This window comes from Nocardia vinacea NBRC 16497, assembly GCF_000308835.1.
GTDB lineage: Bacteria > Actinomycetota > Actinomycetes > Mycobacteriales > Mycobacteriaceae > Nocardia > Nocardia vinacea.
Genome location: NZ_BAGN01000405.1, coordinates 1 through 46,822, shown reverse-complemented (window position 1 = coordinate 46,822; position 46,822 = coordinate 1). Strand labels below are relative to the sequence as shown.

Sequence of the window (46,822 nt, the reverse complement as noted above, 5' to 3'; positions counted from 1 at the left end):
GATCTCGAGTTCGACGACATCGCCCGGCCGCAGCTTCTTGTCGATTTCGAGGCCGGAGCCATTGGGCAGCGTCCCCGAGCCGATGAGATCGCCCGGCTGCAGGTTGTCGCCGATAGAGACATAGGCCAGCATTTCGGCGGGGGTGTAGATCATGCCTTCGGCCTTGGTGCTGGTCCACTCCTCGCCATTGACGCGGACGGATCCGGTGATGGCGTCGAAGTCCTGGATCTCATCGATCGTCGTGATCCACGGGCCGATGCCGTAGGCGAAGTCCTTGCACTTCTGCGGCCCCATACCCATACCCATTTCGGAACCCTGCACATCGCGTGCGCTGAAGTCGTTGAAGATGGTGAGACCGAACAGCTTTGCCTGCGCCTCGTCGGGCGTGAGGTTGCTGCCGTAGCCCCCGACGATCAACCCGATTTCGAGTTCGTAATCGACGAATTCGGAGTAGCTCGGATACGGCACCTCCTGGTCGTGCCCGTAGACCACGCCGGTGGACCCCTTGAAGTAGCCGGGGGTCTCGAACAGCTGCGGGTTCGGCAGACCACCGCCGACCTTCTCGTGGAACTGCTTCATATGCAGCGGGAAGGTCAGACCGTCGCGGATCACCGGCGGATCGACAGCGGGCTGCCAGTCGACCTCACCGATGGGCAGCGACGCGTCGTCACCCGCCTGATCCACTGCCCAATGCGCGGCCTCGAGGAATACCGGACCGGCCGCGATCGCGGCGGCCATGCTCGACGGAAAGTACGCGGCCGCGAGCCGCTGTGCGGCCGCGCTGGACGCCGACCCGCGCTGACGGCCGATGCGGTACGCGCTGGCCAGATCCACCACTCGATCCCGGTCGGGTTCGACCGCTACGAGCCTGGTTTGGTCACCGTCCGGCGTCGAACGGGAGATTCGGCTGAGCTTCATTGCTGACCACCCTTTATATCATCCGAAACGTTTCGTATCGTATAAGGAACATAGAACCATGCCAATGCCATGTTTGACAACGGATTCGAGATAACATCCTCTTGTGGCTGTACGAAGCGAATCGAGTCGACAGGCGATCCTGGACGCAACGATGGACCTACTGGTCCGGGATCGGAGACGGGCGACCACCGTCCAGAAACTGACCATCGAGATGATCGCCAAGCGGGCGAAGGTCAGTAAGGCGACCATCTACCGGTGGTGGCCCAACAAGGCCGCCGTGGTCATAGACGCCTTCATGGAGGGTCATCTGCCACAGGTCCGCATCCCGGAGGATCTTCCGGTCCGCGAGGCCCTCGAAACACATGTGAAGTCACTGATCGCGCGGTACGCCGGACCGCAGGGGCGGCTGATCGCCCAGATCATCGCCGAGGGGCAGTACGACCCGGCTACCCTCACCGATTTCAAGACACGGTTCTGGAACGACCGATACGCCGCAGTGGACAAGCTGATTCGCCGAGGGGTCGACGAGGGCGTGTTCCGTTCCGACATCGAACCGGGCGATGCTGCCGAGATGATCTACGCGCCGATCTACTTCCACTTGCTCTTCGGTACCGGCCCGCTAGACGATTCGCTTGCGGCGCGGCTCGTCGACCAGGCTATCCGCGGACTCGCAGCACCGGCGGCGGGTACTCCGGACTGACTCGCGGTACCCGCCACCGCACAGCACAATGCGTCAGGAACCCGCCGCTTCCGGCGGTTGAATGCGGGCGGTGACCTCACCGAGGCTGATCAGCGCACCGGAAGGACCCGGGGCGGATCCCCTCAGCGTCACGATATCGCCGTCTTCCAGGAAGGTACGCGTGCCGCCGTCGGGCAGGCGCACCGGCTCGGTTCCGTTCCAGGTGAGTTCGATCAGCGAACCGCGCTGATCCACAGCTGGTCCGGACACCGTGCCCGAAGCGAACAGATCACCCGTACGCAGGCTCGCACCGTTGACCGTCATGTGCGCGAGCATCTGCGCCGGGGACCAATACATCTGCGCGTACGGCGGCCGAGACACGGTGTGCCCGTTCAGCGCGAATTCCAGCCGCAGATCCAGTCCCCACGGCTCGGGCTCCTCCAAATACGGCAACGGTTTCGGATCCTGCGGCGGCGTCGGTACCCGCGCGGCGGCCAGTGCTTCCAACGGAACGATCCACGGCGAGATCGAGGTGGCGAACGACTTGCCGAGGAACGGCCCGAGCGGCACGTATTCCCAGGCTTGGATATCGCGGGCCGACCAGTCGTTGACCAGGCACACACCGAAAACATGGTCGGCGAAATCCTTGGTGGACACCGGCCTTCCCAGTTCGCTCGGTACTCCGACCACATAGCCGACCTCGACTTCGATATCGAGGCGAGCCGACGGCCCGAACACCGGCGCCGGATCCGACGGAGCCATGCGCTGCCCCCGGGGACGAATCACCGAAGCGCCGGAGGCGACGACCGTGCCCGCGCGACCGTGGTAGCCGACCGGTAGATTCTTCCAATTCGGCAGCAGCGCAGCCGAATCCGGGCGAAACATGGTGCCCAGGTTGGTGGCATGGTGCTCGCTGGCATAGAAGTCGACGTAATCGGCTACCTCGATCGGTAGGTGCAGTGTGACCTGGTCCACCGGATGCAGTATGTCGGCCGCGCGGGCTCGTTGCATCGGGTCGGTGAGCAAGTCGGTGATCCGACGGCGGGTCGCTGTCCAGAATTCCCGCCCACAAGCCATGAAGTCGTTCAGCGAAGCCCTTTCGAACACTTGGTCGCCCAGAGCCGCCCGCAGATCGAGCACATGATCGCCGATCCGAACTCCGACGCGGGCAACTCCGCCCGATGGCGAGAAGACTCCGTAGGGCAGATTGTCGATTCCGAAACCGGAGCCCTCGGGTACCGGCGCCCAGGTGGTGGTCATTGTGAAACCCTTTCCGTGTCAATAAGTCCGAAGGCCTGGGCCTCGGCCACCGGGATGGTCGTGCTGCACGATCCGTAGCTGGTGAGCAGGCCGCGTGTGGCCGTGATGGCCGCGGCATCCAGGGTGGTGGCCGCCCGCACCAACCGCAGGGAGTCCTCGGTCAGCAAGGTGGCCTCGATCGCCCCAGCGTCCGCACCCCCGGCGGCGGCCGCGGCCGCGAGTACCAGATTCAGGAATCCGTGGTGGGCGAACCCGGTCCGCTCATCGATGTAGCGCACCGCGTGATGCAGACCGGCGGTGGCTTTCACGGGAACGCCCGCTCCGGCAGCGGCGACCAGTGCGTCCGCCAGTGCGGGCGCCGATGGGAACAATTCCGGCCGAATGCCGCCGCAACGGAGCTTCAGGCCGACGCCGAGCCGTGCCAGTTCGGGGGTGAGGCCCGCGATATCGGAGTAGGCCGCGGGTTCGACGAAAACCGGTACGCAGTGCGGCAGCTGGGCGACCGCCTCCGCCACCGGTACGTTCACCGCGGCGAGTGGGAACTCGATCAGGGCCAAGTCGAGAACTGAGTCGGCTGCTATGTCCGACAGCACAGTGGCCAGTCCGGACATGCCTTTGTCCGCGATGAGGCCGACGCGAATACGGTCGTCGATTTCGAGTTGGGCGCGCAGTTCGCCGATACGGCTCGCCGGGCACAGGAATCGGTGCGTCAGCACCGGACTGGCCGCGAGACTGTCGGCCCTGTGCCGCGCGACAGCATCGGGCATGCTCAATACGGTCGGCGGGAACAGTCCAGCATCGTCGACCAGGCCGTCCAGCAGTCCGGTCATGAGTTCGCCCGCGACCAGCTGCCGACGTAGACGCCGTCATCGGAGGCCACTCCGCCCTCGCCGAGCTGCAGCGGCCGGAAGGTGTCGACCATGACGGCGAGCTCGTCGAAGAATTCCTTACCCAGGCTGCGCTCGACCGCACCGGGCTGTGGGCCGTGCGCGTGCCCGCCCGGGTGCAGCGATATTGATCCCTGCCCGATTCCGGTGCCCTTGCGCGCCTCGTAGTCGCCGCCGCAATAGAACATCACTTCGTCGGAGTCGACATTGGAGTGGTAATACGGCACCGGGACCGACAGTGGGTGGTAATCCACCTTGCGCGGCACGAAGTTGCAGATGACGAAGTTGTTCCCCTCGAATACCTGATGCACCGGCGGGGGCTGGTGCACCCGGCCGGTGATCGGCTCGAAGTCGGAGATATTGAAGGTGTACGGGTAGAGGCAGCCGTCCCAGCCGACGACATCGAACGGGTGGTGCGGCACCAGATACCGAGTGCCCGTGACCCCGTTGGGTCCTCGGTGTTTGACGAGGACTTCGACGTCTGTCTCCTCCGACAGCAACGGCTCGGCGGGACCGTGCAGATCTCGTTCGCAGTACGGGGCGTGTTCGAGCAGCTGGCCGAAGCGCGACAGGTACCGCTTGGGCGGCGCGATATGGCTGTTCGCCTCGATCACATAGGCGCGCAGCGGTTTTCCAGTTTCCGGCAGCCATCGGTGGGTGGTCGCCCGGGGCAGGACGACATAGTCGCCTTCCCGCACCGGCAGCACTCCGAACACCGTCTCCACGAGGCCCGCGCCTGACTCGACGTACACACACTCGTCGCCGATGGCGTTGCGGTACAACGGTGATTCCTTACCGGCGACGACGTAGGAGATGCGGACGTCGTCGTTGCCGAGCACCAGCCGCCGGCCAGTCACCACGTCGATCGACTTCCACCCCTCACCCGGAAACAACGCGGGCAACCGCAGATGTCGGGGAATGAGCGGGTGGTTGGGGGTCAGCGAGAGGTCGCCGGGCTCCCACGCCGCCGCTTCCCGGATCGCCGAGGGGATGTGCCGGTGGTACAGCAGCGACGAGTCGCTGGAGAAGCCCTCCTCCCCCATCAGCTCCTCGTAGTGAAGCGCACCGCCGCCGGTGCGGAACTGTGTGTGTCGTTTGGGCGGGATCTGCCCCACCTGGCGGTAGTACGCCATGTCGAAAGCTCCTCATTTTAGTCAATTCATTGACTATTTTGCGCGCGCAGTGCTGTCAGGCCACCACGGTGATCTCGGCTGTCGCACCGCGCGCCCGCCGGATCGCACGGGCCAATTCTTCGACGCTCGGTTCGACCAGTGCCGCGGCAAGGTAGGCGTCGGGCCGGACCAGCCAGACTTCTCCAGGTTCGGCGCGCAGTGCGGCGGCGAGTGTCCCGTCACCGTCGATGGCCGCGATCTCGAGAACCCGGATCGGCGCGGGCGTGGCGGCGGTCGCGCACCGCGCGAGGGTCTCCACATCGACGCCCGGTCCGGCCAGCAGGAGCAACCCGTCGCGAGCGAACTCCCGCAGCCGGCCGTGCCCGCCATTGGGCAGGGTGACCGGCGCGTCGGGCACGATGATGCCGGGGGCAATTGGCGGCACCGTGCCACGGGGCGGCCGACCATGGAAGGGGCGGCCGGGATCCGGAGTCGTCAGCGGCGAGTCGACATACCAGAACGGCTCGGACAGCCGACCCGAGTCGACCGCCGCGCTGGTAGCAGGATCCACCGCTGCGCGTTCGAGGGTGTCGCGGCGCACCCGACGCTGCTGGTCATCGCGCGGCACCAGGAAGTTCATGGTGTCGGTGGTGACCTCGATATTCTCCAGTGCGGCCGCGTACCGCTCGATGTGGTAGCTCTCCAGCAGTTCCGCCGGTGCCCAGCCATTGAGCACGAAAGCCAGTTTCCACGCGGCGTTCTCGGCGTCGGCGACGCCGGAGTTCAGCCCGCGCGCGCCGAACGGCGATACCAGGTGGGCACAGTCGCCGGCCAGCAGTACCCGGCCCACGCGCATGCGATCGACGACGCGAGAGTGGAAGCGGTACACCGAGTTCCACACGATCTCGTAGTCCGCATCACCGATGATCCTGCGAATCCGCGCGTCCAGCGCGCCGCTGGCCCGCTCCGCGTCGAGGTCGTAGTCGCCGGGCACCTGCCAGTCGATGCGGAACGTCGAGTCCGGGCAGGGATGAATGAGCACCTGCCGCTCGGGATTCCACTCCGGGTCGAAGTAGAAGCGGCGTTCGGTAGCCCAGTCCGGCAGATCTACCCGGATATCGCAGATCAGGAACCGGTCCTCGAAGGATTCACCGCCGAAGTCGACGCCGAGCCCGGCGCGCAGGTCGTCGCTGCGCGGGCCGCCGCAAGCGACGGCGTACGCCGCCGTGATGGCCACCTCCCCCGCCGGAGTGGCGCAGCGCAGGCGGACGCCGGTGTCATCCTGTGCGATTCCGGTGACGGTATGACCCCACCGCACGTCGATCAGGTCGGACGCCGCGATGGCCTCGTCGAGGATCTGTTCGGTACGGGTTTGCGAGATGTTGACGAATGCCGGGAACGCCGACTTGCCGGAATCCGGTAAGTCATAGGAGAACAGTTCGCGATCACGGTAGAAGGTACGCGCCGTGGTCCAGGTGACGCCCTCGTTCGCGATCCGCCGTCCGGCACCGACGGATTCCCATACATCGAGCACGTCACGCTGCTGGCAGATGGCCTTGGAGCCGATCTCGTCGCGCTGCGGCCGGGCGTCCAGCACGATCACCGGGATACCCCAGCGGGCCAGCAGCAATGCGGTCGTCTGCCCCACCGGCCCGTTGCCGACGACGGCGACCGTCTTATCGGTTGTCATGTCGAATTCCTCAGTCCTGCAGCTGATTCCAGACTTCATGGTCGCGCTCGGCGGTCCAGATGACGGGCCGTTCGATACCGGACAACTCGTCCCACACACGGGAGACGTCGAACGGCAGGCAGTGTTCGAAAATCGGCCAGCGCCCGTAGCGGTCGAACAGTGCCGCGTGCGTGGCCTCGAACGCCTCCTTCAGGGTTCCGCCACGCTGATGCACCACGCCCACCTCGGTCAGCATCACCTGCAGGAAGTGCCGGGTCTGCTCGGTCGCGGCGTCGCACGCATCGCGCCCACGGGCCACCCCACCGCGGCCACCGATGAGCTGCTCGGCGCCCAGTGCTTTGACGGCGTCGAGCGTGCTGGTTGCCCATTCGCGATGGAAGGCGTCGCCGGTGTACAGGGCGGCTTCGGCCTCGACCAGGTCACCGGCGAACAGGATCTTGTGCTGGGGCAGCCAGGCCACGATGTCGCCCTCGGTGTGCCCGCGGCCCAGGAACTTCAACTGCAGGTCGCCGCGGTCGCCGCCGAGGTCGATGGTGACCGAGTCGGAGAAGGTCTGAGTGGGCCAGGCCAGTCCGGGAATGGTGTCGGGCTCCTTGAAAAGTCGCGGCATGCGCCCGTATTCTGAATCCCAATCCTGTTGTCCGCGTTCGGCAATCAGCTTGCGCGTGTTGTCGTGCGCGATGACCACTTCCGCGTCGTATGCGCTGGCACCAAGCGTGCGCACCGCATGGTAGTGCGACAGGATCAGGTACTTGACCGGCTTGTCGGTGTGCTCGCGCAGCTTCGCCAGCCACTGCCGCGCCGCGACCGGCGTGGCCAGCGCCTCGAAGCAGACGACGAAATCCTCGCCCTCGATCGCGCCGATATTCGGATCACCCTCGGCGGTCAACGCGTACACACCGTCGGCGAGCACCTCGAGCGTCTGCACTTTCTCGCCGAGATCCGCCGACGAGGCGAAAGCCTTCGTGGTCATCAGCCCTCCATTAGTCAATGGTTTGATTAATTTCAGACGAGTGTAGCCCGAACCACACCAATGGCAAGACCCACTCGCCGTCACTCCCGCCGACCGGACGGACGTCATTACCCTGTGCTCATGACCACGGCTCCGGAGTCCCCCCGCAACCTCGACTACCTGACCTTCGTCGACTACGCGGTGGACAAGGCCAATCGCGAACTACCCCAGGTCGATCCGACAGCCATGCGCATGGTGCTGACACTGCACCGGGTCACCAGCGCCCTCGTCTATGACCTCGAGGCCTCGGTACACCGGCCACGCGGCTGGAGCTGGCCCGGCTTCCGCATCCTGTTCGTGCTGTGGCTGGCCGGCCCTATGGAAGGCAAGCGCATCGCCGAGCTCTCCGGCAACAGCCGCGCGGCGGTGTCAGCGCTCGTCAACACCCTGGAACGCGACGGCTTGGTCACCCGCGAGAAGGCCGAGCACGACCGCCGCGCAGTACAAATCACCCTGACCGATCGCGGCCACCACGCCATCACCGATGCATTCCGTGAGCACAACCAACGCGAACGCGCCTGGGCCAACGCCCTGACCAGACCAGAGCAGACAATCTTCATCGGCCTGCTGGAAAAGCTGATGCACGGCATGACCGAAGTGGCCGAGAAGCGGCGCAGCTGAGTTCAGCTCCCGTCACCCAATCCGCAGACGCCCGCGTGCGGATTCCGCTGCGCGCGAGAGTCGCAAAACGACGCAAGCCTAATCGCCGAACCGGTCGATCCGGAGAACTGGCGGCGATATCTTGCCGTGCAGCTCAACGGCTTCCGCACCGACGCCGCACCAGCGTTGCCGCTGCGACCGGCTGCATTGTCATCGGATCAGCTGAACCGTGCCCGCGCCGCGGGCACCGGACGCCGGAAGCAGCCGTGAGCGATCATGTAGCGAACGCATTGTCCTTCACAATTGCTTCCTTTCTACTCGTCACCGACCGGCTCTCGCATTGATGGCGCGAGGACCCCAGCCGACTCACGCGACGGCAACGGTGTGCCGAAACGTTGCAGGTAGCGTTCGACGAACGCGCGCAATTCGTCATGACCCTGCTCGACCCCCACCGCACTTTCGCTACCGAGAATGCGCGCTGCCCCGGTGAGCAGCATCGACATCACCACCGGCGGAAACTCATCCAGATCCATGCCGTACGCCCGCAGAACCAGCGTGACGGCAGCGGTCTCGATGTCGCGCACCCGCTCCGCATACGCCTTGAGTTCGGTGCCGATCACCTTGCGATGGTTGGCCAATGCCATGAATTCGGTATTCAGCTGGACGAATCGGGAGTCGGCGTTGATCGACCACAATGCCCGCAACGGATCCTCGTCGGTAAGCACTCGACGCACCCGAGCCAGCTCGCGCTCGGCGCCGGTCCGCAGCACGTCGACGAACAGATCGTCCATCGTGGGGAAGTAGTAGTACACCAACGCGGGCTTTACCCCGGCCTTGGCCGCCACCCGCCGCGACGTCGCCGCGGCGTACCCCTCTTCACGCATGATTTGAGCGGTCGCCTCCATCAGCCGGTCGCGTGTTCCGACATCCTTGCCGTTCGCTGCACGCTTATTGGGCATTAGTGAAACCTCTCGAGAACAACGCCAAGGCAACATCTTTCAAGGACGCTTATGTCCCTTGACCGCTCGCTTCGAACCATGGTAAGCATGCGTCATCCTAACAGTTTGATCGATCGATCAGTCTCCTGCCGACTGATCGAGCGCTCCACCCGCCACGAAAGGCCGGCGAGAAAATGACCGATCTGGCCACAGTCGACTACTTCTCCGACCCAGCCGTCACCCAGAACCCCTACCCCTACCTGGAATACCTGCGCAGCCAGAATCCGGTATTCCGCGAACCCCACTACGGCGTCATCGCCGTCACCGGATACCAGGAAGTCATCGAGGTCTTCCGCGACCCCGACACCTACTCCGCCGCTGTTTCCATCGGCGGCCCCTTCCCGCCCCTGCCCTTCGAACCCGAAGGCGACGACATCAGTACCCAAATCGAAGAACACCGCCACCAGTTCCCGATCAACGAGTTCATGGTGACGATGGATCCGCCGGACCACACTCGCACCCGGGCGCTGCTGAGCCGGCTGATCACCCCCAAACGGCTGAAAGAGAACGAGGACTATATGTGGCAGCTGGTGGATCGCCAGTTCGACGAGTTCCTCGCCAACGGGCGGTGCGAATTCCTGGCCGAATACGCCAGACCCTTTGCCACCCTTGTCATCGCCGACCTGCTCGGTGTCCCCGATAACGACCGCGACGAATTCCGCGCCACGCTGGCCGGGCACAAAACTCCCGGAAGCCGAGTGGGTGCGCTCGACGGCGAACCGGTGGGCACCAACCCCCTGCAGTGGCTGGACGACCGATTCAGCGCCTACATCACCGACCGGCAACGCACTCCGCGCGGCGACATCCTCAGCGTGCTGGCATCCACCACCTACCCCGACGGGACGAACCCCTCGATCATCGAGCTCGTCCGCCCCGCCACGTTCCTATTCGCTGCCGGGCAGGAAACCGTCACCAAACTGCTCAGCTCCGCCGTGCGCGTGCTGGGCGAACGCCCCGACCTGCAACAGCGGGTTCGTGCCGATCGCAGCCTGATCGGTGGCTTCATCGAGGAATCGCTACGCCTGGAAAGCCCCACGAAAGTCGACTTCCGGCTCGTCAAGAAGACCACCACACTCGGCGGAGTCGACCTTCCCGCCGGAACCGTGGTGATGCTGTGCCTCGGCGCCGCCAACCGTGACCCCCGCAAATTCGAGGATCCGGATCAATTCCACATCGACCGCCGCAACGCCCGCGAACACATCGCCTTCGGCCGCGGCATCCACACCTGCGCCGGCGCACCACTGGCCCGAGTCGAAGGCCAAGTCACCCTCAACCGCCTCCTCGACCGCGCGCACGACATCACCATCGATGACACCGCACACGGCCCCACCGGCGACCGCACCTACAAATACGAACCCACCTTCCTGCTGCGCGGACTTCGCGACCTGCATATCACCTTCACACCCAGCGCGTAGCGAAGGCTTCCGAAGGAGTCACCGTGGTCAAACGCTCGAGATTCGCCGAGTACAAGGACCGGTACGCCAACTACCGCTTCGAGCTGAGCGATGACGGCGTACTACTCATGCAGTGCCACACCAACAGTGGTCCGTTGGTGTGGGACTGGCGGGCACACGACGACATGGCCGATGCCTTCGCCGACGTGGCCGGTGACCGGGAGATCAAGGTGCTCATCCACACCGGCACCGGCGCGAACTACAACGCCGACTGGGGCGTGCTCCCCGACGGCACCTCGCCCGCGGAGCCGGTCTACCAGGCGATGCCGGGCCGTGAGGGGGTCCGGCAATTGGACGAAAAAGCTTGGTACGGTAGCAATCTGGTGTTCAACGTGCTCGAGGTGGACGTGCCGATGATCAGCGCGGTGAACGGGCCGTGCAATATCCACTCCGAGGTACCGCTGCTCGGCGATATCGTGCTGGCGTCGGAAGACGCTTGGTTCCAGGATGCCCCGCACTTTCCGCGCGGCATGGTACCGGGCGACGGCCAGCATGTGATCTGGAACTTCCTGGTCGGGCACAACCGGGGCCGATACTTCCTGCTGACCGGCAAGAAGCTGACGGCGCGGGAGGCCATGGAGTGGGGCGCGGTCGCAGAGGTACATCCGAACGACAAGCTCCTCGACCGTGCCTGGGAGCTGGCACACGAACTGGCCAAGCGGCCACCGCTGACCCTGCGATACACCCGCCGCCTGTTCACCCATCAGCTCAAGCAAGTGTTCCTGGCTCAGATGAACCAGGGCACCGCGATGGAAACCTACGCCCAGCGCGAATTCTTCCCATTCGGCGGTGGCATGGAACCACTCGACCGCGCCTGGGATGACAAACCCTGGACCCGCCGCCAGTAGGCGGCTTGGGCACCACTCACCAACACCGCGACAACCGCGCAGGGTCGAGGTGCCCAGACCGGGCGGCGCATGAATCCGAGGTCGGACCTCGGTTACGCGCCAATGCCCGAATGCGCTGCCACAGTACTGCTTTCGGAACAGTCGTGACGTGCGGGCGCCTGCATGTACTGATCGAGCCGTCCTGGCCTGCTGCGGAGACCCTGCACGTCCTTCGCCGAGTCTCGCTCGACACTGTCGCTATCCGCGTCGCTGCTGCGACGGCTGCAGTAGAGGCAGGGCACCGAAGGTGTACTGCTGCCAGAGCCGACGGGAGGCCTCCTCCGGATACGGGGCAATGGTCGGCTTCGCATCGAGGAGCTGAACCAGCCGTCGGCCCGGCTCGTAGGCGGGCCAGCCCGGATCGCCCGTGGCGGCGAAGCGACCCCAGGCGGCGCGCATCCGGGACGACAGCTCCAGTGCCTCGGCTGGAGGCTCGGAACCCAGCAGCAGTGGCCCGAGATGCGTTTCGTACGTACCGAACAGCAGTGTTTCATCCAGTGCGTGACAGGCGCCGAAAACCCCGCCATTGTTCGGCGCCGCCCAGGTGAGTTCGTACATGTGAACGCGTCCGCCGACCCCGGCGTGGGCATCCGCGAGATGTAGTGCGGGCATGCGGTATTGGTTGTCGGACTGCACCAGTTCGCACAGCTGCGCCGCGGTGGCGTCCGGGAATGCCGCACGATAGGCCCGTTCGCTGCCGGGCCCCGGGCCGTAGAGCTGCAGGTCGAATTCGGCGCGCTCGTCATCGATCGCGTGTAGTTCGCCGGTCAGCACCAGAAAGAGCTGGCATTCGTGCCGGTTGTGCCCGATGATGAGCTCGATGTCCCGACTGGCACCGGATGCGACTGCCTGCCACGGCGTCGTCGGAAGGACGTCACCGTCCACTACAGGAGCGAAGGGCGCGAGCAGATACGCGGCCGAGCCCCAGGTTTCGGCGTACTTACGCATCTCGGCGCCCACTGCCGCACCGGCATCCGGCAGTCGCCGCGGGTCGACCCCGGCCAGGTCCACCGCCGTCGGTCGGCAACCCGCGGCTTTCGCGATGACCTCGGCGATGTCGGCGGCCAATTCGTCGGAGAAATACTTGCCGGGCATGCTCTGCATGACGGCCCGCTGGAAAAGCCCTGCGGCACTGGGCATCGCCAGCAACGCCGCCACCGATCCGGCCCCGGCTGACTCACCGCATACGGTGACCCGATCGGCGTCGCCACCGAAGGCGGCGATGTTCTCCTGCACCCACCACAGAGCGGCGACCTGGTCGAGCAGGCCACGATTCGCCGGGGTTCCGGATATCCGAGCGAACCCCTCCACACCGACCCGGTAGTTGAACGTCACGACGACGACGTCTCCCTCGTGGGCGATCCGATATGCGTCGTAACCGGGACTGCCGGAAAAGCCGAGTTTGTAAGCCCCGCCGTAGATCCACACGATAACCGGCCGACGTTCAGCCGAATCCGGTTGCGGTGTCCAAATATTCACCGTCAGCCAGTCGTCGCCCTCGGGAATCTCCGACATACCTGTCAGCCCGGCGATTCCTGCTTCCTGCGGTGGCGGCGGACCGAACTCGAATGCGTCGCGGACATCCGGCCAGGGGGTCGGCGGCCGCGGCGGTGCGAACCGTGCATCGCCTACTGGCGGCCGCGCGAACGGAATCCCACGGAAGACGGCTACACCGTGCTCGATTCGGCCTCGTACCGCGCCACCACTGGTTCGGACAACAGGTTCGGCCGGCTCGTGGAGCGACCCCTCGGACATAGTCGACCTCGCATTCGGTCGGCACCGTGCGACCGGCGCGCGGAATCGGAATCGCCCCGCGCCCAACCGCACGGAGCGAGCAGAGAAGAAGTGCGGCGCCCGGGTGGACGCCGCATTCTCGGCGATCAGACCTCGAACCCGCCGGTGGCCGGCTTGTCGAATTGGCGCATGGCCACGATGGCGAGCACCAGCGCCACCGCGGCTGCGATGGCGAACATGTAGAAGGCGTCGACGTAGGCCGCCTCGCTCGGCAACTGCGCCATCGGCCCGGTGTCGAGCTTGCGGGCTTCGACGTGCCCCGGCGCGTTGATATGCAGGACGAGCGGATGTGCCGAGAAGATCGCCGCCGTGGCTGCGGCGGCCGCGGCGGTACCGAAACTGTTGAACGCCCCGTACATTCCGGCGCTGACACCCTGCTGTTCCTGCGGCACCGATTCCACCACCATGTTCGGCAGCGTGCCCAGGAAGGCGCCCGCGCCGATACCGGCGATCATCGCAATCAGGGCCAGCTGCAACGGACTCTCGTGATAGAGCGCGAACAGCACCGACGAGAGGATGAACATGACCGGCGAGATGATGTAGGGCCGCCGTAGCCCGAAGCGGGTGGACAACCAGCCGCACAGCGGTGACACGATCACGTACACCACCGTCATCGCCAGCAGTGCCCGCACCGTGAACTGCAGCAGTGTCAGATTGAGCCCCGGCAGCTCTCCCTCGACCGAGAAGTACTGCATCACCATCGACGGCGAGATGTTCATCTGCGTCTGCTGCGACGCCTGCGCCGCCGCCTGCTGGGCCGCACCCTCGACGACCTGCCGCTTGATCGCCTCACCAGCGGCGCCGCCGGGAGTTTCGGCCAGGTAGCTCATCAGATAGCCGAGGCCCTGCATGATGCCCACCGATAGGAATGCCGCCGCCATGATGGTGACGAATCGCGGCGTGCGCAGCAGTTTCGGGTCCATGATCGGTTCGGGCGTGACCAGTTCCCAGCCGTAGAAGACAACCAGCAGGACAACGCCACCGATCAGCCAGGCCAGCGCCGAGAGGTTGCCCCATCCCCAGACGACTCCTTCGCTGAGGTAGATCAGCACACCGCCGATTCCCGCGCCTAGCAGGACCGCGCCCACCCAGTCGATGCGGCTTTTCACCCGCAGTTTCGTCTCGGGCACGATGATCGCGAGCGGGATGATCGTCACCACGGTCCAGCCGACACAGAACCAGAACAGCGACCGCCAGCTGAAGTGATCGGTCAACAGCCCACCGGCGACCGGACCGAGCACGGCGCCGACCCCGGTACCGCCACCAGCCAGTGCGATGGCCATATTGATGTGCCGCCGCGGCATCAGATCGCGAATCAAGCCGTAGGAGACGAATATCGCCGGGAAAGCTACCGCCTGCAAACCGCGGCCAAGCAACATCAGTGGCCACGATGACGTGACCGCGACCAAGACACTTCCGATCAGAGACGTTCCCAGGCAGGCCAGGATGATCTTCTTCTTGCCGAGGCGATCGGACAGCTTGCCGGCCACCGGGACCAACACACCGCCCACGATCGCATACAGAGTCGACATCCAGGTCAGCTGGCCCGCGCTTTGGTGTGGGAAGTCCGCACCGATGTAGCGCGTGGCCATCGAGACGAATGTGAAGTAGTACGTGCCGACCTCGGTGGCCAAGACGATCGCCAGAATTATCAGGACCACCCGCACTCGCGAGGCGCCTTCGAGTCGTCCGGTGTCGACCTCGTCAGGACGAGCGACATCCACAGACGGTGTTGCCATGGGCTTGCTTTCTCCCTTCGTCCGCACCCAGCGCGGACTGCTGTGCTCCCCCACGTTGTTACGGATCATCATTATCCGAAAATGAGAATCGCATTTACGCGGAATGTACACATCACATATGTCGATGCGGGTTCGGCATCCAACTCAGCCCACGCCAGGGCATGTAGGGCGACTGGACAAACTTGGCGAACGCCTGGGGTCTACATTGGTCCGGTTGTCGGCAAGTCACATCCCACCAGCTCTATCCCACTATTGACTAGACATGCCAACCAGTGCTATCCATTGCCGAACCCAGATTTTGGGCAGTCGTCTAGCATGCGTGCTGGGCGGACCTTGACTTCTCTTCGGAGACAGAACCAGAGGGCTCGCCGAATTGTCATGGACATCAAGCAGTTGACCGCCTTCGTGACAGTCGCCGAGCTGGGCAGTGTGACCAGGGCGGCCGACTCGTTGCATCTCACCCAGTCCTCGGTCACCCGGCAGATCCAGGCGCTGGAGCAGGAACTCGGCGTCACTTTGTTCGAGCGAACCCGTAACGGCATGACACTGACCATCGCGGGGCGGGTGATGGCCGAGCGCAGCCGATCCGCCCTGCTCGAGCTCGGCCGGGCACGGGCGGAGATAACGCCGATGCCGACCGCCACCGACACGGTCACCGTGGGACTGCTGGAGAGCATCGCCGAGGCGATCGGCCTACCACTGGCGACGACCGTTCGCCACGAATACCCCGGGCTGGACCTGTGTTTGGTCGTCAGCGATTCCGGTCGCTTACAGCGCCGGATGGACGAGGGCGAGCTGGACGTCTCCCTCACCGCGGAGAGCCCGGGCATCACGGCGCTGTCGCCGACACCGTTGGCGACCGAGCAGTTGTGGGCGATCGCTCCGGCGAATGCGCTATTGCGTGCCGATGTGCCGGTTGCGCTGCGCGACGTCGCCGAACATCCGATGGTGCTGCCACCCCTCGGCAGCGCGTTGCGAGATTTGCTCGACAGCCTGGACGCGCGTTTCCGGGCTGTGGTCACCACCGCGTCGCTGCGGATACAGAAGCAGTTGGTTGTCGGGGGCCGGGGATGGGCAGTCCTACCACCGGTTGCTTTCGCGGAAGAGCTTGCGGCGCACTCGATCAGCGCTGCGCCACTGCAAGGTCCGCAACTGCAGCGCCGGATCGTACTGGCTGTCGGCCGAACCGCTCGTTCCGCCACGGCGGCGGAGAATGTGGCCCGGCTACTTGCGCGGCTGGTGCGCTCCGAGATCCGCGACGGCCGCTGGCCGTCGGCCCGACTGATCGGCTATCGCGGGGACGACAGCCGCCTCTGCCGTTGACTGTGCCGGCATGCGCCGTAATCGACTGTCGCCGACCTCGGCCCAACTATCGCGGAGACCGAAAATCGTTGCCTGGCAACCTCATTCGTTATTACGGGATGGTGTGACCAGCATTGATCAGGGTACGGCGGTTGGTGGCGAGGAGCTCGAACGGATCGGCATCGGTGATGTCGATCTCGGTGATGTGCCAGCAGCCATCGGGGGCCGAACCTACGGCGGCGAGCACGTCGACGACACCGGCTCCGATCTGGACCTGAGGCTTCGGCTGCATCGGGTCGTCCAGCCCACCTGGGCCGTCCTTCAGGTGCAGCGCTACCACCCGCGCACCGAGCCGCGCCAGAATCTCGACCGGATCCTGCCCAGCTGACACCGCCCAATAGACGTCGAACTCGGCAACGACGATCGGGTCGAGCAATTCCCACAGCACGTCGAAACCGAGGTCGCCGCCGCCCAATTCGGCCCATTCGAAATGATGGTTGTGATAGCCGAGCCGGATACCGTGATCAGCGAGCTGATGCGCGACCTCGTTCATGCGCCCTGCGAAGCTCTCGAGCTTCTCCCGGTTCCCGAACACCTCACCGTCGAACCCTTCGACGAGAAGCGGAATCGCCACGATGACGGTGTCCGTTTCCAGGATGCGGCACACCTCGGCGACGGCATCCTGACTGCCCGCGGGAATGGCTGCGTGCACACTGCTCACGGCGAGCCCGGCAGCGTCCAGGTCCGCCCGCAAGCCGCGGGCATTGGCGAGCAGCTGCTTTGTCGGCGTATTCCAGAAGCCGAGCGCAAATGGCTCGACATACCGGTAACCGATCTGCGCCAGCCGGGCGAGGGTTCCGGGACGATCAGCCGCCAGCGCATCGCGAACGCTGTAGAGCTGCACACTGAGCATGCCGGACATGGCGGTACTCCTTACTTATCGTGGGGCCGCCGCACCGACCGCGGATACAGCAGAGCCGCACTGAAAATGGTCTATCGCTTCGACAGGCGCGACTTCGTTTCGGATCTCGGCCGATCAGGCCAGCGATGCCGTAATGGTGGGAAGGTCGACTGTGGTGCGGATGCCGGGCGGGGCTGCGCAGACGAACGGAATCGCGTTGACCGGCCGGTTGGCGGTATAGGCCGGTGAGATCTCGTTCATCTGTGTCAGCGGGAACGGGAAGCGCATTTCGATGTCCAACGGCGCGTCGCCGTCGACCCGCACACGCCACCCGGTAGGGCGAAGATCCCAGGCGGCGTCGATGTCGGTGGTGCAGTACCAGTTGGCGCGAAACCGCAGCAGCGCGGTCCCTTTGTGCTGCCCCGAGATCGTGATTCGCTGCGCGGCAACCGTTCCCGCCTCCAGCGTGCCCGCAACGATCTCCGTCCGGCGGCGGGCGAGGGCGACCTCGGCGGTGGCGTCGACGGTATCCAGCGGCAGGCCGATGGCGTCGGCGACCAGCTGCAGCGACGGGCCGAATGCGTGCCGCAGATTATCCGCCCGCCGGGTATCGAACTGCGCGGGCGGCAGGCCGAACCCCATGATCTCGAACGGGATCGCCGGTGAATCCCGTTGCGACATATCGGCGTATTCCTCGATCGTGAGGTTACGCAGCTCGCGCTGAATCGAAGACAGCACCAGCGGAACCGCCTCGGTGATGAAGCCGGGACTGCTTCCGGTGCTGTGTATCGAAGTGTTCCCGGCCTGGCAGGCGGACTCGACCCGCGCGCGGACGGCCGGATCCATGCTTGCCGGACGGTGGAATTCGCCGCAGGTGGTGACGATATTGGCCCCCGATTCCAGCAACCGGCACACGGTATCGATATCACAGCGCAGCGGCATGTAGAGCACACAATCGGCGCCGAGGGCGAGGATCTGATCGAGACTGCCGGTAGCGGTTACCCCGGTAGCTCCCAGCCCGCACAGCTCCCCCGCGTCGCGCCCGACTTTGTCAGCCGAGTGGGCGTAGACGCCGGCCAAGGCTAGGTTCGGGTGCTCGATCACCGCACGCAAGGCTCGGGCTCCGACATCGCCGGTCGCCCATTGGACCACCCGATAGGAAGAAGTAGCGGGCGAGTCGATGACAGTGTGGGACAACGGAACCGATTTCATGCCTGCCTCGTTCGGTCGGTCTTCCTCGACGAGCTGGGGCGGTGGAGCCGGTTGGTTCCGCATGAAGCAGAGCGGTTCGCGCACTCCGGCATCGCCTTCGAGAATGACGATTTCATATTTCGGTAACAGTATTACCACCGGTGAGCCTCCCGGCGGACGGATTTCCGCGTCGCCGAGGCTCGACGGCGCCAGCTCCGGTCACAGGCCGCAGCGCTACCGGCCCTCGCGCCCAGCCTCGTACCCCGAGGTCAGCCAGTACACCGTGCGGTCGACGGCGGGCACTATCGCGGATACGTCGATCTCGCCGCACGCGAAGCGCCCCAGCAGGCCGTAGACCAGACTCGACAAGATCGTCTCGAGATCTCGCACGAAATCGGCGTCGACCTCGGCCAACACCGCCATGGCGGCGGGAACGACAGCGTCGAACCCGCGCCGGATCAGCTTCTCGCCACCTGGTGTGGAGCGGGCCCGGAAATAGGCGGCAAGCAGGGCAGGGTGGCCTTCCCACGGCTCGAAGATGCTTCGTAACACCCGCATCAGACCGACGTAGAGAGTCTCGTCGGCACCGGAGACCTGCGCATCCAGACCGGCGTACCGGTTCTCCTCCATCCACAAGTCCAGCGCCGCCAGGATCAGGTCATCCCGGGTGCCATACAGCTTGTAGATCTTGGTCAGCGACACCCGGGCACGGCGTGCGACCTCGCGCAACAGCAATGCGTCGTAGCCATCGGTCTCGAGCAATTCCACGACCGCCCGCCGGATCCCGTCGCTCGCCTGCCCCGGCACCTCTCCCGACTCCACACCTTCCCGCGCGATCAAATTCGATTCCTTCCCGCACACCAGATAGCGTGCTACTCTCCCATAGTGGTAATGGTATTACCACAGATCAACGCATACTTTTGCGTTTCATGATAACCGTGTTCTCGCCCGACTCGGCCGGGGCGGCACGGATCTGCTCGGCATCGAAGTGAGGATCAAATGGGTTCGTTAGACGGCAAAGTCGCCTTCATCACCGGTGTAGCGCGCGGACAGGGCCGAAGTCACGCTGTGCGATTGGCTACTGAAGGTGCCGACATCATCGGCGTGGACATCTGTGCCGACATCCCCTCCAACCCCTACCCGCTGGCGACGCGCGAGGAGCTCGACGAGACCGTCGCACTGGTCGAGGCCAAGGGCCGCCGGATGCTCGGCTCGGTCGCCGACGTACGTGACTTCCATCAGATTCGCTCCGCCTTGGACTCCGGTGTCGCCGAATTGGGCCGCCTCGATATCGTCTGCGCCAACGCCGGGATCGCCCCGACGTCGTTCGACGAAGTTCCGATCGAGACCGAACTCGACATGTGGAACGCCGTGATCGGTGTCAATCTCTCGGGTGTCTTCCATGTGACCCGCGCCGCGATCCCCCACCTGATCGCCGGTCAGCGTGGGGGCGTCATCACCTTGACCAGTTCCACCGCCGGTCTGGTCGGCCTCGGCGGCATGGAGGGTGGCGGCCTCGGCTACGCGGCCGCGAAGTCCGGACTCGTCGGCATCATGCGGGTGCTGGCGAATGTTCTTGCACCGCACAGCATTCGGGTCAACACCGTGCACCCAACCGCGGTGAACACCATGATGGCCATCAATCCGGCGATGATGGAGTGGGTGCAAAACCACCCCGAATCCGGGGGGCCGCACCTGATGAACCCCATGCCGGTCGCGATGCTCGAACCGGAGGACATCAGCGCGGCAATCGCCTTCTTGGCCTCCGACGAGGCCAAGTACATCACCGGCGTGGCGCTGCCCGTCGACGCCGGCTTCTGCAACAAGCTGTGAGCAGGGCAGCGATGACCGAAAACACGCAACCCACCGGACGCGTAGCCGGCAAGCGGGTGCTGATCACCGGCGCGGCCCGCGGCATGGGCCGCAGCCATGCGGTCCGGCTGGCCGAAGAGGGCGCTGACCTGATCCTGATAGATGTCTGCGGACCGCTGCCGGAGATCGAGTACCCACTCTCCGCACCGCAGGATCTGGCGGAGACGGCTCGTCTGGTCGACAAGCACAACCGCCGCGCAATCACCAAGACCGTTGACATCCGGGATGCTGCGGCACTGACGGCGGCCGTCGCGGACGGCGTGGCGCAGCTGGGCGGGCTCGACGCCGTCGTAGCCAACGCCGGTGTACTGACCGCGGGCACCTGGGACACGACGACACCCGAACAATGGCGGACCGTAGTCGATGTCAACCTCATCGGCACGTGGAATACCTGCGCCGCAGCGCTCCCGCATCTCGTCGAGCGCGGCGGCAGCATCGTCAACATCAGCTCGGCGGCTGCTCTCAAGGGCACGCCGCTGCACATCCCCTACACCGCCTCGAAGCTCGGCGTCGTCGGGATGAGCAAGGCACTCGCCAATGAGCTTGCGGCACAGAATGTTCGCGTCAACACCGTGCATCCGACCGGAGTCGCGACCGGAATGACTCCGGAGTCACTGTTCAAGCTGCTCACCGAAACGCGGCCAGATCTGGCTCCACTGTTCGGCAACGCACTCCCCGTCCCGATGGTAGAGGCCCTCGACATCAGCAATGCCGTGCTGTACCTGGTCTCCGACGAGGCCCGCTACGTCACCGGCATGGAGTTCAAAGTCGACGCAGGCGTCACCCTCAAGTAGCACTCCGCTCCAGCCAGCGAGGCCGATCCTCGCAGCGACCGGAGCGCCGATACAGAAGGCACACAACTCATGACAACAGACACGGTGCCCAGCGCCGACCTGGCACGCTCGGAACGCGGCAAGCGCGAGTTCGCCGGGGTGATGACGTTCCCGGCCCCGGACGATTCGAGCCCGGCCATCGCAAATGGCCTGGTCGACTTCGTGTTCGCCGAGATCTGGACCCGTCCCGGCCTGACTCGGCGGGAGCGGCGATTCATCACGCTGTCCTGCGTCGCCGACGCCGACGCCGAGCAGCCGATCGTCGACCACGTCTACGCGGCACTGAACAGCGGGGACATCACCATCACCGAAATACGCGAGGCAGTCCTGCATTTCGCGGTCTACGCCGGCTGGCCCAAGGCCTCCCGGTTCAACATGATCGTCGACCAGCAATGGGAACGCATCAATCGTGAACGCGGGCAGGAGGTTCCGCCGCAGGAGCCGCTGCTGCCGCTGGTCACTCCCAGCGATCCGCAGGCGCGGCTGGCCCGCGGCGAACAGTCCTTCATGGACGTCAACTGCCTGCCCTACTTCCCCGACCGCAACAACCCGTACCAGGGCGCGGGAATTCTCAACTTCGTCTTCGGCGAGATGTGGCTGCGGCCGGGGCTGGGGATGAAGGAGCGGCGCCTGATCACTGTCGCTTGTGTGGCATTCCAGGACGCGCCGTACCCGATCATGTCGCACGTCTATGCCGCGCTGAAGAGCAAGGATCTGTCCTTCGCTGAAATGGATGAATTCGCACTGCATTTCGCCGCCTATTCCGGTTGGCCGAAGGCATCCCACCTCAACCAGGTGATCGCCGAGCAGAAGCCGCGGGTGCTGGAGGAATGGCGCGCCGAAGACGGAAAGACACCGTAGGAGCACTGATGTCTACGACAACGGAAACTTTGCAACCGCCCGAACATCCATTGCAGGGTGGGTTGTTCATCGGTGGCGACCGGCTCGAACGGACCTCCGGAGGCAGCCAGGAGCATATCTACCCCGCCACCGGCCGACCCAACGCGACGGTTCATCTGGCAGGCCCCGCGGAGATGGACCAGGCGGTCGGCTCCGGGTGGGAGGCGCACCGGGAATGGATGTCGTTGACCGCCGACCGCCGCCGAGATCTGCTCATCGATCTGGCGGACGCGGTCGGGCAGAGCATGGCCGACTTCTCGCGGCTCAACGTGCAGGACTATGCGGTACCGGTGTCGCTAGCCGTCAATACCGTTCTGCTCGAGCGTTTCCTGCGCCACTTCGCCGGATACGTCGACAAGCCGCACGGCCTCAGCACGCCGGTGGCCGCCTCCCTCGACCTCAACCTGATCGAACGCGAACCCTACGGTGTGGTCGGTGTAATCGCGCCGTGGAACGGCTCCATGGTCGTGGCCGCATCGTGTGTCGCGCCGGCGCTGGCCGCGGGCAATGCCGTCGTGCTGAAGCCGTCGGTGCTGGCGCCCTTCGCCGCACTGCGGTTCGGCGAGCTGTGTGCGGAGGTGGGGCTGCCGGCCGGGCTGGTCAACGTGGTGCCTGCGCGGGCCGAGGGCGGCGACGCCCTCGTGCGACATCCCGGCATACGCAAGGTCCATTTCACCGGTGGCGGCGACACTGCTCGCAAAATCCTGGCGAGTGCGGCGGTCAACCTGACGCCGGTGGTGGCCGAACTGGGCGGCAAATCGGCCAACCTTGTCTTCGAGGATGCGAACCTGGATGCGGCGGCGCAGCTGGCGGCGTACCAGGGGCCGATTGTGCAGTCGGGGCAGAGCTGCGCCTGCGCGAGCCGCGTCCTCGTGCACGAGTCCGTCTACGATGCATTCCTGGAGAAGTTCGTGGCAGTAGTCGAGGCCGCGAAGATCGGCGATCCATTCGATCCGACCGTCACGTTCGGGCCTGTGATCAGCGCGGGGGACACCGAGCGGATCCTCGGCGTGATCGACCAGGCGGTTACCGACAAATCCGGAGAGCTGATCACCGGCGGCAAACGAATCGGCGGCGATCTGGCCGAGGGCTACTACATCCAGCCCACGGTGTTCGGCAACGTCGACAACTCCTCGGCGCTGGCGCAGATCGAGACCTTCGGCCCGGTCGTATCGGTGATCAAGTTCGCCGACGAGGCGGAGGCGATCCGGATCGCCAACGATTCGCCGTACGGGTTGAACGCCTTCATTCAGACCACCAACCTCACCCGGGCCCACCGGGTTGCAAGGCGGTTGGAGGCAGGTTCGGTCTGGATCAACCAGATCAGCGACATCTCGCCACAGGGACCTTACGGCGGCTACAAGCAGAGCGGCTATGGCCGCACCGGCGGCCTCGATGGCCTGTACGAATTCCTCCAGGTGAAAAACATCCGGATCGGGATGAACTGAGACATCGACCACGACATCAGCGGAATACCGACGACGCGGGTCCGGTGACCGAACGGTTCACTGGACCCGCGCGACGCTCGTCCGGATACCCCGGCAGTCGAGCCGATCCAGACGTTTGACAAACACCTCGCTGCGAGTACGTTCGTATCCGAACCATCTAGTTCGTTGTGTTCCGGTTCAAGGCTGATCGCAGAACGGTTCATAACACCCGAACGCTTCCACCGAGCATGCGTCGCTGGCGGACACCACTGCCGAGCAAGGAGTCGACATGACTGAACAAACCGTTCTGATCACCGGTTCTACCGATGGTCTCGGGCGGCATCTGGCCGCACGTTTGGGGCGGTCCGGAGCGCGGATCCTCGTGCACGGTCGCGACAAGGAGCGGGCGGAGCAGGTACGCGAGGAGATCCTGGCGGGCGGCGGCCGGGAACCGGAGGTCCTGCTTGCGGATCTGGCCTCGCTACGAGAAGTGGACCAGTTGGCCGAGCAGGTTCGGCGGCGGACCGACCGCCTCGACGTGCTGATCAACAACGCCGGCCTAGGATTCGGCGCACCGGGTGCACCGCGACAGGTCAGCGCCGATGGCGTCGAATTGCGTTTCGCGGTCAATTACCTGGCGGTGTATCGCCTCACTCGGCAACTGCAGCCGTTGCTCATCGACTCGGCGCCGTCGCGAGTGGTCAATGTCGCCTCGATCGGGCAGCAGGCACTCGACCTCGACGACCTCAATTTCGAACGCGACTACGACGGGATTGCGGCCTATCGGCGTGCCAAGCTCGCCGAAATCATGTTCACCTTCGATTTGGCCGAGGAACTGCGCTCATCCGGCGTTTCGGTCACGGCCGTGCATCCGGCCACTTACATGGACACGTCGATGGTGGCCGAGTTCGGCGGATCACCGCTGAGCACCGTCGAAGAGGGCGGCGATGCAGTGTTGCACCTGGTCGACAACGATGTTCCCACTGGCACGTACTTCAACGGCAAAGTCGAATCCCGTGCCGACGACCAAGCCTACGATCCGGCGGTCCGTGCAGCGCTGCGCCAGCGGTCGGACGAGCTGATCGCTGCGGCCGCCGGTTAGCCCCTTCGCGCGTCACTTCACCTGCAGGCGTCCGACGCCGATGTGCAACGATGGCGCGATCATCGATCCGGCAGCAGCACATCGGCGAGCTCGGTCAGCAGTTCCTTCGCCCGGCGAGCCGCGCCCGGGTCGCCCAGTGCGGCCACCAAGGCATCGTCGATGCGCGGGGCGGTTCGTCGTGCGATGGCCTTGAACAGGACATCGGTTGGATAGACAAGGGTGCGCCGCCGGTCGGCCGGGTCGATGTCGGTGGCCAGCAGCGCATCGTCGACCAGCCGCGCGACACAGTCGGAGACATGGCCCTGGGAGAATCCGATCCGTTCGGTGATCTCGCCGACCGAACTGCCCGGATTGTCGATCACATCGACCAGCACGGCAATCTCCCCCTCCGGGGGAAGTTCGTCAGCGGATTCGAGACCGGCCTGGCGCGCGAGCTCGATCAGATATCTACCCAGCCGGTGCAGCCGTCTCCCGTCCATGGGAGCAGCATACGGCACCAGATATCCATTGGTACCGATACATTATCGGATATACATCGGTGCCGATACTATTTCGAAATCGCATCCACACCTCGGATGTTCGACTATGGTGCCCCGATAACTGCGTTACCAGGTAGGTAACAAGCATTACCGTAGGTAGGTGCTATATGGGCTATGTGACTCACGTTCGTCGCCCCCGCCCGATCCGACAATGGTGGCGCACCACTGCCGTCGTGCTGTCGGTGGTGATGGCAAGTCTGTTCGGGCAACCGGCGTGGGCGGAACCAGCGGCCGCAAGCGTGGTGACCGTGGATCCATCCGATCAGCTACACATCAAGGCCGACGTCAGGGAGTTACCGGTGCCCCCGACGGCACCGTCCACCGACGCGGGCTCGTGCACGGAGGCGGTCAATCCACACAACACCGGCTGCGTCAGCCCCGCCTGGGGCGCGCTGGGCGCGGTGGGTACGTACTATCCGTCGAGTGATTACGCGCTGGTGGGCGCGGTCCTCGCCGGCGCACCGGCATCGGGACCGGCCAGCAGTTTCAACGGCCCGCAGATGCTGCTGGTGCACACCGACGGCAAGACGTTCCCCAACGGCGACGGCTGGAAGTGCCTGACCTGCGGTGTGTCCTACCCGGCGAGTTGGAGCGACAACAACAACTTCACGTATGCGATCAACAGTTTTCATGACGGTAAGCGGGCCCTGGCAGGCTCGGCCATCATCGACTGCGGCCCGTACGAGTTCTCCGACGACGAATGCACACCGGCGCAACTGCATGCCTATCCGCTGTACTGGGACGATGGCACCGGTAAACCCGGCACGCTGCGGGAACCCCGCCTGAATCCGGACGACAAGCACATCGGATTCAGCTATATACCACCGTCGAAGGAAGTACTCGCGGAGTATGCATTCGCGGGCACACTGAGATTCGATCAGGCGAACGGCCGCTACGACATCGACGACGTGCGGACCATGTACAACCCGGATCCCAAGTTCCAGCCGTACATGGTCGACGGCAACCAGCTGAAGTTCAACCCCGCCGGGATGATCGGCGAGTTCCGCGGCTGGACCGCCGACGGCACATCCGCCCTCGGCATCGAGAGCTACGAGTCCGGCAGCATCGACCTGTGGGCGACCGACAACGCCACCGGAAAGTCGAGGCCACTCACCCGGCACGCGATGTACACCGACCCGAACGCCGGCTCGCCCGACGGCAGGTACCTCCTGTCCGAGCAGGTGATCGGTTCCGGCCGACTGGACTTCATCTCCGGTCTGCGAGGTATTCCGCCGCTCACCGACCAGTTGCCGACCACCGGACACATCTCCGGCATTCGCAACAACGGGCAGCGCCGGTTCTTCCTGCCATATCTGGTCGACGCCGACACCGGACGCAGTATGCACATCGACACCCCTGCCGAACCGAACTGGAACGCCGCCGCTGACCCCGCCTGGCTGGCCGACAGCACCGCGGCGGTATGGGCGGAGAACCTGGTGACAGCACCGGCCTGTGGTGGCAGCAACCCGCTGCCCTGCCCGACATCCAACGAGCCGGGCGGGCGCCACAGCCGGGTGATGATCGCCCGTTTCGATGGGCTCCGCCCGACCCCACCGCCCTCCGTGGCGTCGGCACCGGATGTGGTGTGGGGGTTGCCGTACCACCCCGGCGACACGCTACCCGCATTCCCGCACCTGCCCGGCGGGACCTACACGCTCGATGGCGAGAAGGGCGGCCAGGCGAAGGTGGTGATCACCGAGGACTCGTCGAAGGCACTGATCTCGAAGATCGACGTCACCTACACCGATTTCCACAACGACCCCGACGCCACGATCAACGGCACCGAGAGCGTGGAACGCGGGACCGACGCCCAGATCTCCGCGATCACCTGGCACGAGAATCTGACGGTGTCCGGCAAACATCAGGGAACCAAGGTCACCAGTGAGCCCGGCGGATTCACCCTGTCACCGGCAGTGCTGGAAAACAACTTCCAAGCAACGGGCACCATGACAACCACTATCGATGGGGCGACCTGCACTCAGCCGGCCAACGGGGCATAGCCGAAGCCCGAACGAATCTCCGGCGACGGACATATCAATATCGGGCGAATTACAGCCGACGGTTGCGATTCGCAATCGTCAAATTAGTTGTGCCCTTCGAAAAGTATCACGCAGCGCGCAGTTGTGAAACTCCGCCGATAAAAGCTTCAGTGAGTCCCTTGTCACAGTCGGCAAACCTACTTACGGTGTATCTGTAGCGATCGAACGTAGATCCCGAGCACGCCCTTTCGGTAGCTGTCCGATAAATCCGAACGGATGGCGACACATTTCGAATGCCTGACGAATTCAGCATTTGCCGCGCTGTCGACCGAATACATGTAATCGGACATCGCGCTCCCCCGATCGGCTACGGAGCGATGTCGCTTCCGAAGACCGTCGATGAAACGGTGCGGGACGACGCCGCTCCTGAATCGGCACGGCACCAGGGCCGTGACGATCACCGCTTTGCTCGACGAGATGGAAACACCGATGGCTGCTCGACCCGTTGATCTCACTTCCCACAAAGCCAGGCGAGTGCACCCGCTCGCCCGCGCGGCAGCAGAGGCCCGCAACCATCGTCAGCGATATCAGCTGGTGGTGGTCGCGCCAGGAATTGCCGAAGTCGTCCGATATGCCGGCGGCTGGCTCTTCGATCGAGTAATGGCTGGATGGGATGTCACCGCGATGATCGCGGATCACACGGACACCCGGCCGCTCGACATTCTCGGTGTGCAGGTCGTCGGCCTCGACGAGGCATTGGGGTCGAGGGTGCGAAGCCCACTGCCGCAGACCATTGCCATCGATGCCGAGCTATATGCCGCGGATGCCCGAGTCCGCGACGGGATGCTCGACGTCTTCGACCATATGCTGATCGATGAAGTGACCCTCTGGGGTGATGGGTGTCCCAGCGAGATCGACCGTCGGGTCGCCCCCGTCCAGCACCGGCTCAGCATGGCCGCGCGGGCGTTCAAGCTACGCGCCCTCTCGGCCGTCTCCGCCACCGTGGATACGGCCGAGCCGACCGAGCAATTTCGCAGCTGTGCCCTCAATCCCGGAGGCGATGGTTTCGGCGATCTCGTTCCGGCCGCACGGTAGCCGGACTGCCGGAACCAGCCCCGGTGCCGAGGAGGACGTACCGCACACTGATGAATCCGATATCTCTCAGCGGAGCTTGTCCATCAGAGCAAGCGTGGTCTCGGCCGTTGTGAGTACCACGCCCTTCGGTGCTTCGGCGCGCACAGCGAGATCGGTCACCAATCCGACGTCCTTGCGCAGCAGTTCGGCGGCATAGATTGCCAGCTGCTGAAGGCTTCCGCCCAGCGGCGCGATCGTGCCCAGCGCAACGCTGTTTCCGCTGCCATGGGCGATGACCTCACCGAGCCGCGTGGGGTCGACACCGAGTCCGCGTCCGAGGTCGAACGTCGTGGCGGCGGTGGCGAGGTTCGCCGTGAAGAGCAGATTGTTGAGCAGCTTGGCGACCTGTCCAGCGCCCAGGTCACCAAGATGGACGACATGCCCAGCGTAGGTGTCGAACACCGGTCGGCAACGCTCGACCACCTCGGTCTCACCGCCGGCCATCACCAGCAATCTGCGCTCGGCGGCGGCCTGCCCGCCCCGCTCACGGGCGCATCAACCACCGAAATACCCTGGGCAGCGGCTTTTTCGCCAACTCACGGCAGGTGTCGGGATGTACGGTGCTATGTATCGCGAGTACGCCGCCACTCGCCAACCCGGCCAGTACCCCCGCGACACCGTCGGCGACCTCGACCACATCAGCGTCGCCGACCACACATACGCACACCAGATCGCTGGCCGCGGCGAGTGCGGCGGGAGACTCCGCCACCGTCGCGCCGGTGTCCGCGAATGCCGCCAGCGTCTCTGGTCTGCGCGCCCACAGCGTGGTCCGGTAGCCTGCCTCGATGATGCGGCGCGCCATGGGACCGCCCTGGCTGCCGAGTCCGATAAAACCTATGCGCATGGTCAGTCCCTTCAGGTGAATTCGAGATACTCGCGATGCGCCGTGCGGTCGCGGATTACTTCAGCAGCATGCCAGCGTCGACCGGCAGGGCCACACCGGTGATGAACCTGGCCTCGTCGGAGACCAGGAACAGTGCCGCGTTGGCGATGTCTTCGGCGTCGACCCAAGGGGTCGGCAGCACGTGCATGGTCTGCGATGCCGGAGCGAAGTCCTCCTTGGTCGGATTCTCCAGGTCGGGCCGGAACATCCGGAAGGTCTCGTCGTTGAGCAGCAGCGGTGTGCCGACCTGGGTCGGGCAGATCGCATTGACGCGAATACTCTTGTCGCCCAACTCTATTGCCAGCGTTCGCATCACGCCGATGACACCATGTTTGGCGGCGATGTAGTGCCCGATGTTCGGGTGCGCGCGCAGACCACCGCTGGAGCTGGTGATCACGATGGAACCGCCGCGACCACCCGCGACGAGATGCGGGATGCCTGCCTTTGCGGTGAGCCAGACCCCGGTCAGGTTGACGTCGATCATGTCGCGCCAGACCTTCTCGTCCATCCGATCGAGCCGCTTGCCCTCGCTGCCCAGGCCGGCGTTCGCAACCACGATGTCGAGCCGTCCGAACTGCGCGACGCCCTCGTCGACGACCGCTTTCATCGCGTCGTAGTCGCGCACGTCCACCTCGGCGGCGAGGATACGTCGGCCGAGCGCCTTCACCTGGTCGACAGTCTCGGCCAGGTCCGCCGGCGTCGACATCGGAATCTTGACGCCATCGAGCTGCTTACAGACGTCCACGCAGATGATGTCGGCGCCCTCCTGGGCGAGGCGCACCGCGTGGGCACGACCCTGCCCGCGGGCGGCACCGGTGATGAAGGCGACCTTGCCCTCAACTCTTCCAGCCATCTGTCTCACCTTTCATGTTGGCGTCGCCGCAGCAACAGCACAATGCTCAGCGCCAGCAGCAGTGCTGCCGCCGGCGGACCGAAACGCTTCAGGCGGCCCATGCCGGCCGCTTCGAGCAGGTCGATGGGTTCGGCCACTACGCGCGGTGCGGCGGCCGAAGCCATCACCCCGGGGTCGACCGCATTGCCGTCGTCCTCCGAATCTGATTTCAGTGCAACGACTTCCGCCGAAGCCGAGCCTTTGGCGGCGGTGATCTCCTGTGCGAGGTTCGCGGCGAACTGGCCGATGAGCGTGCCGGCCACCTCGGCCAGGGTGCCGCGACCGAACTGCGCGGGTTTGCCGGTGATAGCCAGGTCGGTCTCTACGACAACGTCGGTAGCACCATCGGATTCCACCAGTCGACAGGTGATGACAGCCTGTGCGGTGCCGTTGCCACGAACTTCTCGCCCCCCGCCCTCGAGTACGGCGACCTTGGTTGCCTCGTCGGTCGATCGGAACTTGATGACGCCGGTGTAGGTCAGACCGACGGGGCCGAGTTTGACTTTGATCTTGCCGGTGTAGCCGTCGTCGTCCTTACCCATGAGCATGGCCCCGGGCACACAGGGCGCGATCCGCTCGATGTCGAGCAGCACATTCCACGCGTCCGACACCGGGACGGGGATGCTGAAGGTGTTCTCGAGCTTCATGCGGGGTCCTTCACAATGCCGCTCTTTTCCGCCGCCGCTCGGACGGCCTTGATGATTCCCTGGTATCCCGTGCAGCGGCACAGGTTTCCGGATATGGCTGCGCGAATCTCCTCGTCCGTAGGGTGCGGGTTATCGCGCAGGAATGCGGTGGCGGTGACGACGAAACCCGGTGTGCAGAAACCACATTGCAGGCCGTGGTGCTCCCGCATCGCGGCTTGCACGGGCGACAGGCCCCCGTCGGCCGCGGCCATCCCCTCCACGGTCGTGACCTCGGCGCCGTCGGCCTGTACAGCGAAAACCAGGCAGGCCCGCACCGCGTCCCCATCCAGCAGTACGGTGCAGGCCCCGCAAACTCCGTGCTCGCAGCCGAGGTGGGTACCGGTCAGCCCGCAGTCGATCCGCAGAAAATCGGCGAGGGTACGCCGGGGCGGCACGACCTTGCGTCGCGTAATCCCGTTGACCCGCATGTGAATCTCGACGTCAGTCATCGCTCGCCTCCTCGACCGCACGCCGCCACGCGCGCGCCACCATGGCCGCACCGACGCGGCGGCGATAATCGGCCGATCCATGCAGATCGGATGGCACCGAGCCCAGCCCCGACACTGCGGTACGGCCTATGTCCCCGGGTGCCACCTCGCTTGCGGCCCGCCCGATCAGCTCGACTTCGGCAGCACCCGCTCGTACCGCCGTCGGTCCGAGTCCGAACAATCCGATGGCGCACCGGTCGATGCGCGAATCCGCATCCAGGCGCACCGCAACCGTGGCGCCCGCGATAGCGAAATCGCCACTGCGACGGGCGAATTCCTCGATCGCGAAACCGCACCGCCCCTGCCGTACCGGAAACACGATGCCGGTCAGCAGTTCGTCTTCGGCGAGCTCGGTGCTCCACATCCCGGTGAAGAACTCGGCTACGGCGATCGTCCGCCGTCCGCGCGGTGACAGCGCTTCGAGCTCCGCATCGAGTGTCAGCGCCACCGCCGGATATTCGGCGGCCGCATCGGCATGGGCGATCGATCCACCGATGGTGCCACGGTTGCGGATCTGGAAATGGCCGATCAGCGGGGTAGCGCGCGACAACAGCGGGACGGATCCACGGACTTCCGGGGACTTGCCGACCGCGGAATGCGTTGTCCCGGCACCGATCCACACCGAATCATCGCGACTGTCGATGCCACGCAATTCCTCCAGGCGGCGCAAGTCGACGAGGTGGTCGAAGACCGCCAGGCGCAGGATGAGCATCGGCATCAGGCTCTGCCCACCGGCGATCGCCTTGGCTCCATCGCCGAGTTCGGCCAAGAGTTCGACCGCCTCCTGCGCAGTGGCCGGGGCGTGGTACACGAATGCTGCCGGCTTCACGCCGTCACCGCCGGGGCATCGGCCGCGTCGATCAGCGCGAGGATCGCAGCGGGAGTCAGCGGCAGCCGGGAGATTTCCACGCCGAACGGGGCCAGCGCATCGGCGACCGCGTTGACCACGGCCGGAGAAGAGCCGATCGCGCCGCCCTCCCCGACCCCCTTGTAGCCACCGGGCCCGGGTCCCGGTGTTTCGATGTGACCGAGCTCGATGACGGGCACCTCCGTGGCCGTCGGAATCAAGTAATCCATGAACGTGGTCGCGACCGGATTTCCACTCTCGTCGTAGGCGAGATTCTCGTAGAGCGCGCCACCGATGCCCTGCACCGTGCCGCCGTAGATCTGTCCCTCCACCACACTGGGGTTGATCATGGGGCCGCAGTCCTCGCTGACGATGTAGCGCAACAGTGTGACCGCGCCGGTCTCGATATCGACCTCGCAGGTGCACAGGTGGGTCGCGTTGGCCCAGATCATCGGGCTCTGTGCGCGATAGCGCCCGCTACATTCCAATCCCGCAGGCACGCCCGGCGGCAGCGCATCAGGCTGAAAGTAGGCAATCGCGCAGATCTCGGGCAACGACAACTCGGCATCGGGCGCCCCGCGCACCGTGGCCCGCCCGTGCGTGAACTCCACCTCGTCGACCGCCACACCCAAGCGATGGGCTGCGATGGCCAGAATTCGTTCCCGCAGTACCGATGCTGTCTCGGCGATCGCCCCTGCCACCATCGAACCGGAACGACTGCCGCCGGTGCCGGCACCGAACGGTGTCACAGCCGTATCGCCCTGGATGGTGTGGACATCTGCGATGTCGACACCGAGCGCGTCGGCGGTCAGCTGAATCGCGGTGGTTTCCAGGCTGTTTCCCGCGGATCCACCGGCGAGATATACGTTGACCTTGCCCGAGGGCTCGATGCGGATCGTCGCGCCTTCGGTACCGTGGTACGGGGTCGACGCTGCGGTCGGCTCCACATATGTGCATGTGCCGACGCCGAGAAAGCGGCGGTGCGCGCGGGCCAGTTCCTGCTCACGGCGGAAGGCCGGATAGTCGAGTATCCCGAGCGCCTGCTCGAACGTCTCCAGCGGCGTGATGTCGCTGTACCGCATGCCGTTCGGGTTCAGCAGCGGCAAGTCCTCGCGGCGCAACATGTTCCGGCGGCGCAACTCGACCGGGTCGATGCCCAACCGCCGTGCAGCGGTGTCGAGCAGCACCTCCCGCGCCATCGATTCGAACTGCCACGGCCCGCGATAGGCCACTCGCCCAACGGTGTTGGAGTACAACATCTTCATGGTGAACGTCGCCGCGGGCACCCGATACGGCCCGGGAAACAGCATCCCGACAACCGCGGCGGCCGTCATCGGCGACGGCACCGGATATGCCCCGACGTTCTGCACGTAGTCGAGAGAGGCGGCCAGAATCGTGCCGTCCCGGTCGAAGGCCATGCGAGCCTCGCCGTGGTCCTGGCGTGCCAGCCCCGCCGAGATCAGGTGTTCCTGCCGGTCCTCGATCCACTTCAGCGCAACCGGTACCTTCGTCGCCGCCAGCATGACACAGATGTCCTCCCGCTGAACCACCACCTTCTGCCCGAAGCCACCTCCGGTGTCGCGCACAATGACTCGCACCCGATGCTCGTCGACGCCGAGCAGCCGGGCGCAGAATCCGCGCACCTCGTGCGGCGCCTGGGTCGAGGTCCAGATCGTCATCTCACCGGCAGATGCCGACCACTCCGCGACCACGCCGCGGGTCTCCATCGGCACTGGCGTATATGCCTGCTGAAAGATGGTTTGCCGCACCACATTCGGTGCGGCATCGAACAGTGGCCCCACCTCTTCGGCCGGCCGACCGGCCAGCTGTCCCGCGATGTTCCGCGGAAAACGGGCGTGCACGAGGGCCTGCGAACCTTCCGCCGTCGTGTAGTCGACCACGGCGGGCAACGGCTCGTAGTCGACGACGACCAACTCCGCCGCGTCCTCGGCGATATATCGGTCGGAGGCGACAACCAGCGCGACCGGATCCCCGACGAACCGCACCTCGTCCTCGGCCAGCGGCGGCCAATTCGACGCAGGCAGGTGCGGCCCATCGATCCGGTACGACTGATCGCGCACACCGAGATTGAGGTCCCCGGCCAGAAAGACAGCGTAAACCCCCTCGAGCGCAACGGCTTCCGCGGTGTCGATTCCGCCGATCCGGGCGCGGGGCAACGGGCTGCGCACAAAGCAGGCGTGCAGCATGCCCGGCCGCGACACATCATCGACGAATGATCCGGCGCCGGTCAGCAGCCGCAGATCCTCGATCCGGGAGACACGCGTACCGGCATAGGTATCAGCCCTCGTTTGTGCGGCACTCACCGCTCACCCTTCCTCGGTGTGCCGTGCGATCGACCAACACCTAGTGCTCGACTGCCCCGATTCCTCGGTTCATGCATTTGGGCCTCCATATGCGCCGGATGGCATCGTGCGACATCGATGTATACAGCTGTTTTCGCAGCTCTATCTCGGTTTGCTCGCGGATGACGGTTGTGCTGCCCGACCGAATCGGGCGACCGGGATCCATCGTTTGCGACAGTCCGGCGGGCGCGCCGTCCGGCACCGATATCGTGCTGTACAACTGTCTAGCACCGGGCTCGAATGCCTGTCAATATGAATGTATGTCGGATTTGAGAATGATATTCTCGCGATACAGCTCGAGAGGTTGATCATGCGCGAATTGTCGGCACAGCTACTGCGATGGCATGCGCAGCAAGCCTCGTACGCCGTCGCCACGGCTGTCGACGTAACCGGAAGCGCACCACGGCTGCCCGGCGCGACCATGGCCGTGAACGACGAGGGTGCCGTCCTGGGCAGCATCTCGGGTGGCTGTGTGGAAGCGGCCGTCTACGACCTCTGCGGGCAGGTTATGCGGTCGGGCATGCCGGCGTGGGAGACGTTCGGCTACAGCGATTCCGACGCCTTCGCGGTCGGACTCACCTGCGGTGGCGAGGTGCAGGTTTTCGTCCATCGAGTCACCCCGCAGGAGTACCCGGCCATCGAAGCCGTCGTGCGAGCCGAGCATCCGATCACTCTGGTCCGCGATCTGAGAACCGGCGAGATCAGCGCCATCGGACTACGAGAAACTGCCGGCGCGAAGTTCGAACCGGCGGTGGTACAGCAGGCTTTGGGGATGCTCGACGCCGCCGCATCCGGCATACAGGTAATCGGATGCGACGATGACCACCGCACGGTATTCATCCAGTCGTTCGGCTCGCAACCACGTCTGATCGTCTGCGGGGCAACCGATTTCAGTGCCGCGCTATGCCAGGTCGGGCGATTGCTGGGTTACCGTGTCACCGTTTGCGATGCTCGATCGGTGTTCACCACGAAGGCGCGGTTCCCCGACGCCGACGAGGTGGTAGTGGACTGGCCGCATCGGTATCTCGGCCGCGCCCAGGTCGATTCGCGTACCGCAGTTTGCGTGCTGACCCACGATCCGAAGTTCGATATACCGGTCCTGCAGCTGGCATTGCGGCTACCGATCGGATACGTCGGTGCGATGGGCTCACGCCGCGCCGATGCAGATCGCCGTTCCCGTTTGCGGGCAGCAGGTCTCACCGAGTTCGAGCTGCGCCGTCTGCACTCACCGATCGGGTTGGGACTGGGCGGACGGACTCCCGAGGAGATCGCGGTGGCGATCGCCGCAGAGATCGTCGCCGTGCGGCGTGGTGGGTCGACCCAGCCGTTGTCCGCGACGAACCGGCCGATTCACGCCGTGTCGGATGCGCAGCCGTCGTCGGCTTGATCGGAAGCGTCGATCTGATCGGCGGCGACTGCCGGTGGCTCCAAGATGTCAAGGTAGTGTTCGACCAGAGCGAGCATCTCGTCATGACCCATGCTGAAACCGAAGTTGGCTTCCGTCACCATCAGTCGCGGCAGGCCCGAGAGCAGCATCGACAGCGTCACTGGGGTGATCTGCTCGGGGGCGATCCGATGCTCCCGCAGGATGAATGTGAAAGCAGTGACCTGGATTTCCCGGTACCGCCGAGCATAAGCCATCAGCTCGGTACGAATCGCCTTGCGATGGTTGGCCAGCGCGATGAACTCCTGCATCAGCGCGTTGCCGCGCGGATCCCGGGACAGCTCCCACAGGGCATGCAGCGGCCGGTCCGATGTCAGCGCTTGCATTTGGCGTTCGAAGTTGGCCTCGGTTCCTTCACTGAAGACCGCGAGAAACAAATCCTCCATGGTCGGGAAGTAGTAGTGCACCAACGCCGGCTTGACACCCGCCTCCGCGGCCACCCGACGGGTCGTCGCGGCCGCGTAACCCTCCTCGGTCATGACCCGCGCAGTAGCGTCCAGAAGAGTGCGCCGCGTCGCCGAGTCCTTCGCGCCTCGCCTGCGGGTGGACATGACCGCGAGGCTATCACTGGGCAGTCGGACAGCAGCGGGGTGGATCACGCGGTCAGCGCGCCGCTCGCCCCTGATCGGTCATCCCCGGCGGCAAAATGATCGGTGAGGACGCGGGCCGCCTCGGCGATGGCCGGGCGCAGGCGATCCGCCGGGTAGTCAGGCCCGAACAGCATGCGTCGCAACTGTGGCAGAGCCAGACTCCAGTCGACCATGGCGAGAATCAGAAAGACCAGCGTCCGGGGATCACGCTCCGCTGAACCCATCGCAGCCCGTGCGGCCCGGACCTTGTCCGCATAGTGTTCGGTGCGCGCCGGTTCGTCGGGAACGAGACCATCCCCTATTTCGAGCGCCTCCCACATCACCAAACGCAGCGCCCGCGGGTGCGCCCGGTGGTAATCGAACAACCGGGCAGCGTAGTTACCCAGGTCGGACTCATCAAGCGGTACCGCTCGAGCCAGTTCCACCATCGACCGTTCCAGGACTACCGCGAACAACGCCTTCTTGTCGCCGAAGTAGTCGTAGATCGCACGCTTGTTGGCCTTGGCATCGGCCGCGATACGATCCACCCGCGCGCCGGCGATGCCGTATTCGGCGAACTCTTTCGTCGCGGCAGCGAGAATCCTTTCCTTGGTCGCCGCAGAGTCATATGCCACACGACCATCGTAACGAAACAGTTCGTTCATAGCGTCGGCCCACGCAGGCTCGATTGCTGGCAGGCGCGTTCGTACCATCGGCGGCGGCCACGTCGAGCTGGTGTGCGGCGGGGCACGCCCGCCGCGATCACATTCCGGCCCTGCCTACCCGATGGTTCCACTCGGGGAACTCACTGCAACACGACGCTGGGATTGCCGTCGGTCCAGGTGTTCGACAACAGCCGCGACGCGATCCGCCAGCCGGACTCCGTGCGACGCAGCAGATCCCGGTAGCGACCGGCCGCGAGGAAGCGTTCACCGCCGCGCATGTGCTGGGCCAGATAGTAGCAGCTGTGGGCGGCCTCGTCTCCGGCGATCGTCACGACGTGGTTGGTGACGAAATGTTGTGTCGCATCGAGCCTTTCGATCCCCGGCCGAACCCGTGCGAGGATCTCGGCGGGGCCGGTGCACCGCTGGTCGGCCGCCGAATAGTCCCAGACGGCGTCTGGCGTGAACAGGCTCTCGAACAGCGGCCAGTCGCGATTGTCGAGGGCGGTGGAGTAGGCGGTCACTGTGTCGACGACCGCGATCCGGTCGGCGAGCAGGTCTGTCGCGGTGGTCATCTGCGTTCCTGATCAGTAATGGGGATAGGGATTTCGCGACCTCGACTCAGCTCGCTTCGATCGCCTGTTCGGGGCAGGCCTGTACAGCGGATTCGACCGCCTCGCTGAACTCGTCCGGTATGTCGGACATCTGGACCTGGGCATAGCCGTCGTCGTTGAGGACGAACACCTGTGGGCAAAGACCGACGCAGACGCCGTGACCACGGCAACGATCCGAGTCGACGAAGACCTTCATCTGGCACTTCCCTTCACTACATCGAACAACTCAGCTCGGCCGTGCCGGGGCGAAGGCCGCCACGCCGCGTCGTCGCTCCCATATGCGCTGCGGCTCTCAGTGTCTGCGGGCTTCGCCGTCCACACAGGACGGCCACTTCCGGAATCCGAGAGAATGCTACTCTCGATATCTGAACACGTTATTCTCGTGTGAGAAGAACGTCAACCGGGTAGCTGCCGTCGCTCCGAATCCCCCTCAGAAAGACCATCCACCATGACCGTCGATCCGACCTACGAGCAGGCGCCGTTCCACTCGACCATCCGTGATCTCCTCCGACGCACCATGCTGAGCGATGTGCCTCGCGAAATCCGCCACACCGCAACCGGATTCGACCGTGAGTGGTGGCGTCGCCGGGCGGAGCTGGGCCGGGCGGCCATGCTGGTCCCCGAAACCCTCGGTGGCGGCTCGGTTTCGGGTCGACCACTAAGAGAATTTGCGCTGGTCGCCGAGGAATTCGGCCGTGCCTGCGCACCCGCACCGCGGATGGCCCGGTCCAGCTGCTCATGCCGGCAGACGCGACGGGCGTGACGAGAACACGCATCACCGACCTACTGACTGGGAGCGCTGCATGTCCATCGAACTCGAATCCGTCGACAGCTTCCGAGACCGCGCCCGCCGCTGGTTGAAGGAGTACCTGCCGCGCACCACGGACTCCTCGCTCGGCCTCTTCGACGAAGCGGTGTGGGCCCGCCACCGTACCCTGCAGCGAATTCTCTTCGACGGCGACTTCGCGGGCATCTGCTTCCCGAAAGAGTATGGCGGACAGGGTCTCACACGCGCCCACCAGCAGGCGTTCACCGAGGAGTCGCTGGGCTACGAGATGCCGCTGGCGCTGAATGTTCCGACGCTGGCCATCTGCGCGGCGACCCTGCTGGAGCTGGGCACGGAGGCGCAGAAACGCATCCACATTCCGGCGGTGCTGCGCGGAGAAGAACTCCTCGTACAGTTCTTGTCCGAACCTCGGGGTGGGTCCGATCTTGCCGGTTTGACCACACGGGCCTACCGCGACGGCGACGAGTGGATTCTCAACGGCACCAAGATCTGGAGCTCGGGTGCCTATGCCGCCGACTACGGACTGTGCCTGGCACGCACGAATTGGAAGGTACCCAAGCACAACGGGCTCACGCTGTTCCTTGTGCCCACCACCGCCCCCGGCCTGACGATCCGGCGGATCAAGCAGGTCACCGGATCGACCGAGTTCTGCGAAGAATTCTTCGACGATGTCCGGCTACCCGCCGACGCGGTAATCGGCGAGGTCGGCGCAGGCTGGGCAGCCACTTCCCGACTGAGCACGAACGTGCGGCGGTGGGCGGCACCTCCCCCTACATCAGCGGTGAACAGCCCCACCTCGGAGGCGAAGCCAACGCACTCATCGACCTGGCCCGCACCACCGGATGCCTCGACGACGCCCGCGTGCGGGAGGACATCGGCGCGGCGCGAACGATGAGCCTCGTCCGCAATCAACTGATCGCACACATCTCCACTGCGATCGCTGCGGGCACGCTGCCCCCGGCCGCAGGCTCGATCGTCCGCCTGTTCGGCGCCGAAACAACCTGGCTGCAAACAGATTCCGCGTTGCGGATCGCGGGCACCGCCGCGGTGATCGGCGAGCCGGACGGTCCCGGCAACGGGCAGACCGGCATACATTATCTGTTTCGCAACGCCGCGAGCCTGGGCGGCGGCAGCACCGAAATGGCCCGCAACATCATCAGTGAACGCGTACTGGGTATGCCCCGCGAATACGCCGCCGACCGAGACAGCCCATTCGATCAGGTCCCCCGTGGCCGTTGAGACCAACGCGATCAACCGCTCGGCGACCCGCGCGTTCGGCCGTCTGTTGGTCAGCAACTCGCACAGCCAGTCCATCGGCGGTAGCGATGAGCTGCTGCGGGTGAACCTTGGCCGCGTTCACTCCTATACCTGAGCCCATTCCGTGAACAGGGGGACGGGTTCCGTCGGATCCAATCCGGTGCCTGCCAACGATTGCGAGTTGTTGTTGGTGCTCGTAGCGCACTTGTAGGTCCAGGGCTCTGTACAGCTGGATCTTGTCGGAGGGATTTCCGCATCGACGACCTGACCGATTCGCGGCCTCGGTCGCGGAATTCATTTGTGCTCTGCAACGGTGCGAAACCGCAGGAGCGCCAGTGGCTGGGCGCTATGGAAAGCCATGTTGACCCTAACCGAACGCGATCTGTCAGTCCGCGACCTGACCCGAACCCAGCACCTGATCAACGAAAGCCTCACCGACCACCTCAATTTCGGCTGATCCAGGTCGATCGAGCCTCGGCTCGGCGGCAGTCTCGATCGACCCTATGCAATCCACTTCAGCCCCGACAACCGTGACTCGACTCGATCGAGGCATGCCATCTGACATCGTGCTTGCCCTCACCGCCGCGGCCGGTTCGGGCAGCGCATCTGTGGATGTTCGTCGTGCTCAGATACTGGCGATGGCTGTGATCTTGCGAGGGATGATCGTGATGAGCATCCTCTCCCGGTCCAGAGCCCGGTCGACTGCTCCGGGTGCAGTCGAGCCGTCGATGTACTCGGCTCGGATTCGCCTGGTCCACATCCCATCCCGATCGAGAGAAACGGTAGCGTCACCGATCACCCGGACCTGCTTGTTCGGCCTCTCACCATCAGCGCGCAAAGCGGCCTCCACATCGATGACGAGCCCGACTCGAGGATTTCGCATGATTCGATCCAGATGCGGGCGACCCGCATAACTCGTCAGATAGAAGACCGCGCCCACCCGCAGAAACCAAATCGGGGTGACGTGCGGGTATCCATCCGAGTCGATCGTCGCCAAATGCGCGACAGCATCGAGGGACAGCAGGCCTTCGACTTCGGATTCGTCAAGTCGTCGCATCTGATGGCGTTGCGCGCCCCGTAAGGTCCCGGGCTAGGCGAGGACGACATCGAGCGGCACCACGTTGCGCACCGTATGCCCCACCGGCGAGCTGCCCACCACCTTTGCATGCAACTCTGCGAGCTGTTCCGGGGAGGCGTCCGAGTCGATCCGCACTGTGGCGGTGACGGTTTCGAAGCCGGCGTGGCCCTCGGCGAGCCCGAGGAATACGCGCAGGTCGAGGTCGCCTTTCAGGTCGACCCGCAAGCTGTCGATGCGGATACCGGCGATCGTGGCATTCGCCGCGTAGCCGACCGCCAGGCAGTTGCCGAGCGCAGCGAGCAGCTGCTCCACCGGATTCGGTGCGCTGTCGCCACCCCCGAGGGTGGTCGGCTCGTCCGACGGCGTCGGCGAGAAGTTGCGGATCCGCGCCTCCGAACTGAATGCGCCCTTCCACGTCACGTGAGCCGCCCACGTGGTCTGCGCCTTGGCCGGGTCGGCCTGGATGGCTTTCACCAAGCCGCCGACGGCGTCGAGGTCGACCTCATTGAGAAGAGTGTTGGTATCGGCGGTCACGTGTGCTCCCTAGAGGTGCCGGAATTCCCTGCGGCGCATAATTTTCCGCTCCGGATCCAGGACCGGACACGATTTCCCGCAGCGAGAATTTATCGTTCTGCAGGGTTGTGCACAGACCGAAAGTGCTGTATTCGGCGAACCTGGGAGCCGTCACACGCCGGTTCCGGTACGCGGGTGATCCGGATCAGCTGCACAGAATCGTTCTGATCGAAAGGATTTCCGCGACGGTTGCCGATCCGGATGATGAAATTCGGATGCCAGCGGTCGAAATGCGTACGGATTCGTGATCAAGCGTTTCACGCTTCCAGCGTGGCACTGACGTCGACCGCTACGACGTGCTTGCGTCGCGCTGGCCGCGAAGGCGGCGAGCAGCATCCGGTGAGCTCGTCGAGGGAGCGGGGCCCGGCCGCGCCGCGAGTGAGCAGGTACGACAGAAAATCGGCCCCGGGAGTCATCTCCCGGGACCGATTCGCGGTTCGGCTGGATTCCAGCGGATCCCGCTCAGATACGTCCACCGGCCGCGGCGGCCAGGAATTCGTGCCTGACAATCCTGCCGTCGCCGTCCCTATCGAGGCTGTCGAACAACTCCGCGATAGACCGGGGGTCCTTGCCCTCGTTCTCGTAGTGCTCGAAGAATTCTTCGCGGCTGATGAAGCCGTCGGAGTCCCGATCCATGGCCTCGAATGCGTCCAGAATGTCCCTGTTATCCATTCGGTTCTTCTCCCAACTTTCTAGGCGGGTGGCGGGTGTGCCACTCCGCGAGGACAGTGGTCGAGCCGTGTTGGAAAAACTGACCCATCAAGGCTAGAGGCTGAGTGGGTGTCGGTGTGGAAAATACGAATTCTCAGCAAATTGGCCGCTAGAGTGCCGGGCCAGGACCTCGGCGTTTGTCAGAACTGCTCTGCGTGCGGCTTCTGATCGAAATCGATGCGGTTGCGGGTCGGGTCTGCGGAGTCGTAGAGCACGCGGACTCGGCCGCGTGACCGCACGAGTTCACCCTGCGGTGTCACCCCAAGGATTTCCGGGCGGGTCAGGAGCCGATGACGTCGCAGGCGCGGCCCACGAGGAGTGGGTCGGCCGGGGTGACGATCTCGGGGTCCTTGTTGTCGTAGTCGAACAGACCGAGGACGTGGCGCATCGCGTTGAGGCGGGCGCGTTTCTTGTCGTTGCTCTTGACCACGATCCAGGGGGCGTAGTCGGTGTCGGTGTGCTCGAAGTTCTGCTCTTTGGCGGCGGTGTAGTCGTCCCACTTGTCGAGCGAGGCCAGGTCCATCGGGGACAGCTTCCACTGGCGGACCGGGTCGACTTGGCGGATGGCGAAGCGGGTGCGCTGCTCCAGCGGGGATACCGAGAACCAGAACTTGACGAGGTCGATGCCGTCGTCGACGAGCATGCGCTCGAAGAGCGGAACTTGGGCAAGAAATCGCTGATGTTGTTCGAGGGTGCAGAACCCCATGACCCGTTCGACTCCGGCCCGGTTGTACCAAGAGCGGTCGAACAACACGATCTCCCCACCCGCGGGTAGGTGTTCGACATAGCGCTGGAAGTACCACTGCGTCGACTCGCGCGTGGTCGGCTTCTCCAATGCCACCACGCGTGCGCCGCGCGGGTTGAGGTGCTCCATGAACCGCTTGATGGTCCCGCCCTTACCTGCGGCGTCGCGGCCCTCGAATACGATCACCAGCCTGCGCCCCTCGGCCTTCACCCAATTCTGCAATTTGAGCAGCTCGATCTGCAGCAGGCGTTTGTCGGCCTCGTAGCTATCGCGGGCCAGACGCTCCTCGTAGGGGTAGCCCTCACGCCAGGTGTCGACGGCGAAACCGCCCTGGGCGGTGATCAGGATCGGGTCGTCGTCGTCGAAATCGTCGACGATGAAACCGGCAGTGTCGGAAAGGTCGACCACGGACTCGAGGTCGCCGATCTCACTGAAGTCGGGCGATGGCTGCCGCGTCGCGAAGTCGGTCATTTTCGGGACACTATCGACGGATTCTGACCGAAAGGTGAACAGTCGAAGCACCTCATCGTGCGCGTATCACCTGCGGCGTGGACCTTTCCTGGTCATGCGCAGACCCCATACCTCGAGGGTGGTCGCGATCGCCATGTATTGCAGGTAAGCGGCGATGACAAGCTCGGCGCCGTAGTCGTGCAGCCATCCTCGCAATGGCAGTAGCGCCGCCACACCGAGGCAGATCAGCAACGCACCCAGCACCAGTGCCGGGATCCGCAGCGGCGCGAGTTGCTCATCGCGGAGGACACGGGCAGACCGCGCCGAATCTGCGGCGGCCCTCGAGCTCGGCTGGGAGGCGGCGGGACTACCGGTACCGCGTGCCTGGAAGGGGTTGGGTATGGACGCTGGATTAGCCATAGCGTTCTCCGGGCCGACACTCCGATCGACCAAGGTAGCGATTCGATATGGAAGATGGCGCAACACGGGTGATCGCCGTCACCGACGACCGATCCGTCCTGTCATGCGGCGCGATTGCCGCTCCCCGACTTTTATGAAGGCTAACTATTAGCTAGCGAGAGCGGGGCAGTAATTGAACTTCGAAAAAAGAACCACTGCTCACACGACGCCGCGCGTTCGCGCGAGACCGAATCGTGACCTGGCGCGCAGATATGGTCCTGAACTAGGGAAATACCTGTCCGGTTGGCGGAATTCGGATCTGCTGGGGAGCGCGCGCAACCAACTGGGCGTTACCGAACCGATATCCAGCAGCGAGTTGGCCGATGGGTGCCCCGGATGATCGAGACCGTTGCGGCACAGCCGAACGATCGACCACACAGTCGCGCAGAGCAGCATGCCGTTGCGGACCGTCAGCACCACCACTCCCGACCAACTCCCGGTGGCTACCCGGTCGTAAAGGAAGGGGAATTCCACCGCGCCGCCCATGAGCGTGGCCGCCACGCACCCCGACGCCACCGCGGACACCACTGGCCCAGATACCTCGTCGGCACCGAAACGGCGGCTCGTCCGCCATCGGGAAAATGTTCTGGTACACGATCTGCTCGGCCCATCCGCCGAGGTGTTCGCCTGGGTCGTGCGACACCTACCAGCCCGGGTGTGCCGGTCCGAACGACTCCGGCTGCAAACCGTACGACTACGACCAGAATCGACAGAACTACGGCGGATATCGCTGATCCGGCGTTCGCACGGCAGAGCCCCGACTTGTCCCGGCTATCCACCCGCTCAAGTCCCGGGGCTCTGCCGTGCCGGGGGTGTGGATCCGACCGGTCATTGTGCGAGGCTGCGTGCGATGACCAGGCGCTGAATCTGGTTGGTGCCCTCGAAGATCTGGGTGATCTTGGCTTCGCGCATATACCGCTCGACCCGGAAGTCGCGGGTGTAGCCGTAGCCGCCGAATACCTGGACCGCGTCGGTGGTGACCTTCATGGCCGCGTCGGTCGCGATCAGTTTGGCAACACTCGCCTGCCGTGAATACGCCAGCCCCGCATCGCGTCGCCGCGCGGCATCGAGGTAGGTGGCGCGGGCCGAATCGACCGCGGCAGCCATATCGGCCAGTAGGAACCCGAGACCCTGATGGTCGATGATCGGCTTGCCGAATGCCGTGCGTTCTTTGGCGTAGGCGACGGCTTCGTCGAGCGCGGCCTGAGCCAGTCCGGTCGCGACCGCCGCGATGCCGAGTCGGCCGGAATCCAGTGCGCTCAAAGCGATCTGGAGTCCTTGCCCCTCCGTACCGATCCGTCGCTCGACGGGCAGGAACGCGTCGTCGTAGTGCGCGGTCGTGGTCGGCACCGCGTGCAGCCCCATCTTCTGCTCGGGCTTGCCGAATGTCAGGCCGGTGGTCTCACGCGGTACCAGGAAGCAGGAGATGCCGCGCGCCCCCTCGCCCGTGCGTGCGAAAAGGTTGTAGAAGTCGGCGATGCCGCCATGGGTGATCCAGGCCTTGGTGCCGTTGACGAGATATCCGCCGTCGACGGGACCGGCCTTGCATGCCACCGCGGCGGCATCTGATCCGGCCTGCGGCTCCGACAGGCTGTACGCGCCGATCGTATTGCCGCCCAACATCTCCGGCAGCCAGCGCCGCTGCTGCTCCTCGGTACCGAAGGCGAGCAGCGGATGGCAGGCCAGGCTGTGCACGCTGACCGCCACCGCGATCGCCGCCCACCTCGCGGCGATCTCCTCGAGTACCTGCAGATACACCTCGTACGGCTGGCCACCGCCACCCCATTCGACCGGGTACGGCAGGCTCAACAACCCGGCCTCCCCCAACGTGGCGAACACACCGTCGGGATAGGTCTCGGCCCGTTCGTGTTCATCCACGATCGGCGTGAGGACTTTATCGGCGATGTCGCGGGTGAGCTGGATCAATTCCCGGGCTTCGGTGGTGGGCAGCAGACGTTCGACGGCCACAGGACTCCTCGCCTACGAATAACAGTACTGAATTACTGCATACAGTACTGCTCTTGCTGCAGTACTGCAAGCACCTCACCAGTACTATTCGCTGATATGGAGCAGCTCACGCGCGCAGGATTCGCCACCCGGCGGCGTACCGAACTCTTCGACGCGCTGGTCGACCTGTTTCTGACCGAGGGATTCGCCCACCTGACCCTCGACGAGATCGCCGCCAGACTGCGCTGCTCCAAGTCGACCCTCTACACCCTCGCAGGCAGTAAGGAACAGCTGGTCCGGGCCGCGACAGTGCACTTCTTCCGCCGCGCCACCGACGACGTGGAAACCAGCATCGCGCCGATCACCGATGCCCGTGAGCGCATCACCGCCTACCTGTCCGCGGTCGGTACCGCCTTGGCCGCGGCCTCCGACCGATTCATGGCCGACTTGAGCGGTTTCGCGCCCGCGCGGGAGATCTACGAGAAGAACACCAGGATCGCCGCCCGCCGGGTCCGCGAACTCATCGATGAAGGCGTCGCGGCGGGCGAATTCCGTGACGTCCACGCCGCCTTCGCCGCCGATATGGCCGCGACCATGATGGTCCGCATTCAGCAGGGCGGGGTGCGCGAGCACACCGGACTCGACGATGCCGATGCCTACCGCGAGTTGGCCGCCATCCTCACCGCGGGCATCAGCGCCTAGCCATGAGGGTGACCCCCACGACGGTGTATCAGCACAAGTACTCGAAGGAGAGAATCAGCCGCAGGCATTGGTGACGACTGGCACCAGGTACCCGCGCGCGAACTCGGCGAGCTCGTCGTCGGACCGTAGCGGTGTTGTGCCGTGCGGGGCCAGAATGAGTGAATGGACTACGCGGCAGACGATTTCGGCGCGGGTCATCAGGTCGTCGAACTCGGCGAGTAGTCCGCGCTGGACCGCGCGTTCGAGCGTGGTGGCGGTCGCGGCGACGCACATGGTGAAGGTAGCGGCGCCGTCGACCGTGAGTTTCATGATCACTCGCTCGGGTTCGATCGCCAGCATTCGTTCGACCATCGGATGGGTACGCCAGCGCGTGACGACCGTGACGAATATGTCGGCGACGAGATCGTCGATACTGTCGTGCCTTTCGGGCATTGCGGCGATTTCCGCCAGCAGGG

Annotated in this window: 45 protein-coding genes and 3 pseudogenes; 17 read left to right on the top strand and 31 right to left on the bottom strand. The window is 64.9% G+C overall.

Annotation, left to right across the window (positions count from 1 at the left end):
* Positions 1–918, bottom strand: a 918-nt coding sequence (locus ON44_RS38475; RefSeq protein WP_040699630.1) for a fumarylacetoacetate hydrolase family protein, incomplete at its 3' end; no start/stop codon positions are given.
* Between the two features lie 103 nt (positions 919–1,021).
* On the opposite strand from ON44_RS38475, the gene ON44_RS38470 reads away from it, so the two are divergent.
* Positions 1,022–1,618 carry a TetR/AcrR family transcriptional regulator gene (locus ON44_RS38470; RefSeq protein ID WP_040699628.1) on the top strand — a complete coding sequence of 199 codons (597 nt, stop codon included), beginning with the start codon at positions 1,022–1,024 and terminating at the stop codon, positions 1,616–1,618.
* A 33-nt stretch (positions 1,619–1,651) separates the two neighbouring features.
* On the opposite strand, the gene fahA is transcribed toward ON44_RS38470, so the two are convergent.
* From fahA to ON44_RS38445, 5 genes are read right to left on the bottom strand one after another with little or no spacing between them, the layout of a single operon-like run.
* Positions 1,652–2,857, bottom strand: coding sequence for a fumarylacetoacetase (gene fahA / locus ON44_RS38465; RefSeq protein ID WP_040699626.1), 1,206 nt, complete (start codon positions 2,855–2,857; stop codon positions 1,652–1,654).
* On the bottom strand, positions 2,854–3,687 hold the full coding sequence (locus ON44_RS38460; protein WP_040699624.1) for a hypothetical protein: 834 nt from the start codon (positions 3,685–3,687) through the stop codon (positions 2,854–2,856). The genes fahA and ON44_RS38460 overlap by 4 nt, the downstream gene beginning before the upstream one ends.
* Positions 3,684–4,877, bottom strand: coding sequence for a homogentisate 1,2-dioxygenase (locus tag ON44_RS38455; RefSeq protein WP_040699622.1), 1,194 nt, complete (start codon positions 4,875–4,877; stop codon positions 3,684–3,686). The genes ON44_RS38460 and ON44_RS38455 overlap by 4 nt, the downstream gene beginning before the upstream one ends.
* Positions 4,878–4,932: 55 nt before the next feature.
* Positions 4,933–6,546, bottom strand: a complete 1,614-nt coding sequence (locus ON44_RS38450; RefSeq protein ID WP_040699620.1) for an FAD-dependent monooxygenase — start codon at positions 6,544–6,546, stop codon at positions 4,933–4,935.
* A gap of 10 nt (positions 6,547–6,556) precedes the next feature.
* Positions 6,557–7,519, bottom strand: a complete 963-nt coding sequence (locus ON44_RS38445; RefSeq protein ID WP_040699618.1) for an MBL fold metallo-hydrolase — start codon at positions 7,517–7,519, stop codon at positions 6,557–6,559.
* A gap of 120 nt (positions 7,520–7,639) precedes the next feature.
* Here ON44_RS38445 and ON44_RS38440 point away from each other — a divergent pair, with 120 nt between their 5' ends.
* Positions 7,640–8,179 carry a MarR family winged helix-turn-helix transcriptional regulator gene (locus tag ON44_RS38440; RefSeq protein WP_040699616.1) on the top strand — a complete coding sequence of 180 codons (540 nt, stop codon included), beginning with the start codon at positions 7,640–7,642 and terminating at the stop codon, positions 8,177–8,179.
* Between the two features lie 293 nt (positions 8,180–8,472).
* On the opposite strand, the gene ON44_RS38435 is transcribed toward ON44_RS38440, so the two are convergent.
* Positions 8,473–9,117 carry a TetR/AcrR family transcriptional regulator gene (locus ON44_RS38435; protein WP_051182968.1) on the bottom strand — a complete coding sequence of 215 codons (645 nt, stop codon included), beginning with the start codon at positions 9,115–9,117 and terminating at the stop codon, positions 8,473–8,475.
* Between the two features lie 173 nt (positions 9,118–9,290).
* On the opposite strand from ON44_RS38435, the gene ON44_RS38430 reads away from it, so the two are divergent.
* Together ON44_RS38430 and ON44_RS38425 are read left to right on the top strand one after the other, a co-directional pair.
* On the top strand, positions 9,291–10,571 hold the full coding sequence (locus ON44_RS38430) for a cytochrome P450 (protein ID WP_040699615.1): 1,281 nt from the start codon (positions 9,291–9,293) through the stop codon (positions 10,569–10,571).
* Between the two features lie 23 nt (positions 10,572–10,594).
* Entirely contained in the window at positions 10,595–11,458 is an 864-nt protein-coding gene (locus tag ON44_RS38425; protein ID WP_040699614.1) for an enoyl-CoA hydratase/isomerase family protein, read from the top strand.
* Between the two features lie 237 nt (positions 11,459–11,695).
* Here the strand turns inward: ON44_RS38425 and ON44_RS38420 are convergent, their stop codons facing one another.
* Both ON44_RS38420 and ON44_RS38415 read right to left on the bottom strand, forming a co-directional pair.
* Complete coding sequence (locus ON44_RS38420) at positions 11,696–13,252, bottom strand: carboxylesterase/lipase family protein (RefSeq protein ID WP_040699613.1); 1,557 nt, start codon at positions 13,250–13,252, stop codon at positions 11,696–11,698.
* 125 nt (positions 13,253–13,377) lie between these two features.
* Positions 13,378–15,030 (bottom strand): MFS transporter, encoded by a 1,653-nt coding sequence (locus tag ON44_RS38415; RefSeq protein WP_169338147.1) that lies wholly within the window; start codon positions 15,028–15,030, stop codon positions 13,378–13,380.
* A gap of 378 nt (positions 15,031–15,408) precedes the next feature.
* Here ON44_RS38415 and ON44_RS38410 point away from each other — a divergent pair, with 378 nt between their 5' ends.
* Positions 15,409–16,353, top strand: a complete 945-nt coding sequence (locus tag ON44_RS38410; protein WP_040699611.1) for a LysR family transcriptional regulator — start codon at positions 15,409–15,411, stop codon at positions 16,351–16,353.
* Between the two features lie 91 nt (positions 16,354–16,444).
* On the opposite strand, the gene ON44_RS38405 is transcribed toward ON44_RS38410, so the two are convergent.
* From ON44_RS38405 to ON44_RS38395, 3 genes are all read right to left on the bottom strand, one after another.
* Complete coding sequence (locus ON44_RS38405) at positions 16,445–17,254, bottom strand: sugar phosphate isomerase/epimerase family protein (protein WP_040699610.1); 810 nt, start codon at positions 17,252–17,254, stop codon at positions 16,445–16,447.
* A gap of 114 nt (positions 17,255–17,368) precedes the next feature.
* Positions 17,369–18,445 (bottom strand): NAD(P)H-dependent amine dehydrogenase family protein, encoded by a 1,077-nt coding sequence (locus ON44_RS38400; protein ID WP_051182976.1) that lies wholly within the window; start codon positions 18,443–18,445, stop codon positions 17,369–17,371.
* A gap of 213 nt (positions 18,446–18,658) precedes the next feature.
* On the bottom strand, positions 18,659–19,264 hold the full coding sequence (locus ON44_RS38395; RefSeq protein ID WP_373283275.1) for a TetR family transcriptional regulator: 606 nt from the start codon (positions 19,262–19,264) through the stop codon (positions 18,659–18,661).
* Between the two features lie 159 nt (positions 19,265–19,423).
* Here ON44_RS38395 and ON44_RS38390 point away from each other — a divergent pair, with 159 nt between their 5' ends.
* From ON44_RS38390 to ON44_RS38370, 5 genes are all read left to right on the top strand, one after another.
* A complete protein-coding gene (locus tag ON44_RS38390) occupies positions 19,424–20,257 on the top strand; it encodes a mycofactocin-coupled SDR family oxidoreductase (protein WP_040699608.1) in 834 nt (277 codons plus the stop codon).
* An 11-nt stretch (positions 20,258–20,268) separates the two neighbouring features.
* Positions 20,269–21,090 carry a mycofactocin-coupled SDR family oxidoreductase gene (locus ON44_RS38385; protein ID WP_040699639.1) on the top strand — a complete coding sequence of 274 codons (822 nt, stop codon included), beginning with the start codon at positions 20,269–20,271 and terminating at the stop codon, positions 21,088–21,090.
* A 69-nt stretch (positions 21,091–21,159) separates the two neighbouring features.
* Positions 21,160–21,990 carry a carboxymuconolactone decarboxylase family protein gene (locus tag ON44_RS38380; protein ID WP_085998700.1) on the top strand — a complete coding sequence of 277 codons (831 nt, stop codon included), beginning with the start codon at positions 21,160–21,162 and terminating at the stop codon, positions 21,988–21,990.
* An 8-nt stretch (positions 21,991–21,998) separates the two neighbouring features.
* Positions 21,999–23,477, top strand: a complete 1,479-nt coding sequence (locus ON44_RS38375; protein WP_051182965.1) for an aldehyde dehydrogenase family protein — start codon at positions 21,999–22,001, stop codon at positions 23,475–23,477.
* Positions 23,478–23,745: 268 nt separating this feature from the next.
* Positions 23,746–24,558 (top strand): SDR family NAD(P)-dependent oxidoreductase, encoded by an 813-nt coding sequence (locus ON44_RS38370; protein WP_040699606.1) that lies wholly within the window; start codon positions 23,746–23,748, stop codon positions 24,556–24,558.
* A gap of 59 nt (positions 24,559–24,617) precedes the next feature.
* On the opposite strand, the gene ON44_RS38365 is transcribed toward ON44_RS38370, so the two are convergent.
* Complete coding sequence (locus tag ON44_RS38365; RefSeq protein WP_040699605.1) at positions 24,618–25,037, bottom strand: winged helix DNA-binding protein; 420 nt, start codon at positions 25,035–25,037, stop codon at positions 24,618–24,620.
* A 167-nt stretch (positions 25,038–25,204) separates the two neighbouring features.
* Between ON44_RS38365 and ON44_RS38360 the strand changes: the two genes are divergently transcribed.
* Positions 25,205–27,097, top strand: a complete 1,893-nt coding sequence (locus ON44_RS38360; protein ID WP_040699603.1) for a hypothetical protein — start codon at positions 25,205–25,207, stop codon at positions 27,095–27,097.
* Between the two features lie 429 nt (positions 27,098–27,526).
* Positions 27,527–28,171 carry a hypothetical protein gene (locus ON44_RS38350; protein ID WP_085998699.1) on the top strand — a complete coding sequence of 215 codons (645 nt, stop codon included), beginning with the start codon at positions 27,527–27,529 and terminating at the stop codon, positions 28,169–28,171.
* Positions 28,172–28,237: 66 nt separating this feature from the next.
* Here ON44_RS38350 and ON44_RS38345 read toward each other — a convergent pair.
* The 6 genes and pseudogenes from ON44_RS38345 to ON44_RS38320 form a co-directional block, all read right to left on the bottom strand.
* Positions 28,238–29,054: pseudogene (locus ON44_RS38345) on the bottom strand (NAD(P)-dependent oxidoreductase).
* 55 nt (positions 29,055–29,109) lie between these two features.
* The gene (locus ON44_RS38340) at positions 29,110–29,946 is read right to left on the bottom strand and encodes a mycofactocin-coupled SDR family oxidoreductase (RefSeq protein ID WP_040699600.1); all 837 of its coding nucleotides are present in this window, start codon (positions 29,944–29,946) and stop codon (positions 29,110–29,112) included.
* Between the two features lie 5 nt (positions 29,947–29,951).
* The gene (locus tag ON44_RS38335) at positions 29,952–30,632 is read right to left on the bottom strand and encodes an SRPBCC family protein (protein ID WP_040699598.1); all 681 of its coding nucleotides are present in this window, start codon (positions 30,630–30,632) and stop codon (positions 29,952–29,954) included.
* Positions 30,629–31,120, bottom strand: a complete 492-nt coding sequence (locus ON44_RS38330) for a (2Fe-2S)-binding protein (RefSeq protein ID WP_040699597.1) — start codon at positions 31,118–31,120, stop codon at positions 30,629–30,631. Before ON44_RS38330 ends, ON44_RS38335 begins: the two co-directional genes overlap by 4 nt.
* Complete coding sequence (locus tag ON44_RS38325; RefSeq protein WP_040699595.1) at positions 31,113–31,988, bottom strand: FAD binding domain-containing protein; 876 nt, start codon at positions 31,986–31,988, stop codon at positions 31,113–31,115. Before ON44_RS38325 ends, ON44_RS38330 begins: the two co-directional genes overlap by 8 nt.
* Entirely contained in the window at positions 31,985–34,330 is a 2,346-nt protein-coding gene (locus tag ON44_RS38320; RefSeq protein WP_040699594.1) for a xanthine dehydrogenase family protein molybdopterin-binding subunit, read from the bottom strand. Before ON44_RS38320 ends, ON44_RS38325 begins: the two co-directional genes overlap by 4 nt.
* A gap of 349 nt (positions 34,331–34,679) precedes the next feature.
* Here ON44_RS38320 and ON44_RS38310 point away from each other — a divergent pair, with 349 nt between their 5' ends.
* Positions 34,680–35,756 (top strand): XdhC family protein, encoded by a 1,077-nt coding sequence (locus ON44_RS38310; RefSeq protein ID WP_040699634.1) that lies wholly within the window; start codon positions 34,680–34,682, stop codon positions 35,754–35,756.
* Here the strand turns inward: ON44_RS38310 and ON44_RS38305 are convergent.
* The 4 genes from ON44_RS38305 to ON44_RS38290 all read right to left on the bottom strand — a co-directional run bounded on the left by ON44_RS38305 (position 35,720) and on the right by ON44_RS38290 (position 37,854).
* On the bottom strand, positions 35,720–36,364 hold the full coding sequence (locus tag ON44_RS38305; RefSeq protein ID WP_040699633.1) for a TetR/AcrR family transcriptional regulator: 645 nt from the start codon (positions 36,362–36,364) through the stop codon (positions 35,720–35,722). The genes ON44_RS38310 and ON44_RS38305 overlap by 37 nt on opposite strands.
* A 44-nt stretch (positions 36,365–36,408) precedes the next feature.
* Positions 36,409–37,017, bottom strand: a complete 609-nt coding sequence (locus ON44_RS38300) for a TetR/AcrR family transcriptional regulator (protein ID WP_051182972.1) — start codon at positions 37,015–37,017, stop codon at positions 36,409–36,411.
* Between the two features lie 170 nt (positions 37,018–37,187).
* Positions 37,188–37,619: a nuclear transport factor 2 family protein gene (locus tag ON44_RS38295; protein ID WP_040699592.1), complete on the bottom strand. Its 432-nt coding sequence runs from the start codon at positions 37,617–37,619 to the stop codon at positions 37,188–37,190.
* Positions 37,620–37,665: 46 nt separating this feature from the next.
* Positions 37,666–37,854, bottom strand: a complete 189-nt coding sequence (locus ON44_RS38290) for a ferredoxin (RefSeq protein ID WP_040699591.1) — start codon at positions 37,852–37,854, stop codon at positions 37,666–37,668.
* Positions 37,855–38,106: 252 nt separating this feature from the next.
* On the opposite strand from ON44_RS38290, the gene ON44_RS38285 reads away from it, so the two are divergent.
* The 3 genes and pseudogenes from ON44_RS38285 to ON44_RS51015 all read left to right on the top strand — a co-directional run bounded on the left by ON44_RS38285 (position 38,107) and on the right by ON44_RS51015 (position 39,817).
* Complete coding sequence (locus ON44_RS38285) at positions 38,107–38,421, top strand: acyl-CoA dehydrogenase family protein (RefSeq protein WP_040699588.1); 315 nt, start codon at positions 38,107–38,109, stop codon at positions 38,419–38,421.
* Between the two features lie 46 nt (positions 38,422–38,467).
* Positions 38,468–39,684: pseudogene (locus tag ON44_RS38280) on the top strand (acyl-CoA dehydrogenase family protein).
* On the top strand, positions 39,674–39,817 hold the full coding sequence (locus ON44_RS51015; RefSeq protein ID WP_157187517.1) for a hypothetical protein: 144 nt from the start codon (positions 39,674–39,676) through the stop codon (positions 39,815–39,817). Before ON44_RS38280 ends, ON44_RS51015 begins: the two are co-directional and overlap by 11 nt.
* Positions 39,818–40,327: 510 nt before the next feature.
* Here ON44_RS51015 and ON44_RS38275 read toward each other — a convergent pair.
* From ON44_RS38275 to ON44_RS38245, 7 genes are all read right to left on the bottom strand, one after another.
* Positions 40,328–40,759 carry a pyridoxamine 5'-phosphate oxidase family protein gene (locus tag ON44_RS38275; protein ID WP_083898407.1) on the bottom strand — a complete coding sequence of 144 codons (432 nt, stop codon included), beginning with the start codon at positions 40,757–40,759 and terminating at the stop codon, positions 40,328–40,330.
* Positions 40,760–40,792: 33 nt separating this feature from the next.
* Positions 40,793–41,314, bottom strand: coding sequence for an OsmC family protein (locus ON44_RS38270; RefSeq protein WP_040699586.1), 522 nt, complete (start codon positions 41,312–41,314; stop codon positions 40,793–40,795).
* Between the two features lie 501 nt (positions 41,315–41,815).
* Complete coding sequence (locus ON44_RS38265; RefSeq protein WP_040699585.1) at positions 41,816–42,025, bottom strand: EF-hand domain-containing protein; 210 nt, start codon at positions 42,023–42,025, stop codon at positions 41,816–41,818.
* A 319-nt stretch (positions 42,026–42,344) separates the two neighbouring features.
* Positions 42,345–43,280 (bottom strand): polyphosphate kinase 2, encoded by a 936-nt coding sequence (ppk2, locus tag ON44_RS38260; protein ID WP_040699584.1) that lies wholly within the window; start codon positions 43,278–43,280, stop codon positions 42,345–42,347.
* A gap of 66 nt (positions 43,281–43,346) precedes the next feature.
* Complete coding sequence (locus ON44_RS38255; protein WP_040699583.1) at positions 43,347–43,679, bottom strand: hypothetical protein; 333 nt, start codon at positions 43,677–43,679, stop codon at positions 43,347–43,349.
* A 198-nt stretch (positions 43,680–43,877) separates the two neighbouring features.
* Entirely contained in the window at positions 43,878–44,219 is a 342-nt protein-coding gene (locus ON44_RS38250) for a hypothetical protein (RefSeq protein ID WP_157187516.1), read from the bottom strand.
* A gap of 327 nt (positions 44,220–44,546) precedes the next feature.
* Positions 44,547–45,686 (bottom strand): acyl-CoA dehydrogenase family protein, encoded by a 1,140-nt coding sequence (locus ON44_RS38245; protein WP_040699581.1) that lies wholly within the window; start codon positions 45,684–45,686, stop codon positions 44,547–44,549.
* Positions 45,687–45,782: 96 nt separating this feature from the next.
* Between ON44_RS38245 and ON44_RS38240 the strand changes: the two genes are divergently transcribed.
* On the top strand, positions 45,783–46,367 hold the full coding sequence (locus ON44_RS38240; protein WP_040699580.1) for a TetR/AcrR family transcriptional regulator: 585 nt from the start codon (positions 45,783–45,785) through the stop codon (positions 46,365–46,367).
* A 54-nt stretch (positions 46,368–46,421) separates the two neighbouring features.
* Here ON44_RS38240 and ON44_RS38235 read toward each other — a convergent pair.
* Positions 46,422–46,822: pseudogene (locus ON44_RS38235) on the bottom strand (TetR/AcrR family transcriptional regulator); the annotation flags it as partial.

Coding starts and splice junctions, on each gene's coding strand:
- ON44_RS38405 (WP_040699610.1), bottom strand. CDS start 17,254: ATGTCCGGCATGCTCAGTGTGCAGCTCTACAGCGTTCGCGATGCGCTG.
- fahA (WP_040699626.1), bottom strand. CDS start 2,857: ATGACCACCACCTGGGCGCCGGTACCCGAGGGCTCCGGTTTCGGAATC.
- ON44_RS38330 (WP_040699597.1), bottom strand. CDS start 31,120: ATGACTGACGTCGAGATTCACATGCGGGTCAACGGGATTACGCGACGC.
- ON44_RS38450 (WP_040699620.1), bottom strand. CDS start 6,546: ATGACAACCGATAAGACGGTCGCCGTCGTCGGCAACGGGCCGGTGGGG.
- ON44_RS38295 (WP_040699592.1), bottom strand. CDS start 37,619: ATGACCACCGCGACAGACCTGCTCGCCGACCGGATCGCGGTCGTCGAC.
- ppk2 (WP_040699584.1), bottom strand. CDS start 43,280: ATGACCGACTTCGCGACGCGGCAGCCATCGCCCGACTTCAGTGAGATC.
- ON44_RS38435 (WP_051182968.1), bottom strand. CDS start 9,117: ATGCCCAATAAGCGTGCAGCGAACGGCAAGGATGTCGGAACACGCGAC.
- ON44_RS38285 (WP_040699588.1), top strand. CDS start 38,107: ATGACCGTCGATCCGACCTACGAGCAGGCGCCGTTCCACTCGACCATC.
- ON44_RS38415 (WP_169338147.1), bottom strand. CDS start 15,030: ATGGCAACACCGTCTGTGGATGTCGCTCGTCCTGACGAGGTCGACACC.
- ON44_RS38240 (WP_040699580.1), top strand. CDS start 45,783: ATGGAGCAGCTCACGCGCGCAGGATTCGCCACCCGGCGGCGTACCGAA.
- ON44_RS38460 (WP_040699624.1), bottom strand. CDS start 3,687: ATGACCGGACTGCTGGACGGCCTGGTCGACGATGCTGGACTGTTCCCG.
- ON44_RS38420 (WP_040699613.1), bottom strand. CDS start 13,252: ATGTCCGAGGGGTCGCTCCACGAGCCGGCCGAACCTGTTGTCCGAACC.
- ON44_RS38385 (WP_040699639.1), top strand. CDS start 20,269: ATGACCGAAAACACGCAACCCACCGGACGCGTAGCCGGCAAGCGGGTG.
- ON44_RS38370 (WP_040699606.1), top strand. CDS start 23,746: ATGACTGAACAAACCGTTCTGATCACCGGTTCTACCGATGGTCTCGGG.
- ON44_RS38305 (WP_040699633.1), bottom strand. CDS start 36,364: ATGTCCACCCGCAGGCGAGGCGCGAAGGACTCGGCGACGCGGCGCACT.
- ON44_RS38445 (WP_040699618.1), bottom strand. CDS start 7,519: ATGACCACGAAGGCTTTCGCCTCGTCGGCGGATCTCGGCGAGAAAGTG.
- ON44_RS38410 (WP_040699611.1), top strand. CDS start 15,409: ATGGACATCAAGCAGTTGACCGCCTTCGTGACAGTCGCCGAGCTGGGC.
- ON44_RS38340 (WP_040699600.1), bottom strand. CDS start 29,946: ATGGCTGGAAGAGTTGAGGGCAAGGTCGCCTTCATCACCGGTGCCGCC.
- ON44_RS38440 (WP_040699616.1), top strand. CDS start 7,640: ATGACCACGGCTCCGGAGTCCCCCCGCAACCTCGACTACCTGACCTTC.
- ON44_RS38310 (WP_040699634.1), top strand. CDS start 34,680: ATGCGCGAATTGTCGGCACAGCTACTGCGATGGCATGCGCAGCAAGCC.
- ON44_RS38375 (WP_051182965.1), top strand. CDS start 21,999: ATGTCTACGACAACGGAAACTTTGCAACCGCCCGAACATCCATTGCAG.
- ON44_RS38290 (WP_040699591.1), bottom strand. CDS start 37,854: ATGAAGGTCTTCGTCGACTCGGATCGTTGCCGTGGTCACGGCGTCTGC.
- ON44_RS38335 (WP_040699598.1), bottom strand. CDS start 30,632: ATGAAGCTCGAGAACACCTTCAGCATCCCCGTCCCGGTGTCGGACGCG.
- ON44_RS38360 (WP_040699603.1), top strand. CDS start 25,205: ATGGGCTATGTGACTCACGTTCGTCGCCCCCGCCCGATCCGACAATGG.
- ON44_RS38365 (WP_040699605.1), bottom strand. CDS start 25,037: ATGGACGGGAGACGGCTGCACCGGCTGGGTAGATATCTGATCGAGCTC.
- ON44_RS38275 (WP_083898407.1), bottom strand. CDS start 40,759: ATGCGACGACTTGACGAATCCGAAGTCGAAGGCCTGCTGTCCCTCGAT.
- ON44_RS38390 (WP_040699608.1), top strand. CDS start 19,424: ATGGGTTCGTTAGACGGCAAAGTCGCCTTCATCACCGGTGTAGCGCGC.
- ON44_RS38430 (WP_040699615.1), top strand. CDS start 9,291: ATGACCGATCTGGCCACAGTCGACTACTTCTCCGACCCAGCCGTCACC.
- ON44_RS38400 (WP_051182976.1), bottom strand. CDS start 18,445: ATGAAATCGGTTCCGTTGTCCCACACTGTCATCGACTCGCCCGCTACT.
- ON44_RS38380 (WP_085998700.1), top strand. CDS start 21,160: ATGACAACAGACACGGTGCCCAGCGCCGACCTGGCACGCTCGGAACGC.
- ON44_RS38255 (WP_040699583.1), bottom strand. CDS start 43,679: ATGGCTAATCCAGCGTCCATACCCAACCCCTTCCAGGCACGCGGTACC.
- ON44_RS38265 (WP_040699585.1), bottom strand. CDS start 42,025: ATGGATAACAGGGACATTCTGGACGCATTCGAGGCCATGGATCGGGAC.
- ON44_RS38455 (WP_040699622.1), bottom strand. CDS start 4,877: ATGGCGTACTACCGCCAGGTGGGGCAGATCCCGCCCAAACGACACACA.